Raw genomic sequence first — 57208 nt, 5'->3', positions numbered from 1 at the left:
GAGAGGTTCTCGCCCGCCATCACCGGGATCGTCAGCAGATCATCAAGCGTGCCACGCGCGCCGCCTGCCTTGAGTTCATCCTGACGGCCAAGAACATCGACTGTGTGGTAGTGCGTTGCATGCAGGGTTGCCGCAGTGGGCGAGGGCACCCAAGCACAGGTCGCACCGGATTTCGGGTGGCCGATTTTGGCCTCCAGCATGTCGCCCATACGGTCGGGAATGGCCCACATGCCCTTGCCGATCTGCGCGCGCCCCTTGAGACCGCAGGCCAGACCGATATCGACGTTGCGATCCTCATAAGACGCGATCCACGCAGTGGATTTCATCTCGCCCTTGGGCAGCATCGCCCCGGCTTCCATCGAGGTGTGGATTTCATCGCCGGTGCGGTCGAGGAAGCCCGTATTGATAAAGGCAACGCGCGATTTCGCGGCACGGATGCATTCCTTGAGGTTCGCCGAGGTACGGCGCTCTTCGTCCATGATGCCGATTTTGACAGTGTTACGCGGCAGTCCCAGCGCGTCTTCGACATGGTCAAAGATCTTCACGGCAAAGGCGACCTCCTCGGGGCCGTGCATCTTTGGCTTTACCACATAGACCGAGCCATGCAGCGAGTTGCCACCGTCCGCCTGCAAATCATGCATCGCGATCAACACGGTGATCATCGCGTCCATCAGACCTTCGCCCGCCTCACGGCCTGCGCTGTCCAGAATGGCCGGGTTGGTCATCAGGTGGCCCACATTGCGCACCAGCAACAGCGAACGCCCCTTGAGCGACGCCGCCTCACCTGCGGGCGTGGTATAAGACACATCGTCATTCAGGACGCGGGTAAAACTCTTGCCACCTTTGCTGACCTCCTCAGCAAGGTCGCGCTTCATCAAGCCGAGCCAGTTGGAATAGGCTGTGACCTTGTCTTCGGCATCGACGCAGGCAACCGAATCTTCGCAGTCCATAATCGTCGACAACGCGCTTTCCAGCGTGATGTCATTGATCGCTGCCGCATCGTCCTTGCCGATGTTGCCTGCCGCGTCGATCTCAAGGATCGCGTGCAGGCCGTTGTTTTGCAAAACAATCCGTGTGGGGGATGCGGCATCACCGACGTAGCCTGCAAATTGGCTGGCGTCCCGAAGTGCGGGAACCAATGCGCCGTCTTCCACCCGCAGGCCAGAGATGTCGGACCATGAGCCGCTTGCAAGCGCGAAGGTCTCATTCAGGAAGCGGCGGCCCCATGCGATCACCCGCGCGCCGCGCGCCGCGTCATAGCCCTTGCCGCTTGGCAAATCACCCATGGCGTCGGTGCCATAAAGCGCATCATAGAGGCTGCCCCAGCGGGCATTCGCGGCGTTCAGCGCGAAACGTGCATTGGTAATCGGCACCACCAGTTGCGGCCCCGGTACATGCGCGATTTCGGGGTCAACATTTTCTGTCTCAAGCTCAAAATCCGTCCCCTCGGGCACCAGATAGCCAATTTCGGTCAGGAATTCCTTATAGGCCGCCGCGTCGTGGGGCTGACCGCGACGTTCCAAATGCCACGAGTCGATTTTGCCTTGGATCTCAGCACGTTTGATCAGCAATGCGCGGTTTTCATCGCCCATTCCATCAACCAGACCGGACAATCCAGCCCAAAAGGCATCCTTGCTGACACCGGTACCCGGCAGTGCCTGTTCTTCGACAAATGCCACCAGTTCGGAGGCCACCTGCAGTCCATTCCGTTCGATCCGGCTCATTGTACTCTCCTTCTGGCGGTGCACGATTGCATGCAGTTTGATACGGGATAAGTTTCCGATCAGCAACAAAACGAGCCCTCTGGAAATGCAAACGCATCTTATTGTTTTTCAAGAAAGTGCTGAGGATTTTCGTTGCTGTTTGGATGGCACGCGCAGTGACGCGCTAAGAGTGTGGCACCAGCCCGGCAATCACTACCGCGGGTTTATACGTCACTTTGTATACCGTTGCATTCATCTAACATGTTGATTAGAAATAAAAACTTTACACATGGGGAGGTGTTTGGCTACGGTCTGGAAACTCTTGTGGGAAGGTTCCTATGGCCGCGATAGAAGATCACCCCCTGCGCTATCAGCTTGCAAATGAGCTGCACGCGCGCCCGTTTCCAACCATCCCCGTGCCCGGCACGGTGGCCTATCTGGCAGTGAAACAACCAAGCGAAGCGGTGCATCGCGACCGGATGGCGGACCTGCAGCACCTGAAAGATCTGTTGGATCGCCACGGTGCACCACACCCGCAACCCGGAGCCACGCATCACACGGCGCAGCTTGGCCGCTACACGCTCAAATGGGAGCAGCACACGGAGTTTGTCTCCTACACGCTACACGGCGACGGGATCAGCGACCGCGCCTTTGACCCGAAGGATTTCGAACTGTTCCCGCCCGACTGGCTGGAAAAAGCGCCGGGGCAGCGGATTACCTCGGCGTTGATCCGCGTTGTGGCGCGACCTGAACCCGAACAGATCAAAACATGCGTGCGCGATTGGTTTGTTCCCGAAAGCCTCGCCATGGCGACGGTGCTGGATGACAACGCGGTGGTTGCGGGGGATTTTCGGATCGATCCGGCAGGGCACATGCGGTTTGCATTGTTTGTGAATAAGGAAACCGGCCCGCAGCGGGTGGGACGGGTGGTGCAGCGCCTGTGCGAGATTGAGACCTACCGAGCGATGTCGATGCTGGGGTTTTCGCGCGCACGCGGGCTGACACCAACCATCAGCGCCATGGATGCCTCTCTCTCGGAGATGATGCGGGAGATGACCCGCGGCCATGTTCCCGCCGATCAAACACTGAGCCAGCTTTTGACGATCTCTGCCGAACTGGAGGCCATGGCGGCGCAATCGGCCTTTCGCTTTGGCGCGACGGGGGCCTATGCGGCATTGGTCAATCAGCGAATTTCCCTGTTGCGAGAAGAGCGCTTTGTCGGGTTTCAGACCATGGCTGAGTTCATGCTGAGGCGGTTTGAACCCGCCATGCGCACGGTGGAGTCCACAGAAAAGCGGCTTGATGTGCTGGCAGACAGGGCGCGCCGGGCAGGGGAGTTGCTGCGAACCCGTGTTGATGTTGAGCGCTCGGCGCAGAATCAGGCCCTGCTCGAGAGCATGGACCGCCGTGCGGATCTGCAATTGCGGTTGCAGCACACGGTTGAGGGGCTTTCGGTGGTGGCGATCAGTTATTACGCGGTGTCGCTCGCGGCCTACGCACTCTACCCGCTCGGCAAGGCCTTGGATCTCAGCAAAGGAATGCTGACCGCGATCCTGACGCCGCTGGTGATCGGCGCGGTGTTTCTGGCGGTGCGGCGCATTCGCAAGAACCTGCATTAGAAAACGGATGTCCGTCCCTTGCAGGCTGAAATCAAAAAGGCCGCCTCATCGGGCGGCCTTTTCGATTGTTAATAGTGCCTCAGCGGCCCCGAATGCGTGGGTCCAATGCATCGCGCAGGCCATCGCCGAGATAGTTCACCGACAGAACCGTCAGCGAGATCAGGATGCCGGGCCAGAGCACACGCTCCGGGAACAGGGTCATCCGGTCCACCGCGTCATTCAGCAACCGCCCCCACGTCGGGAAATCTGGCGGGAAGCCAAAGCCGAGGAAGGAGAGCGCCGACTCGGTGATGATCGCGGTGGCGATCCCAAGTGTTGCGGACACCATGATCGGCGACAGCACGTTGGGCAGGATGTGACGCGAGATGATGCTGCCGGGCTTGGTGCCGATGGAACGGGCCGCCAGAACGAACTCTCGTTCCTTGATGGCCAGTACATCGCCGCGCACAATCCGTGCGGTCGGCATCCATGAGGTGATCCCGATCAGGCAAACGATCAACACGAAGATGCCGCCTTCCGGGCCGATGGATTTTGAGAGGCTCTCACGAAACAGCACCGCAGCCACAAGGATCATCGGCAACAGGGGCAGGGCGAGGAACAGGTCAGTCATCCGCATCAGGAGACCGTCGAGCTTTTTGAAGTAGCCCGCCAGCACCCCGATCAGGCTGCCAAGGATCAGCGCAAGGATCATCGCCGCCATACCCACCGCAAGCGACACCCGGCCACCGAACATCAGGCGCGCAAGCATGTCACGGCCCAAATTGTCAGTGCCCAAGGGATAGGCCCAGTCCATCTTGGCTGAGGGGTCCCAGAGCGCATGATAGATCGGACGCATATCCCGCAGGGTGATGAAATCACGGCCCGTGGGCACGAATTTCGCATCGTTCCAATAGATGAACGGGCCGACCACAACGCCGAGCACGATGAACATAAACAGGCAGCCACCAAACAGCGCGCCCCGGTGAGATTTGAACTGCACCCAAATCTCGCGCCATTGGCTGCGCGCCGGTTTGGAGAGTTCGTCCTGCACGCTGGAATGCTGCAGGGTCTTGTCTTTTGCAGCGTCAGTCATAGCGGATCCTCGGGTCGAGAATGCCATAGAGCACATCGGCGATCAGGTTGAACAGCACGATGAGCACGGCAAAGATGAAGGTAAGCGTCTGCACCATGGGCAGGTCATTGGCCTGAATGGCGCCGATCAGCAACTGTCCGATGCCGTTCACCTTGAACACCTGCTCGGTGATGATGGCGCCGCCAAAGATCGACGGAATACCCAGTGCGATCACGGTCACAACCGGGATCATGGAGTTGCGCAGCACATGCACCATGACGACGGTGTACTCGCCCAAGCCCTTGGCACGTGCGGTGCGCACGTAGTCTTGGTTGAGGTTGTCGAGCATGGAGGCCCGCATAAAGCGGCTGAGCTGTGCGGTGATCTGAAGCGCGAGCACCATCACTGGCATCACCATCTGCTGGAGCTGCTTCACGAAGGTCTCCCAACTGGTGACCTCCAGCGTGGTGTCATAGATCGACGGGAACCAGCCAAGCTGGACCGAGAAGATCACAATCACCAGAACACCAGAGAAGAATGGCGGAACCGAAAAGCCCACCATCGACACAAAGGTGCCGAGCTGGTCGAACCAGCTGTACTGGCGATAGGCAGAGTAGATGCCGATCGGCAGCGCAATCAGGATCGCAACGATGTAGGCGGTGCCCACGACCGAGAGGGTCTGCGGCAGGCGCTGCACCACGATATCCATCACTGGCGAGCGGGTCTGCCAGGAAATGACGCGCAGATCACCTGCGGAAAAGGATGTGCCGAAGATATGGTCGACCAGAACCTGTGGTTCGATCCAGAAGAACTGCACGATCCATTTCCAGAACCGGATATGGACAGGTTCGCCAAGGCCGAGGGCCAGGCGCATCTTCTCTTTCACTTCGGGGGGGACGGTCAGGGGAACCTGTGCCATGGGATCGCCGGGGGCGAGTTCCAGCAGCAGGAAAATCACGAGACTGATAAACAGCAGGGTTGGCACTGCTATGATCAGCCGTCGGATGGTAAAAGTCAGCATCAGCCGGGCGCCTTTGCAAATGGGTTGTCGACAGGTCCGCGTTTGCCTTGCCCTTGCGGGGCGGGGTTTCGCGCGATGCAGGGTCTCTTAAGCTAAGTCCGATGTAACAACAATGCCGGACCGCGCAGAGAATGGTAACGCGAATATCAGCGGGCCCCGGCATGAGAACCGGGGCCCTTCTGGTCGCGGACGAACGCTTATTCGGTGCGGTACCAGTCAGCTGCGTTCCACAGCTCGCTGTCCCACACGTTGAGGTCGACACCACCCAGCGTGTTGGACACACCAGACAGACGGCCACGGTGAACGATCGGGATCATGCCACCTTTTTCAAACACGATGGTGTTGAGTTTCTGACCGATCTCGATGCGCTTTTCAGCGTCGGCGGTTTGGCTCAGCTCTTCGTGCAGCGCGTCATACTCTTCATCGCAGAAGCGGGAGATGTTCTCACCCTGCCACTGGGACGCCGGAGTCGGTGCTTTGTCGCACAGACCGTTGCCGAAGTAGGACTGCGGGTCGGTGCCATTGAAGGTGTTGGCGTACATTTCAACGTCAGCATAGAACTTCTGGAAGGTGTCCGGGGAGCCGGGATCGCCACCAAAGAAGACAGAACCGTTGATGTTACGCAGTTCGGTTTCAACACCGATCTCGCTCCACCACTGTTTGATCAGCGCTTGGAAGTCCTGACGCACCGCGTTGGTGGAGGTCTGGAACAGGATCTCGAGCGGAACACCGTCTTTTTCACGGATGCCGTCGCCATCGGTGTCGACGATGCCAGCCTGATCCAGCAGGGCATTCGCGCCAGCGATGTCTTGGACGTTACAGCCCTCGGGGTTGATCGCAAATGCTTCCGGTGCCGGAACCCAAGAGCAAGACGGGCGGCCCGCTTTGCCATAGCCGATTTCGACCAGCAGTTCGCGGTCAATCGCCATGGACAGCGCTTTGTAGACCGCCGGGTCAGACAGGAACGGATGCGGACGGATCACCGAACGCTCTTCCGGGCTCAGGTCCGCAGAAGGGTTGGTGTTGTTGAGCATGATACGCTCGAGCAGCGGACCAAAGCCTGCAACGGCCTTGCCTTTGCCGCCAGCTTCCATCTGCGCGATGACATCGGGTGCCAGCTGCAGGTTCCATGCGTAGTCAAACTCGCCGGTTTCCATAACCGCACGGCCCGCTGCGGTCGCGTCGCCGCCACCTTTCAGCAGAACTTTTGCGAAAGCGGGTTTTGCCGGGTCGCGGTAGTTCGGGTTTGCCGACAGGGTAATCACGTCGTTGGGCTTGAACTCATCCACAACAAACGGGCCGGTGCCGATCGGGTTGAAGTTCGCTTCGGTACACTCAGGCGCTTTGGCACCGAGGCACTCGCCGAACTGTGCGGCCTGAATGATCGGGCTCTCGCCACCAACAAAGGGGCCGTAAGGGTAGGGGGTCGCCTTGTCGAAGGTCACCACGACGGTGTTCTCGTCGGGTGTTTCAACACCGGTCACGCCTTCAAATTTGGTGACCTGCGCACAACCGCCCTCGGGGTGGGTGCAATACTCGTAAGTGAACTTGACGTCTGCCGATGTCAGATCGGTGCCGTCGGACCATTTGATGCCCGGCTTCAGCTTCCATGTGATCTGGGTCAGGTCTTCGCTGACGCCGCCGTTGCTGACGGTCGGGATTTCTTCAACCAGCCACGGAACCATCTCGCCAGAGGCATTGAAACGCGCCAGCGGCTCGATCACGAGCGAGGCTGCTTCCACGTCCTTGGTGCCGCCGGACAGAAACGGGGTCATGATGGACGGGGCTTGCCAATAAATAATGTTGACCTGACCGTCCGAGCCACGCTCGGCAAAGGCCGCAGGTGCGACGGCGGCAGTTGCCACAGCACCCAGCAGAAGGGTTTTCAAAGTCATTACACTCTCCTTGTCGGAACCGACATAGTGTTATCGTTGTTAAAGGCTGCACATTGGTTGAGGCGTGCAACCCGCGACCGCATGAAGACGGTCAAGGTATTGCGTCCACCGCGGACGTATGGATGTCAGGAAACCCCGCAGATAGATTCTACGGATGAGAGGGTCCGTTTTGCCGGACCTGTTTTCTTAACCCCCTGTCGCCTTTGGCGTTCACTGCGGATATCGAACACAGTGTTGTGAAGAAATGCAAGACCTGGCCGACATGAAAACCGGTCGGGGGTTTGACGGTCAGGGCTGCATAGGCTTAGATCGCGCCCAAATAGGCACCGCCAAGGTGCGTTAAAACAGACAGGATACGCGGATGCTGGACCAGCCCATTGCACAAATCAAAGGCCTTCGGGTCGAATTCGAAACCAAGGACGGCCCAGTGGTCGGTGTTGAGAATGTTTCGTTTGACGTTACGGCTGGTGAAACTTTGTGCATCGTAGGGGAGTCCGGATCGGGCAAATCTGTCTCGTCCCTCTCTCTTATGCGTCTTGTTGAATATGGCGGCGGCACCATCGCAGCGGGCGAATTGATGTTCGATCCGGGCGATGACAAGCCCATCGACCTCGCCAAATCCGAGACCGATTTGATGAAGCAGATTCGCGGAAATCAGATCGGAATGATTTTTCAGGAACCGATGACGGCGCTCAATCCGGTGTTCACTGTGGGCCGCCAATTGACCGAAGGTCTGCGAATCCACAAGGGCATGACCAAGAAAGAGGCAGAGGCGCGCGCCATCGAGATTCTGCGCGAGGTCCGCATCCCCGAGGCCGAGCGGCGGATGAAACAATACCCGCATGAACTCTCTGGCGGCATGCGCCAGCGTGTGGTGATCGCAATGGCTATGGCCTGCGAGCCACGTCTGTTGATCGCGGATGAGCCCACAACCGCGCTCGATGTGACCATTCAGGCCGAAATTCTTGCCCTGATGGATCGCCTGAAGCGCGAAACCGGCACCGCGGTGATGTTCATCACTCACGATATGGCGGTGGTGGCGCAGATGGCCGATCGCGTGGTCGTCATGTACCGCGGCAACAAGGTCGAAGAAGGCACCGTCCACGAGATCTTTGAGAACCCGCAGCACGACTATACCAAGGCGCTGTTGGCGGCGGTTCCAAAACTCGGCGAGATGCGCGGCAAGGATTACCCCGAGCCCATGAAGCTGATGGGCGTTGAGCAGGCCGAGATTAAGCCGATCAAAGGCACCGATGAGGTGCTGTTGAATGTGGAAAACCTCGTCACCCGTTTCCCGGTTAAGGGCGGCATTCTGCGCCGCACTGTGGCGCAGGTGCATGCGGTCGAGGATGTGTCCTTTAAGGTGTTCAAAGGTCAGACCCTCAGCCTCGTGGGCGAATCGGGCTGTGGTAAATCCACCTGTGGCCGATCCATCCTGCGCTTGGTGGAGCCCACTTCCGGCAAGGTCGAGTTCGAGGGCCGCGACGTTCTCGGCTTCAGCCAAAAAGAACTGCACAAGGCGCGCCTTGATATGCAGATGATCTTTCAGGACCCCTTTGCTTCGCTCAATCCGCAGATGCAGCTGATGGATCAGGTCGCAGAGCCGATGAAGAACTACAATATCGCCTCTGGCTCTGAAATTCAGGACCGGGTTGCCGCGCTCTTTGATCGGGTGCATCTGCCGCGCAGCTTCATGCGCCGCTTCCCACATGAAATGTCCGGCGGTCAGCGTCAGCGGATCGCAATTGCCCGTGCCCTTGCACTGAACCCGAAACTGATCGTCGCGGATGAGGCCGTCTCGGCGCTGGATGTGTCGGTGCAGGCGCAGGTTCTGAATCTGATGATGGAATTGCAGGCAGATCTGGAGCTGTCCTTCCTGTTCATCAGCCACGATATGGCGGTGGTCGAGCGCGTCAGCCATCAGGTGGGCGTGATGTATCTGGGCCGCCTCGTGGAAATCGGCCCACGGGCACGGGTGTTTGAAAACCCGGCGCACCCTTACACGCAAGCGCTGATGAAGGCGGTTCCCATTGCCGATCCGAACCAGCGCAAAAGCGAGAAGGATCTGAACTTCAAGCCGATCCCATCGCCGATCCACGGCATGAGCTATCAGGCCGAGCCATCGCAATACATGGAAGTGGAACCCGGCCATTTTGTGCTGACCACCGACTCCGGCTACTGATCATGACCAACAGACTGTCCCCGCTGGAGATCATGACGCGTCTGGTCTCCTTTCCAACTGTGAGCCATGACACCAATCTGCCCCTCGTTGAATGGGTGGCCGAGTATCTCAGCTCTCACGGGATTGAGCACTACATCTGGATCGATCCCGAACAGCCTGAAAAGGCGGGGCTTTACGCACATGTCGGCCCCAAGGTCGACGGCGGCGTAGTTCTGTCTGGGCATACCGATGTGGTGCCCGTCGAGGGGCAGGACTGGAGCTCTGACCCTTATGTGGTAGTGGAACGCGACGGCAAATATTTTGGCCGTGGCTGCGCGGACATGAAAGGTTTTGACGCGTTGGCGCTCTGGGCACTGGTTGAGGGTCACTATGCGGACCTGCAGCGCCCGCTTCAGCTGGCTTATACCTTTGACGAGGAAATCGGCTGCACCGGCGCGCCGCCCCTGATTGAAGAGATGCAGAAACATCTGCCCAAGGCAGAATCTGTGATCGTGGGTGAGCCGTCGATGCTAAAGGCTGTAACCGGTCACAAAGGAGCCTTTGCCATGGCCACCCATGTGCGCGGCTTTGAGGTCCACAGCTCTTTGATGCATGAGGGCGTGAGCGCGGTGATGGAGGCGGCGCGGATTATCGATTGGGCCAACCATCGCAACACCGAGAACCGCGCCAAGCCGCAAACCGAGGTGGCCGCGATGTTCACACCGCCTTGGACCACGGTGCATGTGGGTAAGGTGTCTGGCGGCACTGCGCATAACATCACGGCAGGGGACTGTCATTTCTGGATGGATTTCCGCGTTGTGCCGGGCGAAAGCCTTGATGATTGGCAAGCCGCCTACGAGCAGGAGATCGCCCGTGTCGAGGCAGAGATGCAGGCCGTCAATCCCGAGGCAGGCATCAGCATAGATAAAGCCTTTAGCGTACCGGGATTGGTGCCAGAAACCGACGGTGCCGCTGAAACATTGGTGCGGGCACTCACCGGTGACAACGCGCGCCATGTGGTGAGCTATGGCACCGAGGCCGGTCACTATCAGGTCGCGGGCTATTCTGCCGTGGTCTGCGGTCCCGGCGACATTGCCCAAGCGCATCAGGCGGATGAGTTCATCACCGTCGCGCAGTTTGAGGCAGGCACCCAGTTCATGCGGGATCTGATCAAGCGCCTCGCGGCTTAACGAAACCAAACGCCCCGACCTGCCGCGCACCTTAGTGGCGGTGTGGGTCAGGGCGGACCGCCCCCAATCGGGTGCTCAGCGGCGCTGGGCGCGATCAAATCAGGCGGGGCATGGCACCTGTTGGTTCAATTGTGCAACAACCCTTGCCTTCCGATCCGCCTTGCGGCACTCATTTCGCTAACACGTTAAGGAGAGAGCCCATGCCCGTCCGGAATCGCTTTGCCGAGTTGTTGCCCGAAATCACCGCGTGGCGTCATGATTTCCATGAACACCCCGAGTTGATGTATGACGTGCACCGCACCGCCGGGCTGGTGCAGGAACGCCTGACCGCCTTTGGCTGCGACGAGGTGGTGCCGGGCATTGGCAAGACCGGCGTTGTCGGCGTCATCAAGGGCAAGAGCACCGCGTCCGGCAAGGTGATCGCCCTGCGCGCCGACATGGACGCGCTGCCCATCCACGAGGAAACCGGGCTGGAGTATGCCTCCAAGACTCCGGGCAAGATGCATGCCTGCGGCCACGACGGCCACACCGCGATCCTGCTGGGGGCTGCGAAATACCTCACGGAGACGCGCAATTTCGACGGCACCGTGGTGCTTTTGTTCCAACCTGCCGAAGAAGGCGGGGCAGGGGGCAAGGCCATGGTCGATGATGGCGTGATGGACCGCTGGGGCGTGCAGGAGGTCTACGGTCTGCACAATATGCCGGGCCTGCCGGTTGGCCACATCGCCACCCGCGTCGGTGGCCTCTTGGCCTCCTCGGATGAATTTGAAATCGAAGTCACCGGCAAGGGCGGCCATGCTGCCGCGCCGCATGATGCCATCGACACCACGCTGGTGGCGTCGCAGATCGTGGTCTCGCTGCACTCTATCGTGTCGCGCACCGTGAACCCGATCCACCGTGTCGTGCTGACAGTCGGCACTTTTGAAACCGACAGCACCGCCTCTAATGTGATCGCCCATCGTGCCAAGCTCAAAGGCACCGTGCGCACGTTGGACACGGAAAACCGCAAGCTGGCCGAAGACCGCGTGCGCCGCGTCGCCGAAGATACGGCATCGGCCTTTGGTGCCACTGCCAAGGTCACATGGACGCCCGGCTATCCGGTGACAGAAAACACCGCCGATGAGGTTGCTCATGCGGTGGAGGCCGCGCGTGCCGTCACTGACAGCGTGGACCCTGAAACACCGCCCATCATGCCGTCCGAGGACTTCGCCTATATGCTTGAAGCCCGCCCCGGCGCCTATATCTTCCTCGGGAATGGCGACACCGCGATGTGCCATCACCCGGCTTATCAGTTCGACGACAGCGCCATCCCGCTTGGTTGTAGCTGGCTTGTAGAACTCTGCGAACGCCGGATGCCTGCGAGCTGAGTTTTCAGGGGTCTGAGGTTCAGGCCCCGGGCAACCCTGCCGCGCGGGGTGCCCAATTTCGATAGACAAGGAGAAAGACCCATGCCCGTCAAAAACCGTTTTGCCGAACTTCAGGCAGAGATCACCGCGTGGCGACGCGATCTGCACGAAAACCCTGAAATCCTGTTTGAGACCCACCGCACCAGCGCGCTGGTCGAGGAAAAGCTCAAGGAATTCGGCTGCGACGAAGTGGTCTCGGGCATTGGCCGCACCGGCGTTGTAGGCGTGATCAAGGGCAAATCCGACACGGCTGGTAAGGTCATCGGGTTGCGCGCCGATATGGACGCGCTGCCGATCCACGAAGAAACCGGTCTGGAGTATGCCTCCAAGACCGCAAACGCCATGCACGCCTGCGGCCATGATGGCCACACTGCGATGCTGCTGGGCGCGGCGAAATATCTCTCCGAGACCCGCAATTTCGACGGCACCGTTGTGGTGATCTTCCAACCCGCCGAAGAAGGCGGCGGCGGCGGCAAGGAAATGTGCGACGACGGCATGATGGACCGTTGGGGCATCCAAGAGGTCTACGGCATGCACAACTGGCCGGGCCGCCCGGTGGGCAGCTTTGCCATCCGTTCGGGCGCGTTTTTTGCGGCGACGGACCAGTTCGACATTACTTTCACCGGCAAGGGCGGTCACGCTGCAAAACCGCATGAGACCATCGACTCCACCGTGATGGCAGCGCAGGCGGTGCTGGCGCTGCAAACCATCGCGGCCCGCAACGCCGACCCGGTGCATCAGATCGTGGTGTCCGTGACCTCCTTCGAGACCTCCTCCAAAGCCTTCAACGTGATCCCAGAGCGCGTGCAGATCAAAGGCACCGTGCGCACCATGGCCCCCGAGATGCGCGACCTTGCGGAAAAGCGCATCAAAGAGATCTGCGCCGGTATTGCCTCCACCTTTGGCGGTGAGGCAGATGTGACCTATTACCGTGGCTATCCGGTGATGGTGAACCACGACGAGCAAACCGAATTCGCCGCGAAAGTGGCGCGTGATGTGTCGGGCCAGTGCGACGAGGCGCCGCTTGTCATGGGCGGCGAAGATTTCGCCTTCATGCTCGAAGAGCGCCCCGGAGCCTATATCCTTGTGGGCAATGGCGACACCGCCGCCGTGCACCACCCGAAGTATAACTTCACCGACGATGCAATCCCGGCTGGCTGTAGCTGGTGGGCTGAAATCGTCGAGCAGCGCATGCCTGCGGCCTGATCACGCGATATCGCCAAGCATAAGAAAGGGGGCCAAATTGGCCCCCTTTCGCATGGAAAACACCCTACCTTACGCAGACAACACACGTCTGCTCCATGACTGGGTAGGTTACTTGGTATAACTCTGGCCAACGATGGCACAGCGGTCAAAGCCGTCGGGCAGGCTCGCCTCACATTGGCTCAGCGCCGCAACGTCAGCGGCTTTCTGATCGCTAAAGCCCCAGGACTGACCGGTCGGCAGCACAGCTGCAGGCTCGGCACAGTCAATCGTCACATTGGCAGGATAGACTGGCACCGCGTAAGAGCCGTGACCGTCGATTTTCGCAGCCCAATCCACCATGGCCTCTTTGGCGCTGGTGCAGAGACCTGCGTCAACGCGCAGCATGCGCAGATCTTTGTCGACCATCGGGTTTGCGGATTGTGCAAAAGCCGGGGCGGACAGTGCAATTGCGGAGCCGAGGGTGATTACGGCGAGAGAAACCTTATTAAACATCGAAAACCTCCTGCATCATGACGGGCATGACAGCTGTTACGTCTGCATCGGCGCCGTGTCGCGCCGTCTGACCTAAAAACAATTCAAACACTCAAAGGTTCCGAGATTTTTATGCACCCGTCTCGGCGCATGGGTCATCGGTGATGGTAAGTGTTTGAAAAGTCGCAAGGTTACGGGGCTGCGATTTGATGCAATTTATTGGCTCATTTCGCGCTTCAAAAAACCAAAGGGCGCTGCAACGCCCCCTTTGGTCGGTGTGAAACCTCTATTGAGCAAAGCTCTGCCCAATAACCGCGCAGGTTTTGAAACCGCTCGGAAGATTGGCGGTACAGGCGGCGAGGGCAGCGGCATCTGCCGATTGCTGATCCCCAAATCCCCAAGACTTCCCAATCGGCAGGGTGGCACCAGAATTGCTGCAATCCACGGTCTGGCCAGCTGGGTAGCGCGGAACTGCAAAAGATCCAAACCCGTCAATCTTACGCGCCCAAGACACCATTTGCTGTTTCGAAGAGGCGCAAATGCCTTTTGAGATCCGCAGGACTCGTGGGGTGTCGGATGACATCTTCATCGGATTGCCTGCAACAGCGGGGGCGGCGATACCCAGTGACAGCGTAGACAGGGCAGCGGCGAGGGCTACAGATTTGAACATATTAACCTCCAGACAAAAGAAGAATTCAAATTCTTCAATACTGCGAGTCGTTCTCATGTGTGAGGCGGACTCAGGACGTTAACGAACATCTCTGTTTTTGTGGAGAAATATCGGGGAAAACCGCCAAGATCGCGTCATTTATTAACGTTTCGGCAAGATTTAGCTTGTCGCAACGGGGTTAAAGCACGGAGCGCTTAGAACTCGCAGTATTAAATTTCCAAAATGAGGGGTGCCGTTAAAACGGCCCCTCAAGTCAAAGGGAGTAAATGGTCAATTGTTCAGTAGCGCCCGATAGATAGCGATAATTGCGGCGGCTTCCCCTTCCAGACGAAAGATCTGAGCCACATGCGCCCGCGCCGCAGCCGACATCTCCTGCAGACGGGTTTCATCCGACAGCAGCTCGATGATATCTGCGGTGATCTTGTCGAGGTCTTCGATGTCGCACAACGTCCCGGTTTCACCGGGCACGACCAGTTCTTCAAAAGCGCCAACGCGGGTGGCCACCGCTGGCGCGCCGCAGGCCATCGCCTCAAGCGGGGTCAGGCCGAACCCTTCCCAGCGCTGCGGCGCCACATAGAGATCCAGTGCCTGAAAATGGCGCGGGACGTCTTCTACTGCCACCTCATCGCGAAACAAGATGCGATCACTCAGTCCAGCGGCGGCGACCTCATCCTTCAAACCCTTGAGGAATTCGGCATTGTCAGGGGTTGCCCGCCCCATCATCAACCCGCGTACTTTGGGGTTGGCGCGGCAGGCTTCGATCATGGCTTTGACAAAAAGATCGTTGCCTTTCTGGTGGCGAATACGTCCAAAGCACCCTACCAAAAGCCCATCTTCGGGAAGATCCAAGGCCCGGCGCAGGGCCGCGCGGTTCTCAACTGGCTGGAACAATTCACAGTCAACGCCATGGCGAATTACCGTCGCTTCGCGCTCCAGATAGCTTGCGGATTTCGAGGACGTCGCAATAACCGCATCCATGCGCCGGATCAGCCAGCGGGTAAAACCTGTGTGGCGACGCTGGGCAGCAGAGGTGAAAAGCAGCTTCAGCCGTTTGCCCAGCAGGTATTTGAGCGCTAGCCCGGCGACCATCTCGTTGTTGCGCCGGGCGTGCCAGACGCGCGCGCCAGATGGCCCCGATCTGGACATGGACCAAAGCGCGCTTGGCGTCACCTGAGGCACCTCTGCAGGCAAATCAGGAGCGGCAGCGCAGATCGCAATATCGCGCGCTTGAATGGGCACCAGCCGGATCACAGTAGAGGTCACACCCGAATAGCGTTTCTTAAAGTTCGGAGCGATTACATCGATCTGTTTGAGGTCGATCTGGCTCATGTGGTGCCCTCTATTTCTGCGGCAACAATTCGAGAAGCGCCGTCACGGTTTGATCCATCTGGTCGGACTGGCGCGCAAGAAAGCCGCGCGCGCGGTCGCGCGCTGTGTCTAGGGTATGCGGCTCTGTCAGCCAAGCCCCGACCGCATGGGTGAGCGTCTCGGCGCTGGTCACTTGTTTCGCGGCCCCGACCTTGATCAGTTCGGCAAACGACTCGGCAAAATTATAGCCGCCGGGGCCGGTTAGCACCGCACCACCGGCCTGCATCACCTCAAACGGGTTGTGACCGCCAATCTCGCGCAGGGAGCCGCCCAAAAAGACCAGTGGACACAGGCTGTACCAGATCCCCACTTCGCCCAGCGTGTCGGCAAGGTACACTTGAGTGGAGGTGCGGGGCAGGGCGTCGCGACTGCGCCGGATCGAGGTCAGGCCCGCCTCGGCAATCATCGCCTCCAGCTGGTCGCCTCGGTTCGGATGGCGCGGGGCCAGCAGCAGTAGCAAATCGGGGTGATCCACCAGCAGCGCCTTATGCGCCGCCAGCACGGTCTCCTCTTCGCCCTCATGGGTGGAGGAGGCCACCCAGACCGGGCGCGGGCCAATGGCGTCGCGGACCTCTGTCAGTGTGTCTTGATCCACCGGCAGCGGATCGGAGAGCGCCTTGAGGTTGCTGCCTTCTTTCAGACGGGCGGGATCGGCACCCATGGCCTTCAGGTTGACGGCGGTTTGCGCATTCTGCGTCAGCATCAGTGCGAACTGATCCAGCAGGAACCGCGCCGTGGTGTGGCGTTTGGTCCAACTGGCGACCGATTTCGGCGACAGGCGCGCATTCAGCAGCACCAGTGGCACGCCCGCCCCCCGTGCGCGCACCAGCATTTGCGGCCATAGCTCGCTCTCGACAAAAATGCCGAGGTCGGGTTTCCAATGGTCCAGAAACCGCGCCACCGCCGCGCCGGTATCCAGCGGCGGAAACTGATGGCGGGTGCGGGGTGGCAGCCGCTTGGCAATCAGATCGGCCGAGGTCGGCGTGCCGGAGGTAATCAGAAACTCCAGATCCGGCGCCGCCTCGCCAAGTCGGTGGATCAGCGTCAGCACCGACAGGCTCTCTCCGACGCTTGCGGCATGAAACCAGACCAGACGGCCCGCGGGGCGGGGCAGGGTGGCATAGCCCAGACGTTCGCGCACTCGCGCCTCTGGCACGCCATGCTGACGCAGCTTACCTGCAACCTTGGACCACATCAGCGGGGCCAACAGCGCAGAGGCACCGCGATAAAGATGATAGAGCAGAGTCGTGCGGACCTGCGATTGATCGCTCATATGTGGGGCCTTACCCGCCGGTGTGGCTCATGTGGCGCGGCATCTGGCCGTCCACGGTCTGGCGGGAGTAGTCAAAATCATGCCCTTTAGGCTTGAGGTTGATGGCGGCGCGAATGGCCTCTTCCAGCGGGGCCTCTGTGTCGGGATGGTCTCGCAGCGGCGCGCGCAGGTCGGCCATGTCTTCCTGACCAAGGCACATATACAGCTCCCCAGTGCAGGTGAGGCGCACCCGGTTGCAGCTTTCGCAGAAATTATGGCTGAGCGGCGTGATAAACCCGATCTTCTGGCCGGTTTCCTCAAGCCGCACATAGCGGGCAGGACCACCGGTGCGTTCGGCCAGATCGGTGACTTGATAGCCGGCCTCGTAGGCTTTGCGCACATCCTTCAGCGACCAATACTGGCCCAAGCGGCTTTCATTGCCGATATCGCCCATTGGCATCACTTCGATCCACGTCAGATCAATGCCACGCTCGGCGCACCATGCGGTCATCGAGAACAGCTCGTCCTCGTTAAAGCCCTTGAGCGCAACTGCGTTGATCTTGATTCTGAGGCCCGCAGCCTGCGCCGCATCAATGCCCCGCAGCACCTGCGGCAAGCGACCCCAGCGGGTGACATCCGCAAATTTCTTCTCATCCAGCGTATCAAGCGAGACATTGACCCGCCGCACACCTGCATCAAACAGCGCTTGCGCGTGTTTTTCCAACTGCGAGCCGTTGGTGGTCAGGGTCAGCTCCTTGAGCGCGCCGCTGTCCAGATGGCGGGTCATCGACCGGAAAAAGGTCATGATGTCGCGGCGCACCAAAGGCTCACCGCCGGTAATGCGCAGCTTCTCGACCCCGAGATGCACAAAGGTGGAGCACATGCGGTCCAGCTCTTCCAGTGTCAGAAGCTCTTTCTTCGGCAGGAAGGTCATGTTCTCGGACATGCAGTAGACGCAGCGAAAATCGCAACGGTCGGTGACCGAGACCCGCAGGTAGGTGATGGCGCGTGCGAAGGGATCAATAAGAGGTGCTGTCATAAAGACATAGGTAAGGCGGTAATTCGCTCAGGACAATAGGGGCTTGCATGGTGCAAGCGGCATTGTGACTGGCATCCGCGCAGCGGTGCCGCTAGGGTCGCGCCATGACTCGACGTGTGTTCAAATATTTGACCCTTGCCGCGCTCGCTGCCGGAGGGGTCTCCGCGTGCAACGCCCTTGGCGGTGTGCATCTGAGTTCTCAGGTTCTGCAGGGCTCCGGCTCTGGTGTGCGGATGGAGCCCTCAAGGCCGGTCTCCCCGGATGCGCCGCCTGCAGTTCAAACGCAGGAGCTTTCGTCCTCGGGTGGGACCACATGGTCCTCTCCGTCTGATCGCCAAGAGGTCAGCACCGCCGCGTTGGACACGCCCACCTCCCGTGAGGTCGCGCCGGTGACAACAACCACACCGCAGACCAGCGCGCCCGCGCCTGTGGTGGCCTCCGCTCAGTCTTTTGTCGGGCAGAAAACCACCGTCGCAGGTCTGGGCGACCCCGGTCGTGATGGGTTGTGGATGGAAACGCCGCTGGTCTCATCGCGCCGCAATGCGCGCCTGACCGCGCCGAACGGCAAATCAATCGTCGTGACGCTGGAGCCGATCTCAGGTGCCGCAGGGCAGGGCAGCCGCCTGTCGATTGACGGGATGCGGGCGCTGGGCTTGCCTTTGACGGAATTGGTCGAATTGAAAGTTGGCCCGGCTTAAACGCCGCGCCAACCCGAATTTACGCGTTTTATTTCAGGTATTTTACCGCTTCTTTGCGGGCAAAGGCCTTCATCTGATCGCCATGTTCCGCAAGAAACGCACGGGTGCGGTCTGCGTCATGTTTCGACAGATCCCGCAGCCACCACGCGATGGATTTCTGGATGAACCAGTCGCGATCTTGCACGTAGGTTGCCGCCCAGCCAAGGATGCGCTCGCGCGTGGCTAGATCCGCAGGTTTTGGATTGGACAGTTTGGCCCACGGCAGGGTGGAGACCAGCGCCGCGCGGCGGCTCCACATATGGTCTGATGTGGTCCAGCCTTCGACCACATCCAGCCGCGCCGGATCAGCCTGCAAACGCTTGGAAATGGCCGAGGCCGCGTGGTCGGCAATCGCCCAGCTGTCGAAGTCGGGAACCCAGGTTTGCACAAGATCCCAGACCGCCGTGTCCGGCTTGATCCGGGCCTGTGTCAGCAGCTTGGCCGCCAGAATGCGCGCTTCAAAGATGTCACTGGCCCACAGACCTGCGGCAAGATCCACGCGGGCCTCAAGGTCCAGTTGCCCGCGCCAGTCACGCGACAGCGTGTTGAGCACCTCATTGCCGACACCCAGAACCGTGCGGTTCTGTTTGTGATAGGCGATCATCTGCTCTGCGCGCCCCGGTTCAACCTGCGCCCGGAGCGCCTCCAGCGCCGCGTCCGGCGTCATTCGACCGTCACCGATTTGGCGAGGTTGCGCGGCTGGTCCACATCCGTGCCTTTGGCAATCGCGGTGAAATAGGCGATCTGCTGCGCCGGAATGGCATAGAGGATCGGCGCCAGCGCATCTGGCACCTGCGGCATGGTGATGACCTCGGCTGTGCCGTCAGAGGCTTCGCGCGCGCCATCGGCATCCGTCACCAGCACCACGCGCCCGCCGCGTGCCATCACCTCCTGCATGTTGGAGATGGTCTTTTCAAACAGTGCATCACGCGGTGCCATAACGATCACCGGCACACTGTCATCAATCAACGCGATGGGCCCGTGTTTCAACTCGCCCGAGGCATAGCCTTCGGCGTGGATATAGCTCAGCTCCTTGAGCTTCAGCGCGCCCTCCAGTGCCAGCGGATAGAGCTGACCGCGCCCGAGGAAGATAATATCGCGTGCCCCCGCCAGATCGCGCGATGCCGCAGCGATCTGTGCTTCAGACGCCAGCGACTGATGGATCAGACCGGGCAGGGCGCGCAGGTCGGCGGGCATGCCTTCGGGCAGGGGCAGACCGCGATCCTGCGCCGCTTTGAGCGCCAGCATTAACAGCACCGTCAACTGGCAGGTGAAGGCCTTGGTCGAGGCCACGGAGATTTCCGGGCCTGCGTAGATCGGCAGCACCACATCGCTTTCCCGCGCGATGGAGCTTTCGGGCACATTTACCAGCCCGGCGATGACATCCGCCTTGCCCACCATGTAACGCAATGCGGCCAGCGTGTCGGCGGTTTCGCCAGACTGCGAGACAAACAGCGCCAGCGTGCCGGGGCTGACGGGCGGTTCGCGATAGCGAAATTCAGATGCTACATCGACCTCGACCGGCAGGCGCGCAATGGTTTCCAGCCAGTATTTCGCCACCATACAGGCATAATAGGCCGTACCGCAGGCGACCAGAGACAGGCGCTCGATCTTGCTGAAATCCAGCCCCTCGGGCATCTGGATCTCACCGCTGTCGCTCAGATAGGCTTTCAGCGCCTTATCAACTGCAACCGGCTGTTCGGCGATTTCCTTGGCCATGAAGTGCTTGTGGCCATCCTTGTCGACGCGGGCATTTTCCAGCTTGATCTGGCGCATCTCGCGGTTGGCGAGATTGCCCTTGGTGTCCCAGATCTCAAGGCTCTGTCGGGTCAGGACCGCAAAATCGCCCTCTTCGAGATAGGTGATCTGATCCGTCAGCGGGGCCAGCGCAATCGCATCCGAACCCACATACATTTCGCCCTCACCATGGCCCACCGCCAGCGGCGAGCCCTTGCGCGCGGCGACCATCAGATCCTCTTGACCGTCAAACAGGAAGGCCAGCGCAAAAGCGCCGTCCAGTCGCGCCACGGTTTTGCGCGCGGCCTCCGTCGCAGAGGTGCCGTCACGCATATAAAACTCGCAGAGCAGCGCCACGGTTTCGGTATCGGTCTCAGTGACAAAGCGGATGCCATGACCGGCAAGCTCGTCGCGCAATTCCTTGAAATTCTCGATGATGCCGTTGTGAACCACCGCCACGCAGCCTGCCTGATGCGGATGCGCGTTGGACACGGTCGGTGCGCCGTGGGTGGCCCAACGGGTGTGGCCGATGCCGGATTTGCCGGGCAGCGGATCATGCACCAATACATCCGAGAGGTTCACCAGCTTGCCCACGGCACGGCGACGGTCCAGATGCCCGCCGTTCACCGTGGCGATGCCGGCGCTGTCGTAGCCGCGATACTCCAGTCGCTTCAGCGCCTCAACCAGAATGGGCGAAACCTCGTGAGTGCCGAGCACCCCAATAATACCACACATAAAATCTATCCTTTGGCCTTCGCCGCTTTTTTCGCGCGCAGCATGTCCATCAGCTTGCGCGCGCGGCCGGGTTTGTTTGTCTGCTGGGCGCGTGCAATGGCGAGATCCCCGTCACCGACATCCTTGGTGACGATGGTACCGGTTGCGGTCATCGCCTCATTGCCGACCTTCACTGGGGCCACCAGACAGGTGTTGGAGCCGATAAAAGCCCGCGCGCCGATCTCCGTGCGGTGCTTCATTACGCCATCGTAGTTGCAGGTGATGGTGCCCGCGCCGATATTTGTCGCCTCTCCGACAGAGGCATCGCCGATGTAGCTGAGGTGATTGACCTTCGCGCCCGCCGCGATTTCGGCGTTTTTGATCTCAACGAAGTTGCCCACATGGGTGTCCTCGGCCAGCTCTGCACCGGGGCGCAGGCGGGCGTAGGGGCCGACCTTGGCGCCTCGCGACACATGACAGCCCTCAAGATGCGAAAACGCCCGGATCAATGCGCCGCTCTCAACGGTGACGCCGGGACCAAAGACCACATTGGGTTCGATCACGCTGTCGCGCCCCACGATGGTGTCAAACGCCAGATAGACCGTCTCTGGTGCCATCAGCGTGACGCCGAGGTCCAACAGCTCCGCCCGCGCACGGGCCTGAAAGACCGCATCCGCGGTGGCCAGATCTGCGCGGGAATTGATGCCGAGCGTCTCGTCCTCGGGGCAGGCCACAGCTGTCACCGCAAGCCCGTCCGCACGGGCCAGCTCCACCAGATCGGTCAGGTAGTATTCGCCAGAGGCATTGTCATTGCCGACCTTATCAAGGAGGCGGAACATAACGTCCGCATCGCAAGCCATCAGGCCCGAATTGCAAAAGGTGATCGCGCGCTCGGCCTCGCTTGCGTCCTTGAACTCGACGATTTTCTCAAGGCTTTCGCCGTCCATGATCAACCGGCCATAGCGTGCGGGGTCCGCCGCCTCAAAGCCAAGGATGACCAGATCAGCGCGGCTGCGGGCGGCAATCATGCGCTCCAGCGTGTCTGCCGACACAAACGGCGTGTCGCCATAAAGCACCACCACATCGCCCTGAAACCCCTCAAGCGCCGCACGGGCCTGCAGGACGGCATGACCGGTGCCAAGTTGCTCTTCTTGCAGGACCACCGTGGCATCCGGGTCGATCTCGGCGGTGGCGGCACGCACCAGATCTGCCTCATGACCTGCCACGACAACCGTGCGATCCGGGTCAAGCGCACGCCCTGCGCGCATGGCATGTTCCAACATCGGAGCTTGTGCAATCGGGTGCAGGACTTTTGGCAAATCGGAATTCATCCTGGTGCCTTTGCCTGCGGCGAGGATGACGAGGGCAGTGCTCATGGGGTGTTTTCCCTTTGAGTTTTTGTTGCCCCCGTTCTATCCGCTAACAGAGGATGCGCAAGGTGCGTGACCATAAACTTCAGTTGCGACTTGCAATATCTGGCGGCGAATTTGCGCCGAAGCGGAGGACTTTTGATGCGCACAGTGATCTTTGACCTTGATGGCACCCTGGCCGATACCTCCGTGGATTTGTTGGCGGCGGCCAATCATTGCTTTGGGGTTATGGGGCTTGGTGACATGCTGACCCACCCCGAGGACGCCAAGATCGCGCTGCGTGGCGGCAAGCGTATGCTGACCGAGGGGCTGACCCGTGCGGGCCAGTTCAAGGACGCCACGGTCGAAGAATACTACCCCGTGCTGCTGGAGGCCTACCGCGATGGCATCGACACACATACGGTGATGTATCCCGGCGCAATGGACGCGGTGGAGGCCCTGAAACGCGCAGGCTACGGCGTCGGCATCTGTACCAACAAACCCGAAGCCTTGGCTGAGGAACTGATGCAGCGCCTCGGCGTGCGTGATGCGTTTGCGTCTCTCGTGGGCGCTGACACTTTGCCGGTGCGCAAACCGGACCCCAAACCGCTCTTTGAGGCTGCTCGCCGGGCCGGGGGCGCGCCAGAAATGTGCGTGCTGATCGGGGACAGCGACACTGACCGCAATACCTCAAAGAATGCAGGGGTGCCGTCAGTGCTGGTGACTTTTGGTCCGGCCGGGCCGGAGATGGCCGCGCTCAACCCCGAGGCGCTGTTGCATGATTATGCCGATCTGCCGGGGATCGTGGCGGAGCTGATTGGGGTCAACAGCATCGGCTGACCCCGCATTGGGTCTCAGGGCGTCATGATTGCGGCCCGCTCGAACGCGGCCTCGGCGGTGGTCAGATCATCATAGACCAGACGGACCTTGATGTTTTGCACGGACCCCAGCTCAAAGCTGCGATAAGGCGCGCCGTCGCCGCTCTTGATTGCGCCGGGAGAGCCCTCATCGGCGTGGCATTTCGGCATGTCCCAGATTTCATACTCCCCTTCATTGATGGCCACTTCCATCTGCAAGAGCCCGCAGCGCCACGCCCACAGATGGGTCACATAGACCAGATCCTGCCCGTCATATTCACGCACCGCGACCCAATTGGCCTGCGTTGCGTTCAGCACGGGTTTCACCTCTGTGGCGGTCAGGAACTTGCCGGTCACAATCTGCGGTTCTGCCGTGAGGCCGGTGGTGTCCTGCGCCTCGGCTGCGGTGCTGTAGATTGCTGCCGCCAGCGCAATCGGGGTGAAAATGGAAGACATAAAAAGGCCCTTTCGCGGGTTCGGGTCATCGTTGCGCCCAAAGCTACCCTGAGCCGAAGGGCGAGGGAACTGCAAAACCTGCGGCAAGCTGGCATCCTGCGCGCTCTTGACCTTGGGCGGGCAGCGGATCATGACTTTGCTTATGACAGAGCGATTTACCGGAAACTTCACCCAGCAAGACCCCATCCCCGAGGAGGCCATCGCCGCCGCCGTCGAGGTGATGCGCCATGGCCGCATTCACCGCTACAACCTCGCCGGTGACGAGCAGGGCGAAACCGCGCTTCTGGAGCAGGAATTTGCGCAGATCATGGGGGCAAAATATTGCCTTGCGGTGGCATCTGGCGGTTATGCGCTCGCCACCGCCCTGCGGGCCATTGGGGTGGGGCACGGGGATAAGGTGCTGACCAACGCCTTTACCCTCGCGCCAGTGCCGGGGGCGATTGCTTCGGTGGGGGGCACGCCGATCTATGTGGGTGTGACCGAGGATCTGACCATCGACCTTGAGGATCTGGCGGCGAAGGCGCAGGACGCCAAGGTCTTGATGCTCAGTCATATGCGAGGGCATCTGTGTGATATGGATCGCCTGATGGAGATCTGCACGGCCGCCGGGGTCACGGTGATCGAGGATTGCGCCCACACCATGGGGGCCAGTTGGAATGGCACGCTGTCCGGGCGTCATGGATTAATCGGCTGCTACTCTTGTCAGACCTACAAACACGTAAACTCCGGCGAAGGCGGCCTGCTGATCACCGATGACGCGGAGGTCGCCGCCCGCGCCATTATGCTGTCGGGGTCCTATATGCTCTATTCGCGCCATTTGGCGGCACCTGAACCTGAGGTGTTTGAGCGGGTGAAATACGACACCCCCAATATCTCGGGCCGGATGGACAATCTGCGCGCCGCGATCCTGCGCCCGCAACTGCGCGATCTGAACACTCAGGTCGATCGCTGGAACGAGCGTTACCGCACGCTGGAGGCAGGTCTGCGCGACACGCCGGGCCTTACCGTGATTGAACGCCCGGAAGCGGAGGTCTATGTTGGCTCTTCCATCCAGTTCCTGCTCTTGGATTGGTCGCCGGAGGCCGTTCAGGAAGTGCTGACACGCTGCGGTGCGCGTGGCGTGGAGCTAAAATGGTTTGGTGTGCCGGAACCTGTCGCCTTTACCTCGCGCTACGACAGCTGGCGTTATGCTCCGGCGCAAAGCCTACCTGACAGCGACCGTATCCTTGCGGGCATCATAGACATGCGCGTTCCGCTGACCTTCAGCCTTGAGGATTGCGCACTGATCGCCCGCATCATTCGCGCCGAGGTCAGCGCGGTCTGGCAAGCGCAGGGCGCAGATGGCTGACCCTATGTCGCGCTAGACCGCGATTTGCGTGATCGTGGAAGGCTCCAGCAGCGCCCGTTGGTTTTTGAGCGCCCGCGCAATGAACTGTTTCTGACGCGCGTTTTGTGGAATGGGACGGGCGGGGGCGGTCAAAACACCGCCCATCGCCGCCAATTCCGGGAACAGATAAGTGATCTCTGCCCGCGCTTCCGGTGTGACCGCCGAAAGAGAGCGCTCCGTGACCAGAAAACTCTCGCTCGGCGCGCCATTGGCATAAACCACCTCATGCGCATCAAACAGCATGTGGAAATAGATCACCGGCTGCTCCGCGTCGCATAGGCTGACATCGGGATGATCCAAGAGGCGTGCCGCTGCGACAAAAACCTCGGCCTCGCCAAACATTCGCTCAGCAATCCGCGAGCGCACCAGCATACGATGCTGACGTGAGACATAGAGCGGCTGTTGCGGCAAGCCGCCGCCCAATGCGCCGCGTCCAATCCGCACCGGGCGCAGTTTCGGGTTCTGCGCGAGGTGCTGACGCGACAGCGGACGCCGTCCCATCCAGCGCAGTGGTCTGAGCCCACGCGCGGTAACGATCATATCGCCGGGACGCAGATCTTCAATGCGGCGTTGGCCCTGTGCAGTCTCAATCAGCGTGCCCGCGCAAAAACACACCATCATCTCCACATTGTCGATGATCGCGCCGAGGCTGTCGTTGGGGCCAATCTCTGTAAAACGCAGGGTGTAATCGCCCGCAGCGGGGAACGTGATGTCCAGCGACACCTGATTAAAGCTGTTGGTGGTGGGCAGAACCGTCATCGATGAGACAACATTGCCCGCATCATCAAGGATTTCGACCTCGAACCCCTCAATACCCGCATTGGAATTGGAGGCCGTGCGCAGCGCCACATCAAAGGTCAGCTGCGTTGTGATCGGATTGTCGACGCTAAAGCTCTGCTGCATGACCGTGGTCTGGCCACGATGACCATCCAGTTCCGCCACGCGGTTGCCGGAGCCGCCACTGATGTAGGACGACTGATTGTACGAGGCTTCGATATCGTTGCCCGTCCAATGCGCAGCACCGCTGTCAAACGTGCCATTCAGAATCAGATTGTGAAGCGGCATGAGACGTATCTCTCCCGTCGGGCCAAACTGTTTATGGTAACTTATTGGTAGGGGATATGGCCAAAGTGGGGCCAAAAGTAACCCTTTGATTAAAAAATCAATCCAATGTGAAGTTTTCGACCCGCAAAGACCGATAGGCCGCCATTTCACCGCGCGTGCGTGTCCACAAACCCGTCGCGGCAGCAGCAGAGCGAACATCGGCGTTGACCGATCTGCGGGGCTGTGGCATTTATTGAACAAGTGTTCATTAAATATCGTGACTCGGGAGGAGACGCGCAAATGTTCAACGCAAGCATGACATTCGATCTGGGCGAGGACGTAAACGCCCTGCGCGACATGGTGCACCGCTGGGCGCAAGAGCGCGTCAAGCCAATGGCGCAGGAGATCGACCAGAAGAACGAATTCCCCGCCGACCTCTGGACAGAGATGGGCGAGCTGGGCCTTCTGGGGATCACCGTTGATGAGGAATATGGCGGCGCGGGCATGTCCTATCTGGCGCATACCGTCGCGGTTGAGGAAATCGCGCGGGCCTCGGCCTCGGTGTCGCTGTCCTACGGCGCGCATTCCAACCTCTGCGTCAACCAGATTAAGCTCAACGGCAACGCCGAGCAAAAGGCGAAATACCTGCCACGATTGATTTCCGGCGAACATGTTGGCGCGCTGGCAATGTCCGAGGCTGGCGCGGGTTCCGACGTGGTGTCGATGTCGCTGCGCGCCGAAAAGCGCAACGACCGCTATGTTTTGAACGGCAACAAATACTGGATCACCAACGGCCCCGATGCCGACACGCTGGTGGTCTATGCCAAGACCGATCCCGAAGCAGGCTCCAAAGGCATCACCGCCTTCCTGATTGAGAAAGAGTTCAAGGGGTTCTCCACCTCCAAGCATTTCGACAAGCTCGGAATGCGCGGGTCGAACACCGCCGAGCTGGTGTTCGAGGATGTGGAAGTGCCGTTTGAAAACGTGCTGGGCGAGGAGGGCAAGGGCGTGCGCGTCCTGATGTCCGGTCTGGATTACGAACGCGTGGTGCTGGCAGGCATCGGCACCGGGATCATGGCGTCGTGCATGGATGAGATGATGCCCTATATGGCCGAGCGCAAACAGTTCGGCCAGCCCATCGGAAACTTCCAGCTGATGCAGGGCAAAATCGCCGATATGTACACCGCGATGAACACCGCGCGCGCCTATGTCTATGAGGTTGCCAAGGCCTGCGACAAGGGCACGGTGACCCGTCAGGATGCGGCGGCCTGCTGTCTCTATGCCTCCGAGGTGGCGATGACGCAGGCGCATCAGGCGGTGCAGGCGTTTGGCGGGGCGGGCTATCTCAACGACAACCCGGTTGGTCGGATCTTCCGCGATGCCAAGCTGATGGAAATCGGTGCGGGCACATCGGAAATCCGGCGCATGCTGATTGGGCGCGAATTGATGTCGCATATGAGCTGATGCGGATCGCCTACTGGATCCCGATTGCGGTGCTGGCGTTGGTGCTGGCCGGGATCGGGTTCCGCTATGGCATCATTCGCCAAGGCATCACCGAGTCTGATGTGATCACGCATTACGCGCAAAAATATCTCGCGGATCACGCGGTTGCGGGGGCCGCTGGCCGCGCAAAGCTCAGCGATTGCGTGGCGCGACCCGCAAAAGACGCCGGTTTCTGGACGTGGCTTGTGGTCACCTGCCGCCCTGATGGCACCGCACAAGACGTGGGGTTTCGCTATCAGGTCAATTGGTTGGGTGGGCTGATTGATGTCACAAGGCTGGGGCAAACGCCGCCCACAACGCCCCAAACCTGAGTGGGCCGATTGCAGGCGAATACGCCTCTAAGGTTGCCACAAAAAGGCGCCGCAGGCAGGCGGCGCCACTTGGATCAAACGCCGGGCGGGCAGGGCCAACCCGGCATCTGGAAGGGATCAGAAGCGGTGCACGTAAGAGACACCCACAGTGATCGGATCAATGCTCGCGGTGCCGATGGGGGCGCCGTTGAGCTTGGCGTCGGTGTCGATATCCATGTAGCGCAGGTTCAGACGCAGCGCGCCCCGCTCAGAGATCTTCCAATCCGCACCCACGGTCGCAGCAAGACCAAAACTGTTGTCCAGATCCAGACGCCCCAGCGGAGTCTTCTCCGAGAAGAAGGTGGTGTAGTTTACACCCAACCCAACAAAAGGCGTGATCTTGCCGTTGGTGGGGATGTGATAGACCAGCGACAGGGTCGGCGGCAGATGTTTGGTGGACCCAATGTTGGTGCCGCCAAGCGCAATGTCATGCTCAAACGGGGTGGCTGCCAAAAGCTCGATGCCGAGGTTGTCGCGGATGAAGTACTCCGCCGTGAGCGACAGTTGGGTGTCGTCGTCAATCTTGGCCGCAGCACCGGCAAGGGTGCCATTGTCGGATTTGGGGTTCACGTTGATGATCCCGACACCGAAGGTCCAGTCGCCCTGCGATTGTGCCATGGCAGGGGCGGCGAAGCTCGACGCGGCAACGCCCAGGGCGAGGGCGGAAACCAGAGTTTTCATGGGGGTAATCCCTTCTTCGATCAGTACGTCGCGACAGTGCCACGTCAGCCGCGCGACATCTCTGATCCAGATCAAATTCCCTCTGCCTTTCCCTTTGGAAAGACAGGGAAAAATCGCATATCAGCTATGCGCTACGTGCAGGGTTAAACATGACTATCAAACGCATTATTCCGGGGCTGACAGAGGCAGGCGCTTGGGACATTCCAGAGCGGCTCAATATGGCGGCGCAGGTGATGGATCACGCGGGTGATAAACTGGCGATCATCGACCTCACCTCCGGGACCCGCCGTGATGTGAGCCATGGGGATCTGGCCGTGATGGTCGATGGTCTGGCGCGCGCATTGCTGCAACGTATCGCCCCCGGTGATCGGGTTGGCGTGCTCCTGTCTCAGTCGCCGTGGTGTGCGGCGGCGCATCTTGCGATCTGGAAGGTCGGCGCCATTTCCGTGCCGCTCTTTAAACTGTTTCAGCACGATGCGCTCGCCAACCGGGTCGAGGATTCAGGTGCAAAATATGTGCTGACCGACCGGGAGGGCGCGGCGCAGCTTGGCGATCTGGCCGAGCCGCTGATCGCCGCAGAGATTGGCGTCGAGGGCGATCCGGTGCCCTTTGCCGATACTGGTCCTGAGGACCCGGCGGTCATTATCTATACCTCCGGCACCACCGGCAAACCCAAGGGAGCCTTGCACGGGCACCGGATGCTGACAGGGCACCTGCCGGGCGTGTCGATCAGTCACGACCATCTGGGCCAGCCCGGCGATTGTCTCTGGACGCCCGCGGATTGGGCGTGGATCGGCGGGCTGTTTGACGTCGCCATGCCGGGCCTGGCGTTGGGCGTACCGGTGGTGGCCGCGCGGCTGGATAAGTTCACGCCCGACACCTGCGCCGAGGTGATCCGCTTGGGCGAGGTGCGCAACGTCTTCTTTCCCCCCACCGCCCTGCGCATGCTGAAAGCGGCGGGGCAGGGGCTTCGGGCCTTGCGTTCCGTGGCCTCCGGCGGAGAGCCCCTGGGCGCGGAGATGCTCGCTTGGGGCCAGCGTCACTTGGGCGTCACCATCAATGAATTCTACGGCCAGACCGAATGCAATATGACGGTGTCCTCCTGTGGCGCGGACTTCCCGGTGCGCCCCGGCTGCATCGGGAAACCGGTGCCGGGGCATGTGGTCGAGGTGATCGACGCAGACGGCCAGCCCACCCGTGAGGAAGGCGATGTGGCAGTGCGCCGTGGTTCCGGGTCCATGATGCTGGAATACTGGAACCGCCCCGACGCCACCGCCGAGAAATTTCACGGCGACTGGCTGGTGACGGGTGATCGCGGCATCTGGGAGGCGGGCTATCTGCGCTTTGTGGGGCGTGAGGATGACGTGATCACCTCTGCCGGTTACCGCATCGGCCCCTCCGAAATCGAGGATTGCCTAATGACCCACCCGGCCGTTGCCACCGTCGGTGTGGTCGGCAAGCCCGACGCCCTGCGCACCGAGATCGTCAAGGCTTATGTGGTGCTGAAACCGGACCACGCTCCGAGCGAAAAAGAGCTGCAGGACTACGTCAAAGAGCGCCTTGCCAGCTATTCCTATCCCCGCGAGATCGCCTTTCTGGAGGCTTTGCCGATGACGGTTACGGGCAAGGTGATCCGCAAAGAACTAAAGGCGCGGGCTGCGGAGGAGGGGAAGTGATGAGGGCAAGGAGTCGCAGTTTGAGTGACCAGCACGTCGCTTGGGCGTCTCGCCTGTTTTGTCATACTTGTCCAACATGCGGCGGAGCGGTGCCGCTTTCGCATCTCACGGGGCGCGGGCGCGGCTGGCCGCAGATTGCCGAGTGCCGAAGTTGTGGACGACATTGGCGAGTCGCGCTGAGCTTTCGAGCATACCTTTGGCGGTTTGTATCGCGCGCAATACCACTGGTATTTCTTTCTCTTTTTGTGACAAGCGCCGCGCTCTACTTCGCCTTTCCTGAATTGTCGTATCTGGCGCAAAACGGTCAGACCAAGCAGCGTTTCTTGGCTTTCCCATTTCTGGTTTTTGCCGCTTTCGCGTCCGTAATAATTTTCTCACGTCGTCTCCCTTTGGAAGAGGAACCGAAATGAAACTCCAATCCAAGGCAATGCCCTCCTCTGAAGGGTTCAAGGCAAACAAAGCTGCCCATCTCTCCGCACTGGCCGAGATCAGCGAGGCCGCCGAGGCCGCGCGCCTGGGCGGGGGCGAGAAATCCCGTGCCCGCCATGAAAGTCGCGGCAAGATGCTGCCGCGCCGCCGGGTGGCGAACCTGCTCGATCCCGGATCGCCCTTTTTGGAGGTCGGCGCGACGGCGGCTCATGGCATGTATGGTGGCGCAGCCCCGGCGGCAGGCGTGATCGCAGGCATCGGGCGTGTTCAGGGTCAGGAGGTCATGGTGGTCTGCAACGACGCCACCGTGAAGGGCGGCACCTATTTCCCGATGACAGTGAAAAAACACCTGCGCGCCCAGGAGATTGCCGAGGAAAACAACCTCCCCTGCGTTTATCTGGTGGACAGTGGCGGCGCCAACCTGCCGCAGCAGGATGAGGTCTTTCCCGACCGCGACCACTTTGGCCGCATCTTTTACAATCAGGCGCGGATGTCCGCGAAGGGTATTCCGCAGATCGCCGTGGTAATGGGCTCCTGTACTGCAGGCGGTGCTTATGTGCCGGCAATGTCCGACGTCACCATCATCGTCAAGGAACAGGGCACCATCTTCCTTGCAGGCCCGCCGCTGGTGAAGGCCGCCACCGGTGAGGTCGTCTCGGCCGAGGATCTGGGCGGCGGGGATGTACATACGCGGCTTTCGGGCGTCGCGGATTACCTCGCTGAGGATGACGCCCATGCGCTGGCTTTGGCACGGCGCGCGGTCAGCCATCTCAATCGCACCAAACCCCAAGGCGTTAACTGGCAAAGCCCGGAAGAGCCCGCCTATGACCCCGAGGAAATCCTCGGCGTGGTGCCGGGCGATCTGCGCACGCCCTATGACATCCGCGAGGTGATCGCGCGGCTGGTCGATGGCTCACGCTTTGATGAATTCAAACCCCGCTTTGGCGAAACGCTGGTCACCGGCTTTGCCCACCTCAAGGGCTGCCCCATCGGCATCATCGCCAACAATGGCGTGCTCTTTTCAGAAGCCGCACAAAAGGGCGCGCATTTTGTGGAACTCTGCAGCCAGCGCAGGATCCCGCTGGTCTTCCTGCAAAACATCACCGGTTTCATGGTGGGCCGCAAATACGAAAATGAGGGCATCGCCCGCCACGGGGCCAAGATGGTGACGGCGGTGGCCTCCACCAATGTGCCCAAGATCACAATGCTGGTGGGCGGCTCCTTTGGCGCGGGCAACTACGGCATGGCGGGGCGGGCCTATTCGCCCCGGTTCCTCTGGACATGGCCTAATTCGCGCATCTCCGTGATGGGCGGCGAGCAGGCGGCGGGCGTTCTGGCCACGGTCAAACGCGATGCGATCGAGCGCCAAGGCGGCACATGGTCCGCTGAAGAAGAGGCACAGTTCAAACAGCCCACGATCGACATGTTCGCCGAACAAAGCCACCCGCTCTACGCCTCCGCGCGGCTTTGGGATGACGGCATTATCGACCCACGCAAAAGCCGCGATGTGTTGTCGCTGTCGCTCAGCGCCGCCCTCAACGCCCCCATCGAGGACACACGCTTTGGCGTGTTCCGCATGTAACCTCTTCTAACCTCAAATATCCCGGGGGTCCGGGGGCAGCGCCCCCGGCCGCGACGGTCCCTCAAAAGGAGCACCGCAAGATGTTCAACAAGATCCTGATTGCCAACCGTGGCGAAATTGCATGCCGGGTGATGGAAACCGCCCGTCGTCTGGGTGTACGCACCGTCGCCGTTTACTCCGATGCCGACCGAGACGCCAAACATGTGGCTCTTGCGGATGAGGCTGTCCATATCGGTCATGGACCGGCCCCAGCGGATAGCTACCTGCTGCAGGACGAGATCCTCGCCGCCGCCAAAGCCACCGGCGCGCAAGGCATACATCCGGGCTATGGATTTCTGTCGGAGAACCCCGATTTTGTGGAAAAGGTCGAGGCCGCAGGTCTCGCCTTCATCGGCCCCTCTGCCAGTGCGATCCGCAAGATGGGCCTCAAGGACGCCGCCAAGGCGCTGATGGAAGAGGCGGGCGTGCCCGTTGTTCCCGGCTATCACGGCGACACCCAGGACGCGGGCTTCCTCGCCGAACAGGCCGAGAGCATCGGCTATCCGGTCCTGATCAAGGCGGTTGCAGGCGGCGGTGGCAAGGGTATGCGGCTGGTCGAGGACCCCAAGGATTTCAACGATGCGCTGGCCTCGGCGCAGGGCGAAGCCACCACATCCTTTGGCAACCCGGCGGTGCTGATTGAAAAATACATCCAGAAACCGCGCCATATCGAGGTGCAGGTCTTTGGCGACGGCACATCGGCGGTGCATCTCTTTGAACGCGACTGTTCGCTGCAACGTCGCCACCAGAAGGTGATCGAAGAAGCCCCGGCCCCCGGCATGACCGAAGAGATGCGCGCCGCCATGGGGCAGGCCGCCGTGCGCGCCGCCGAGGCGATCGGCTATGCGGGCGCGGGCACGGTGGAGTTCATCGTGGACGGCTCGGACGGGCTGCGTGCGGACGGGTTCTGGTTCATGGAGATGAACACCCGCCTGCAGGTGGAGCATCCGGTCACGGAACTCATCACCGGCGTCGATCTGGTGGAATGGCAGCTGCGCGTCGCTTCTGGCGAAGGGCTGCCCATGCAGCAGGACGACCTCACCATCAGCGGCCACGCCTTTGAGGCGCGGCTCTATGCCGAGGACGTGCCCAAGGGCTTTTTGCCCGCCACCGGCACGCTCTCGCATCTGGCCTTCCCCGAAGGTGTGCGCGCCGACAGCGGGGTGAGGGCAGGGGACACCATCAGCCCGTGGTATGATCCGATGATCTCCAAGGTGATCGTACATGGCCCCTCCCGCGCCGCGGCGCTGCGCCAGCTGGATGACGCGCTGGCCCGCACCGAGGTTGCCGGAACTGTCACCAACCTCGCCTTCCTCGGGGCACTGACCCGTCACGCAGGCTTTGCCGCAGGCGACGTCGACACGGGCCTGATCGCGCGTGATCTCGACACACTCGCGGCAGCACCGGTCGCAAAGCCCGAGCATCAGGCCGCCGCTGCGATGGCCGCGCTCGATCTGATCGAGACGCGCCCCGAGATGGGCTTTACGCTGTGGGCCGACCTACACCGCTCCGTCACGCTGGAGTGGCAGGGCGAGCAGTTTGAGGCCACCGTCGAGGTCGACGGCCCCGACCGTCAGGACTGGACGATTGAGGGCGCGCATATCGCCGTGAACCGCATGGCCTCAGGCTGGGTGATTGGCAGCATGCCCCTGCCGCCCCTGTCGATCTGCGGCGACACGATCACGATATTTGATCACTACGGGCTGAGCTTTACGGTGATCGACCCGCTGGACCGCGCCGCAGGCACCGCTGGGGATGGCAACCTGATCGAGGCCCCGATGCCGGGCTTGGTCAAGGCGGTCTTTGCCGAGGCAGGTGCCGCAGTCAAAGAAGGCGACCGGCTTGCGATCCTTGAGGCCATGAAAATGGAACACTCTTTGCTGGCTGCCCGTGACGGCGTGGTTGCAGAAGTTCTTGCGCAAGCCGGCGATCAGGTGGAGGCTGGAGCAGCGCTGGTCCGGCTGGAGGAAGACGCCTGAGCCGCGCCCATGAACCGGGAGGAGCAAAACCCATGAAAAACCGCGTCGAGATCTTTGAGGTGGGCCCACGCGACGGGCTGCAAAACGAAAAGCGCGACATCCCCGTCGCCGACAAGGTGGCGCTGGTGGATTGCCTCAGCCGCGCGGGCTTTTCCCGGATCGAGGTGGCAAGCTTCGTGTCTCCGAAATGGGTGCCGCAGATGGCGGGCAGCGCCGAGGTGCTGGCCGGGATCACCAAGGCCAAAGGCGTGCGCTATGCGGCGCTCACCCCAAATATGCGGGGCTATGAGGACGCGCTGGCCGCGCGCGCCGATGAAATCGCCATTTTTGCCTCCGCATCCGAGGGGTTTTCACAGGCCAATATCAATGCCTCGATTGCCGAGAGTATTGAACGCTTTGCCCCCATTCTGGAGGCCGCGCGCCATATCGACCTGCCGGTGCGGGGCTATGTCTCCTGCGTGACCGACTGCCCCTATGATGGCGCTGTCGCACCCGACAAAGTGGCCGAGGTCGCGGATCGGCTGTTCTCGATGGGCTGCTATGAGATCTCGCTGGGCGACACGATCGGCAAGGCAACACCCGACAAGATCGCCAAGATGCTGATCGCGGTCAAAGACGCCGTGCCAGTGACGCGGCTTGCGGGGCATTACCACGACACCGCAGGCCGGGCGGTAGACAATATCGACGCCTCGCTGGCGCTGGGCGTGCGGGTGTTTGATGCCGCCGTGGGCGGGCTTGGCGGCTGCCCCTATGCGCCCGGTGCGGCGGGTAATGTCGCCACCGAGGTCGTGCACGAACACCTGACCCGGCTGGGCTATGACACTGGGCTGGATGGCAATGTCCTGCAGGAGGCCGCCGCCATGGCGCGCGCCCTGCGCCCCATTGCCGCCGATGCCTGACCCTTCATCATAATAAGGACCCTTTGGCCATGTATGACACGCTAACGCTCACGCGCGATGATCGCGGCGTGGCGACCCTGACGCTCAACCGTCCCGAAAAGCACAACGCCATGTCGGGGCAGATGCTGCAGGAATTGCAGGATGCAGCGCGCGCGCTGGCTGCGGACCGTAGCGTGCGTGTGGTGGTCCTGACCGGTGCGGGCAAAAGCTTCTGCGCCGGGGGTGATCTGGCGTGGATGCAAGCGCAGATGGATGCCGATGCCGAGACTCGCGCCCGCGAGGCGCGGGTGCTGGCGGACATGCTGAACCTTCTGAACACCTTGCCGCAGCCCTTGATCGGGCGGCTACAGGGCAATGCATTCGGCGGTGGCGTGGGCATGGCCTCGGTCTGTGATGTGGCCATCGGCGTCGACAGCCTCAAGATGGGCCTCACCGAGACCAAGCTCGGCCTGATCCCCGCCACCATCGGCCCCTATGTCATCGCCCGCATGGGCGAGGCGCGCGCGCGGCGCGTCTTCATGTCGGCGCGGCTTTTTGATGCGTCGGAAGCGGTGGAGCTGGGCTTGCTCAGTCGCGCCGTTTCTGCCGACTCACTTGATGCCGCAGTAGAGGCAGAGGTAACTCCCTACCTCGATTGTGCACCCGGTGCGGTGGCAGACGCCAAGGCACTGGCCCGCGCGCTGGGTCCTAAGATCGATAAATCCACAATCGATTTTACCATTTCCGCCCTCGTCACCCGCTGGGAGAGCCCGGAGGCGGTCGAAGGCATCAATGCGTTTTTTGAAAAACGGCGCCCCTCTTGGCGTGACAAATAAGGGGATTCATCCCCCTCGGGCGCAGCAAATTTGCGCCCGTTTTTCGCGGCTTAAAAACTGAGTGAAACCATAAGGTTTTAGGGTATTGTTGCACTGCTGCGAAACTGGCCAATAAAGCTTTTCACATTAACTTCCCCTTGGTTGACGGTCTGTAGGGACAGGAGTAGTAACGGCGCAAGTCAACACGCCAATTGACGGTGCACGAGCAGATCTTGCCGTGTGCGCGGAAAGGAGCCACTCGTGGAAGAGATGTTGCGGGAATACCTGCCCATTCTGGTGTTTTTGGCCGTCGCCATCGGCCTTGGTCTCGTGCTTATTCTTGCTGCCGTTGTTGTTGCGGTGCGCAATCCCGACCCTGAAAAAGTCAGCGCCTATGAGTGCGGTTTCAACGCATTCGATGACGCCCGCATGAAATTCGACGTGCGCTTTTATCTGGTCTCGATCCTGTTCATCATCTTCGATCTGGAAATTGCCTTCCTGTTCCCTTGGGCCGTTGGCTTTAAGGACATCAGCGATACCGGCTTCTGGTCCATGATGGTGTTCTTGGGCGTTCTGACCATTGGCTTTGCCTACGAGTGGAAGAAAGGGGCTCTGGAATGGGAGTGATGGCTGGCGCGAACACCGCAGGTGTCGACAAGGAAGTGGTCACTCAGGCCCTCAACGCGGAACTGCAGGACAAAGGGTTTCTGCTGACCTCTGCCGAAGATATCATCAACTGGGCGCGCACTGGTTCTCTGCACTGGATGACCTTTGGTCTGGCCTGCTGCGCGGTTGAGATGATGCATACGTCTATGCCACGCTATGACGCCGAACGCTTTGGCATCGCCCCGCGCGCCTCCCCGCGTCAATCGGATGTGATGATCGTTGCGGGCACCCTCACCAACAAAATGGCCCCGGCGCTGCGCAAGGTCTACGACCAGATGCCAGAGCCGCGTTACGTGATCTCGATGGGGTCCTGCGCCAATGGCGGTGGCTATTACCACTACAGCTATTCCGTCGTGCGTGGCTGTGACCGGATCGTGCCGGTCGACATCTACGTGCCCGGCTGCCCGCCCACCGCAGAGGCGCTGCTTTATGGGCTGATGCAACTGCAGCGCAAGATCCGCCGCACCGGCACCCTTGTGCGCTAAGGGCAGGAGACACAGATGATTGAAGCATTGCAAGACCTTGGCCATCAGATCGAAGCCAAGCGCCCCGATTGTGTGTTGTCCTGGGACATCGCACATGGCGAGCTGAATATCGACGTGAAACCGGCCAATATCGCAGGTCTTGTGGAATTCCTGCGCGTAGACAGCGCCTGCCGGTTCTCCACCTTGGTTGATATCACCGCCGTCGATTACCCCGAGCGCACCAAGCGCTTTGACGTGGTGTATCACCTGCTGTCGATGTACCAGAACCACCGCATCCGTTTGCGGGTTGCGGTGCGCGAAGAGGACATGGTGCCCTCCATCGTCGATGTGCACCCCTCTGCCAACTGGTTCGAGCGCGAAGTCTTTGACATGTTCGGCATCCTGTTCACAGGCCACCCGGACCTGCGCCGCCTGCTGACCGACTACGGCTTTCGCGGCCACCCGCTGCGCAAGGATTTCCCGACCACCGGCTACACCGAAGTGCGCTATGACGAGGCGCAAAAGCGCGTGGTCTACGAGCCGGTGAAACTGGTCCAGGAATACCGCCAGTTTGACTTCATGAGCCCATGGGAGGGTGCCGACTACATCCTGCCCGGTGACGAGAAAGAGGGGGCGAAATGATGGGTCAGTCTGGAATGCTGCTTTTCTATATGATTGCAGGATTTGTGAACATTGCAGCGTTTTGGAAACTGCTCCCGCGTGCTGGAATGACGCCATATTGGGGGCTTTTGGGGCTGTTTCTGCCCGCGTCTATTATCTTATTTTGGGTCGTTGCCTTCAAAAGATGGCCTAATGACGGAAAGGTGAGCTAATCATGATGGACGGCTCCAAAGGTTTCGACGACGCCCAGACGGGCGAGCAGAAGATCCGTAACTTCAACATCAACTTCGGCCCGCAACACCCGGCGGCCCACGGCGTTTTGCGTCTGGTGCTGGAACTGGACGGCGAGATCGTCGAACGCTGCGATCCGCATATCGGCCTCTTGCACCGTGGCACCGAAAAGCTGATGGAGAGCCGCACCTACCTGCAGAACCTGCCGTATTTCGACCGCCTCGATTATGTGGCGCCGATGAATCAGGAGCATGCATGGTGTCTGGCGATCGAGAAACTCACCGGGGTTGAGGTGCCGCGCCGCGCGCAGCTCATCCGGGTGCTTTACTCAGAAATCGGCCGCATCCTCAATCACCTCTTGAACGTCACCACGCAGGCGATGGACGTGGGCGCGCTGACGCCGCCGCTCTGGGGGTTCGAGGAACGCGAAAAGCTGATGATCTTCTACGAGCGGGCGTGTGGTGCACGTCTGCACGCGGCCTATTTCCGCCCCGGTGGTGTGCATCAGGACCTGCCGGATGAGCTCCTTGATGATATCGACCTCTGGGCGATGGAATTCCCCAAGGTGATGGATGACATCGACGGCTTGCTGACGGAAAACCGCATCTTCAAGCAGCGTAACTGCGACATTGGCGTGGTCACCGAAGACGACATTCAGAAATACGGCTTTTCGGGTGTCATGGTGCGTGGCTCCGGCCTTGCATGGGATTTGCGCCGCGCGCAGCCCTATGAATGCTACGACGAGTTCGAGTTTCAGATCCCGGTTGGCAGAAACGGCGACTGCTATGATCGCTACCTTGTCCGCATGGAAGAGATGCGACAGTCGCTCTCGATCATCCGTCAGGCCATCGCAAAACTGCGCGAGGCCACGGGCGACGTCATGGCACGGGGCAAGATCAGCCCGCCCAAACGCAGCGATATGAAAACCTCGATGGAGAGCCTGATCCACCACTTCAAGCTCTACACCGAAGGCTTCCACGTCCCCGAGGGCGAGGTCTACGCCGCGGTTGAGGCCCCCAAGGGCGAATTCGGCGTCTATCTGGTGGCGGATGGCACCAACAAACCCTATCGCGCCAAGCTGCGCGCGCCGGGGTTCTTGCACCTTCAGGCGATGGATTACGTCGCCAAGGGCCACCAACTCGCGGATGTTGCCGCAATTATTGGAACCATGGACATCGTGTTCGGGGAGATTGACCGATGACACTGCGCGCTCTTATTGCAGGGGTTTCCCTGTGCTTCATCGGCCAAACCGCACTGGCAGAGAAACCCTTGGCGGATCTCATCGCCGAGTCTGTCGGCTATGTGCATGTGCGCGAGGGCGTGATCCTCGTCGAAGACGAGTATGATGAATATATCTGCCGCCTGAACGCCACCGATGCCGCTTTCGACGCCAAAGCCGCAGGTCAGGAGATCCCCGAAGGGGCGCTTACGTCGACCTGCATTCTGCTTGAGGAGTTCGACAAGTAATGCTGCGCCGTCTGCACCACGAACAACCCGACAGCTTCGCTTTTACGCCCGCTAATCAGGCTTGGGCAGAGGCGCAAATGACCAAATACCCCGAGGGCCGTCAGGCCTCGGCGGTGATCCCGATCCTGTGGCGCGCGCAGGAACAAGAGGGCTGGGTCACCAAACCCGCGTTGGAATATGTCGCCGATATGCTCGGTATGGCCTATATCCGCGTGCTGGAGGTGGCTTCCTTCTACTTTATGTTCCAGCTGCAACCCACAGGTTCTGTTGCGCATATTCAGGTTTGTGGCACCACGTCCTGCATGATCTGCGGCGCTGAGGATCTGATTGCGGTCTGCAAGGACAAGATCGCCCCCAAGCCGCATATGCTGTCGGCGGATGGCAAATTTTCCTGGGAAGAGGTGGAATGCCTCGGGTCCTGCACCAATGCGCCGATGGCGCAGATCGGCAAGGATTACTACGAGGATTTGACCGCCGCGAGCTTCACCAAGCTGATCGACGATCTTGCTGCGGGCAAAGCTGTTGTGCCCGGCCCGCAAAATGGCCGTTACGCGGCAGAGCCAAAATCCGGTCTTACCTCGCTTAAGGACTATGAGGCGGACAAGCCGCAGTATAACGCGTCTGCCGCGCTGGCGACCGAGCTTGCCGATGGTGTGAAGCGCATTCAGGGCGATGAAGTGCCGCTGCTGACCCCTTGGGTCGGCAAAGATGGCGTGGTTGCCGGACGTGCTGCGGCAGAGCCCACTCCGGCAGCGCCCGAGCGACCCAAACCTGCGGCAAAGCAGGCCGAGGACGCCAAGAAAGAGGCCGCACCTAAGAAAAAAGCGCCGGTCAAGAAATCTGATGCCGCCACCCCGGCACAGCCCGAGGCCGCCGCCGCGAAGGTGACGGAGCCCAAGGCAGAACCTAAGGCTGAGGCGACCGAGACGGTCGAGGAAAAAGCACCCGAGACGCTGACAGCGGCGCGCGAGGGCGGGGCGGACGACCTCAAACTCCTCAAAGGGGTGGGGCCGAAGCTCGAACAGACACTGAATGAGCTGGGCTTTTTCCACTTTGACCAGATCGCCAAATGGACCGAGGCCGAGGTGGCTTGGGTGGATGCGCGCCTGAAGTTCAAAGGCCGCATCGAGCGGGACGGCTGGATCGACCAAGCCAAGCAACTGGCATCCGGTGAAGAGACCGAGTTTGCCAAATCGGCCAAGAAAGACGGCCGTTACAAAGACAAATCATAATCGCAGATCGCGGCCATGGGCCGTGCGCTGTGGTCAAGGATGACTGGACCAGATGACGAAGGACGCACAGGATAAGGCCATTGCAGCCAAGGGGCGGCACATCTCGCTGGTGATCGCCGGCACGATGGTGGCCTGGTTGATCCTGTCGCTTCTGATCGGTCCCGCGATCGGCCTGCCGGGCCGCTATGCGCTGCTGTTCGATTTCGCTGCCTTGGCCGCGATGATCTATGCGGGCGTCAACATCATTCAACTCTGGCGCATGCGTCAGAACAGTCAAAGGTAGGCACACATGCTGAAGGATCAGGACCGGATCTTTACCAACCTTTACGGGATGCACGAACGCACGTTGGCGGGCGCACAAAAGCGTGGCCATTGGGACGGTACGGCGGGCCTCATTGAAAAGGGGCGCGACTGGATCATCCAGACCATGAAGGATTCCGGTCTGCGCGGGCGCGGCGGTGCGGGCTTCCCCACCGGCCTCAAATGGTCCTTCATGCCCAAGGAAAGCGACGGACGTCCGGCCTATCTGGTGATCAACGCCGATGAGTCTGAGCCCGGCACCTGCAAAGACCGCGAAATCATGCGTCACGATCCGCATACGCTGATCGAGGGCGCGTTGATTGCATCCTTCGCGATGAACGCACACACCTGCTACATCTACCTGCGCGGCGAATATATCCGCGAGCGTGAGGCGCTGCAGGCGGCGATTGACGAATGTTACGACAAGGGTCTCTTGGGCAAAAACGCCGCAGGCTCCGGCTGGGATTTCGACGTCTTCCTGCACCATGGGGCAGGGGCCTACATCTGCGGTGAGGAAACCGCGCTGATCGAGAGCCTTGAGGGCAAAAAAGGCATGCCACGCATGAAGCCGCCATTCCCGGCAGGCGCGGGGCTTTATGGCTGCCCGACCACCGTGAACAACGTGGAATCCATCGCCGTAGTGCCGACCATCCTGCGGCGCGGGGCGGAGTGGTTTGCGGGCTTTGGCCGTCAGAACAACGCGGGCACCAAGCTCTTTGCGATCTCCGGCCACGTCAACAACCCCTGCGTTGTTGAGGAAGCGATGAGCATTTCCTTTGAGGAACTCATCGAAAAACATTGCGGTGGCATTCGCGGCGGCTGGGACAACCTTCTGGCGGTGATCCCCGGCGGTTCTTCCGTTCCTTGCGTGCGCGGCGAGAAAATGCGCGACGCGATCATGGATTTTGATTACCTGCGCGGCGAGTTGGGCTCCGGCCTTGGCACCGCGGCGGTGATCGTGATGGACAAGCAGACCGACATCATCAAGGCGATCTGGCGGCTGTCCAAATTCTACAAACACGAGAGCTGCGGCCAGTGTACCCCCTGTCGTGAGGGCACCGGCTGGATGATGCGCGTCATGGATCGTCTGGTCCGGGGCGAAGCAGAACTCGAAGAAATTGACATGCTCTGGGATGTCACAAAACAAGTTGAAGGCCACACCATCTGTGCATTGGGTGATGCAGCTGCTTGGCCCATTCAGGGTCTCATTCGCAACTTCCGCGAAGAAATCGAAGACCGCATCAAGGCTCAGAAAACGGGTCGCGTCGGCGTGATGGCAGCGGAATAACCTGAAGAGATGATAATGACCTCACGTTTTACTTTAACGCTGATATTGGCGGCCTCGGTCGGGCTTGCGGCCTGTGGCGGCAAAACCCGCGAGGACAAGCGCATGCGGTTTGACGGCATCGCGTTCCGCACAAGCGTCAAAGCGATCAACAAAAAAGAGACCCTCGCGAATTTCCGCGTCGAGGTGCGTGATGCGCTGCGATCCCAACGTGGTGCGCTGGCGGCTGCCGATCACGAGGCAAAACGCTACTGTATCGAAAACTACGGCACCTCGCGGTTTGATTGGACCAACATCGTGCCAGACGCCGAGGGCAACTACAAAATCCAGCTCGACAAGAGCGATGCGATCTACACGGGAAGCTGCGAGTCTTGATGCGCAGATCGGCATATCATGGCCGGTTTGGCGGGGCGTTATTGAATAACAGCGCGTCTCACTCCTGTGGTTCTGTCAGAACCACAAAGGAGTCTGACATGTCTGAATCAATTGCCATTTCCCCGGCACGCACCGCCGTGATGGCCACCTCTCTGGCGGCTCTGGCCGCCCTGCTTCTGGCCTTTGGTGCCAGCGCGGGCGAGGCCAGGCCGTCGTTGCGCGATGTGCAGGAAATTGAGGATCCGCTCTTTGCCGTGGCCGTGGCCAGCGAAGTGGCCGATCAATGTGATCGCCTCGCGCCCCGCACGCTCAAAGGGCTGAACCAGCTCTATCAGATCCGCGCGCGCGCCAATGCGCTTGGCTACAGCGACGCTGAAATTAAGTCTTACATCAAGTCGGACCAGGAAAAATCCCGGATGCGCGCCAAGGGCGAGCGCCTGCTGCGGCAGGCGGGGGTCAAACTGGACCAGCCAGAAACATTCTGCGCCTACGGGCTGGCGGAAATTAAGAAAAACAGCGCGATCGGCGTGTTACTGAGGGCGAAATAGACCATGTCTGACCTCCGCAAGATCAACATTGACGGAACCGAGATCGAAGTCGACGGGGCGATGACCCTGATCCAGGCCTGCGAGCAGGCCGGGATCGAGATCCCGCGCTTCTGCTACCACGAGCGTCTCTCGATTGCGGGCAACTGTCGTATGTGCCTTGTGGAGGTCGTCGGCGGCCCGCCCAAGCCCGCTGCCTCCTGCGCGATGCAGGTGCGTGATCTGCGCCCCGGTCCCGAAGGTCAAGCGCCGCAGGTGAAGACCAATTCACCGATGGTGAAAAAGGCACGCGAAGGGGTGATGGAGTTCCTCCTGATCAACCACCCGCTCGATTGCCCGATCTGCGATCAGGGCGGCGAATGCGACCTGCAAGATCAGGCGATGGCTTACGGCGTTGATTTCTCGCGCTTCCGCGAGCCCAAGCGCGCGGTGGACGATCTGAACCTCGGCCCGCTTGTGGGCACCGCAATGACCCGCTGCATCTCCTGCACCCGTTGCGTGCGCTTCACCACCGAGGTCGCAGGCATTTCCCAGATGGGTCAGACCGGACGCGGTGAGGACGCGGAGATCACCTCCTACCTCAACGAGACGCTGGATTCGAACCTGCAGGGCAACATCATTGACCTTTGCCCGGTCGGCGCGCTGACCTCGAAACCTTATGCGTTTACCGCGCGTCCGTGGGAACTCACCAAGACCGAGACCATCGACGTGATGGACGCGCTGGGATCAAACATCCGCGTGGACACCAAGGGGCGCGAAGTGATGCGTATCCTGCCGCGCAACCATGATGGCGTGAACGAAGAATGGATCTCTGATAAGACCCGTTTTGTCTGGGATGGTCTGCGTCGCCAACGTCTGGACCGCCCCTATGTGCGCGTGGATGGCAAACTGAAGCCCGCCACATGGCCCGAGGCGCTGGAGGCTGTCGCCACCGCGATGAAGGGCAAGAAAGTCGCAGGTCTGATTGGTGATCTGGTCCCGGTTGAGGCGGCCTATGCGCTGAAAAACCTGATCGAGAGCCTTGAGGGGAAGGTCGAATGCCGCACCGATAATGCGCGTCTGCCCATCGGCAACCGCGCCGCATATGTCGGCACCGCCACCATCGAAGACATTGATAACGCCAAGTTTATCCAGCTGATTGGCACCGATCCTCGCAATGAGGCTCCGGTGCTGAACGCCCGCATCCGCAAGGCATGGCTGAAGGGCGCGCAAGTGGGGCTTGTCGGCCCTGCGGTGGATCTGACCTATGATTATGCCCATGTGGGCACTGATCGTGCCGCGCTTGAGGGTCTGTTGAACAAAGACTACGGTGCGGTGCTGGATGCGCCTTCCGTGGTGATCGTGGGGCAGGGTGCCCTGCGTGAGGCTGATGGTCTCGCGGTTCTGGCCGCCGCGCAGAAACTCGCGGCAGATACCGGCTCCAAGCTGATGATCCTGCACAGCGCCGCCGCGCGTGTGGGCGCCATGGACATCGGGGCTGTCACCGAAGGCGGCGTAGCTGCCGCGATTGACGGTGCAGAGGTGATCTACAACCTCGGGGCCGATGAAGTCGAAATCGATGCAGGCGCATTTGTGATCTATCAGGGCAGCCACGGCGACCGTGGTGCGCATCGCGCCGATGTGATCCTGCCCGGCGCGGCCTATACCGAGGAAAACGGCCTGTTCGTGAACACCGAAGGCCGTCCACAGCTTGCCATGCGCGCAGGTTTTGCTCCGGGCGAGGCCAAGGAAAACTGGGCCATCCTGCGGGCGCTGTCGGCGGAACTCGATGCAAAACTGCCCTATGACAGCCTCGCGCAACTGCGCAAGGCGCTGATCAAGGACGTCCCGCATCTGGCCAAGGTCGATCGCGTTGTTGCCAATGAAGGCGAGGCGCTGCCGGTTGAAAAACTCGGCAAGGCGGATTTCCTGCCTGCGGTCAAAGACTTCTACCTGACCAACCCGATTGCGCGCGCATCGCAACTGATGGCAGAGCTCTCCGCTCAGGCCAAGGCGCGCCGCGACACGGCGATTGCGGCAGAGTGATCCGGGCGGCGCTCATATCGCTCGCGGGGCTTGCCCTCATGGCCTGCACGGATGTGTCGGGCGATGAGGTGAGCCGCGCCGCGCCCGATTATCTGGGCGTGGACACCAGCCTCCTCGATGGGGATCTGGTGCAGTTCCATGTCACCATGGATCGGGTCGGGGCGCTTGAGGATCTGAACGACTATGCCGATTGCGCGGCAGCACAATATGCGCTGATCCGGGGATACGGCTTTGCGCGTCATGTGCGCACAAAAACGAAACAAGAGGCTGGTATTTGGAAGGCCGATGCGGTCTACACCATCTCGCCAGCCTTACCGCGCGGTTTGCGCACCCTCGACGCCGAAGTCGTGGTGCAGGACTGCAAGGCAAACGGAATACCTACGGTGTGAGGACCCATGGCTGAATTCTTTAACACCCCAGGCGGCATTGCTGTCATCATCCTGGCGCAGACCCTGGCGGTTGTCGCCTTTGTGATGATCTCGCTTCTGTTCCTTGTCTACGGCGACCGTAAAATCTGGGCGGCTGTCCAGATGCGGCGCGGTCCCAATGTGGTGGGCGTCTATGGCCTGTTGCAGACCGTCGCGGATGCGCTGAAATACGTGGTCAAGGAGGTGGTCATCCCGGCCGGCTCTGACCGGACCGTGTTTATCATGGCGCCGCTCACCTCATTCGTGTTGGCGATGATCGCCTGGGCGGTGATCCCGTTCAACGACACATGGGTGCTCTCGGACATCAACGTCGCCATCCTTTATGTCTTCGCGGTCTCCTCGCTTGAGGTCTACGGCGTCATCATGGGCGGTTGGGCGTCGAACTCCAAATACCCGTTCCTTGGCTCCTTGCGCTCTGCGGCGCAGATGATCTCCTATGAGGTCTCCATCGGTCTCATCATCATTGGTGTGATCCTGTCGACAGGCAGCATGAACTTTGGCGACATCGTGCGGGCACAGGACGGCAATGCAGGCCTGTTCAACTGGTACTGGCTGCCGCATTTCCCGATGGTGTTCCTGTTCTTCATCTCCTGCCTTGCGGAAACCAACCGCCCACCGTTCGACCTGCCCGAAGCGGAGTCCGAACTGGTGGCAGGCTATCAGGTGGAATACTCCTCGACGCCGTTCCTGTTGTTCATGGCCGGTGAATATATCGCCATCTTCCTGATGTGCGCGCTCACCTCGTTGCTGTTCTTCGGTGGCTGGCTGTCGCCGGTGCCGTTTCTGCCGGACAGCCCGCTGTGGATGATCGCAAAGATGGCGTTCTTCTTCTTCCTCTTTGCCATGGTCAAGGCCATCACCCCGCGTTACCGCTACGACCAGCTGATGCGTCTGGGCTGGAAAGTCTTCCTGCCTTTCTCGCTGGTCTGGGTGGTCTTCGTGGCCTTTGCCGCACGTTTCGATTGGTTCTGGGGGGCGTTCGCCCGCTGGAGCACAGGAGGCTGATATGACCCAAATCGATTACACCCGCGCCGCCAAATACTTCCTGCTGCAAGACGTGTGGCAGGGGTTCAAACTGGGGCTGAAGTATTTCTTCGCCCCCAAGGCGACCCTGAACTACCCGCATGAAAAAGGCCCGCTCAGCCCGCGTTTTCGCGGCGAGCACGCGCTGCGCCGTTATCCTAATGGCGAGGAACGCTGCATTGCCTGCAAACTCTGCGAGGCGATTTGCCCGGCGCAGGCCATCACCATTGATGCCGAACCGCGCGAGGACGGCAGCCGCCGCACCACGCGCTACGACATCGACATGACCAAATGCATCTACTGCGGTTTCTGCCAAGAAGCCTGCCCGGTGGACGCCATTGTCGAGGGGCCGAATTTTGAATTCGCCACCGAGACCCGCGAGGAGCTGTTCTACGACAAGGACAAGCTGCTGGCCAATGGCGAGCGCTGGGAAGCCGAGATTGCCCGCAACCTTGAGCTGGACGCGCCGTACAGATGAGTGAGACGCCGAAAAACCCTTTCGAGGCCATGATGGCCCAGGCGCAGGAGATGGCGAAGGCCCTCAATCCTGCGCTTGAGAGTTTCTCTCCCAAAGGGTTTGAGGCGCTCTGGCCCACCATGCCCAAAGAGGTCATGGAGATGATGTTCGGCAACACCGTCAACAAAGACGGGCTTGATGCCAAAACCCGGCTGCTGCTGACGCTGGCGGGGTTGACCATGCAGGGCGCGCAGGCCGATACGGCCGTGCGTCAGACCGTGCGCCACGCTCTTGCGGCGGGCGCGAAGAAACAAGAGATCGTTGAAACGATCGGACAGATGTCGGTCTTTGCCGGCATTCCGGCCATGACCCGCGCCATGGATTTGGCGCAGGAGGTCATGGACGACAAAGGGGACGATGAGACATGAGCGTGTTTGCCTTTTACCTCTTCGCCATCAGCGCCATCACCGGCGGGCTGTTCACTGTGATCAGCCGTCAGCCAGTGCATTCGGTGCTGTGGCTGATCCTGGCGTTTATTTCCTCGGCCGGGCTTTTTGTGCTGCTGGGGGCGGAATTTGTCGCCATGCTGCTGGTCATCGTCTACGTGGGCGCGGTCGCGGTGCTGTTCCTCTTTGTGGTGATGATGCTCGACGTGGACTTTGCCGAGCTCAAGGCCGAAATGGCCCGCTACATGCCGCTGGCACTGCTGATCGGGCTGGTGATCCTGATGCAATTCGTGATCGCCTATGGCTCGTGGGAGAGTGCGCATGACGTGGCGCAGAACCTGAGCCAGCCGATCCCTGTTGATCGGCACAACACCGAGGCGCTTGGCCTCATTATCTACGACCAATATTTCCTTCTGTTCCAGCTTGCGGGTCTGATCCTTCTGGTGGCCATGATCGGTGCCATCGTTCTGACCCTGCGCCACCGCCAGGATGTGAAGCGTCAGGACGTGCTCGCCCAGATGTATCGCGACCCGGCCAAGGCAATGGAGCTCAAGGACATCAAACCGGGGCAGGGGCTTTGATCAATGATCGGACTTGAACATTATCTCACCGTCGCGGCGACGCTGTTCGTTATCGGCATTTTCGGGCTCTTCCTGAACCGCAAGAACGTGATCATCCTTTTGATGAGCATCGAACTCATGCTGCTGGCCGTGAACATCAACCTCGTCGCCTTCTCGTCGTTCCTTGGCGATCTGGTGGGGCAGGTGTTCACGCTGTTCGTGCTGACCGTCGCCGCCGCTGAGGCCGCGATTGGCCTTGCGATCCTCGTCTGCTTCTTCCGGAACCGCGGCACCATCGCTGTCGAAGACATCAACGTGATGAAGGGCTAATCCAGATGGAAACCATTCTCCTCTTTGCCCCGCTGGTGGGGGCGGTGATCTGCGGCTTTGGCCATAAGATCATCGGCGAAAAAGCCGCCATGTGGACCGCCACCGGCCTGTTGTTCCTCACGGCGCTTCTGTCGTGGGTGACCTTCCTGTCCTTTGACGGCGAAACCCGCATCATCGAGATTTTCCGCTGGATCGAGAGCGGCAGCCTGTCGACCTCCTGGTCGATCCGACTGGACCGGTTGACCGCGATCATGCTGATCGTGATCTCCACCGTGTCGGCGCTCGTGCATCTCTATTCCTTCGGCTACATGGATCACGACCCGCAGTACAAAGAGGGCGAGAGCTACAAGCCGCGCTTCTTTGCCTATCTGTCGTTCTTCACCTTCGCCATGCTGATGCTGGTGACCTCCGACAACCTCGTGCAGATGTTCTTCGGCTGGGAAGGCGTGGGCGTTGCCTCCTACCTTCTGATTGGTTTTTATTACCGCAAGCCCTCTGCCGGGGCGGCGGCGATGAAAGCCTTTATCGTCAACCGTGTCGGTGATTTTGGCTTTTCGCTCGGGATCTTTGCGCTGTTCTTCCTGACGGACAGCATCAACCTTGGCACCATCTTTGCGGCGACGCCGGATCTGGCGGAGACCACTGTGTCGTTCCTGTGGACCGACTGGAACGCGGCCAACCTGATTGCCTTCCTGCTGTTTGTCGGCGCGATGGGTAAATCGGCGCAGCTGATCCTACACACATGGCTGCCGGACGCGATGGAAGGCCCGACCCCGGTTTCGGCGCTCATTCACGCCGCAACCATGGTGACCGCGGGTGTCTTCCTCGTGTGCCGCATGTCGCCCTTGATGGAAGTTGCGCCCGAAGCGACCACCTTTATTACCGTGCTCGGTGCCACCACCGCGTTCTTTGCCGCGACCGTGGGTCTGGTTCAGACCGACATCAAGCGCGTGATCGCCTACTCGACCTGTTCGCAACTGGGCTACATGTTCGTGGCCGCAGGCGTCGGCATGTACTCGGCGGCGATGTTCCACCTGTTCACCCACGCGTTCTTCAAGGCGATGCTGTTCCTCGGGGCTGGCTCGGTCATTCACGCGATGCACCACGAACAGGACATGATGAACTACGGCGGCCTGCGCAAAAAGATCCCCTATACCTTCTGGGCGATGATGATCGGCACGCTGGCCATCACTGGCGTTGGCATTCCGCTCACCCACATCGGTTTTGCGGGCTTCCTGTCCAAGGATGCCATCATCGAGAGCGCCTATGCGGGCGGCTCCATGTATGGCTTCTGGATGCTGGTGATCGCGGCGGCGATGACGTCGTTCTATAGCTGGCGCCTGATGTTCCTGACCTTCTACGGCAAACCACGCGGCGACAAGCACACCCATGATCACGCGCATGAAAGCCCGATGGTCATGCTGATCCCGCTGGGCGTTCTGGCGCTGGGGGCGATCTTTGCCGGTATGCTCTGGTACAACTCCTTCTTTGGTCACGCCGACAAGGTTGGCAAATTCTACGGCATCCCGGTGGCCGAGGCCTCTGCCGAGGGTCACGCCGCAGAGGGCGAGGCAGCAGCACATGGCACGGATGCATCCGAAGGCCATGGCGAGGAGACCGCAGCAGCGGGCGAACATCACTATGTGTTTGCAGGCAAGCCGGGGGAGGGCGCGCTCTATATGGCACCGGACAACCATGTTCTGGATGACGCCCATGCCGCGCCAAAATGGGTGAAGGTCTCGCCCTTCATCGCCATGCTCCTGGGCTTTGGTCTGGCGTTCCTCTTCTACATCGTAAAACCGGAGCTGCCCAAACGCCTCGCGCAGCAGCAGCGTCCGCTCTACCTGTTCCTCAAGAACAAGTGGTACTTTGACGAGCTTTATAACGTGGTCTTTGTCAAACCGGCGCTGGCGCTTGGTCGCTTCTTCTGGAAGAAGGGCGACGGCAAGACCATTGATGGGTTCCTCAACGGTGTGGCGATGGGGATCGTGCCCTTCTTCACCCGTCTCGCTGGCCGGGCTCAGTCCGGTTACATCTTCACTTATGCCTTCTGGATGGTGCTGGGGATCGCAGCCCTCGTCACCTGGATGTCGATCGGCGGAGGATCGCACTGATGGACAATATTCTCTCCATCGTAACTTTCATTCCCGCATTGGCAGCCGCTGTGATGGCGCTCTTGATGCGCGGCGAGGACGAAGCGGCACAACGCAACGCCAAATATGTTGCGCTGATGGCCACCTCGATCACCTTCTTTGTCTCACTGTTCATCTATTTTCAGTTTGATCCCTCCAACACGGGCTTTCAGTTCGTCGAGGAACGCGCGTGGATCTTTGGCCTGAAGTATAAGATGGGCGTTGATGGCATCTCGGTGCTGTTTGTGCTGCTGACGACCTTTGTGATGCCGCTGACCATTCTGGCCAGCTGGTCCGTCACCACCCGCGTCAAGGAATATATGATCGCCTTCCTGCTGCTTGAAACGCTGATGCTCGGCGTGTTCATGGCGCTGGACTTGGTGCTGTTCTACATGTTCTTCGAGGCCGGTCTGATCCCGATGTTCCTGATCATCGGCATCTGGGGCGGCAAGGACCGCATCTACGCCTCGTTTAAATTCTTCCTCTACACCTTCTTTGGTTCCGTGCTGATGCTGGTGGCGATGGTGGCGATGTATTTCGACTACGGATCGACCGATATTGTCGGGCTTCTGGGGCATGAATTCTCCTACGCCAGCTTTGACGTACTGGGCATTCAGGTTGTGGGCGGTATGCAGACGCTGCTGTTCCTGGCCTTCTTCGCCTCCTTTGCGGTGAAGATGCCGATGTGGCCGGTGCACACATGGTTGCCGGACGCCCACGTTCAGGCCCCGACGGCGGGCTCTGTGGTGCTGGCGGCGATCCTGTTGAAAATGGGCGGCTACGGCTTCCTGCGCTTTTCCTTGCCAATGTTCCCTGTCGGCTCTGAGGTGATGACCGATGTGATCCTGTGGATGTCGGCGATTGCGATTGTCTACACTTCGCTGGTGGCGATGGTGCAGGAAGACATGAAAAAGCTGATCGCCTATTCCTCGGTCGCCCATATGGGGTTTGTGACCATGGGCATCTTTGCGGCGAACCAGCAGGGTGTGGATGGGGCGATTTTCCAGATGCTCAGCCACGGCTTCATTTCGGCCGCACTCTTCCTCTGCGTAGGCGTCATCTATGACCGCATGCATACCCGCGACATCGACGCCTATGGCGGTCTGGTGATCCGCATGCCCGCCTATGCGCTGGTCTTCATGTTCTTTACCATGGGCAACGTCGGCCTGCCGGGCACCTCGGGCTTTATCGGGGAATTCCTGACCTTGATGGGTGTGTTCCAGGAAAACACCTGGGTTGCCTTTGTGGCCACCACTGGCGTGATCTTCTCGGCCTGCTATGCGCTCTGGCTCTATCGTCGGGTGGTCTTTGGCGATCTGATCAAGGAAAGCCTCAAGAGCATCAAGGACATGAATGCCCGCGAGAAATGGATCTTTGCACCACTGGTCGCAATGACACTCTTGCTGGGGATCTACCCTTCCGTCGTCACTGATGTGATCGGTCCCTCGACCGAAGCGCTGGTGCAATCCGTCAACACGGCCGTTGCCGACGCGGGGCCCCTCTGGGATGCCGCCGAGGTCGATGTCGCCGCCACCAATTCCCACTAAGGAGCTGATGAGATGCAAGCTGATCTCTCCGTGATCCTGCCCGAGATCATCCTCGCCGTCTTCTCGATGGCGGCGCTGCTCGGTGCTGTCTACACCGTCAAGGACAAGCTGGCGCCGATGCTCGTGTGGGTGACCGCCGCGCTGATGGTGGTGCTGGGCATCTGGATCGGAACCTCCGGTTCCGGCGCCACCGAGGCCTTTGGCGGCATGATCGTCAATGACGCCTTCGCGCGATTTGCCAAAGTGGCGATCCTGTTCTCTGCCGCCGCCGTGATGGTGATGGGGCAGGACTATATGTCGAAACGCGGCATGCTGCGGTTTGAATACCCGATCCTGATCGCGCTCTCTGTCATCGGCATGATGGTGATGGTCTCCGCAGGCGATCTGATGGCGCTTTATATGGGGCTGGAGCTGCAGTCGCTGGCGCTCTATGTGGTCGCTGCCCTGCGCCGCGACAGCATCAAATCCACCGAGGCGGGCCTCAAGTATTTCGTGCTTGGCGCGCTCTCCTCCGGTCTGCTGCTCTATGGCGCGTCGCTGGTCTATGGCTTTGCGGGCACCACCAAATTTGCCGGCATCATCGAGGTCGCCCAGCACGGCGAGGTCTCCATCGGCCTGTTGTTCGGGATCGTGTTCCTGATCTCCGGCATGGCGTTCAAGGTCTCTGCGGTGCCGTTCCACATGTGGACGCCGGACGTCTACGAGGGCGCGCCGACCCCGGTCACCGCCTTCTTTGCCTCCGCACCCAAAGTGGCCGCGATGGGTCTCTTTGCCCGCGTGCTGCATGATGCCTTTGGCTACGCGATCGAGGACTGGAGCCAGGTCATCGCGCTGTTGTCGGTGCTGTCGATGTTCCTTGGTGCGGTTGCGGCCATTGGCCAGACCGACCTCAAACGCCTGATGGCCTATTCGTCGATTGCCCATATGGGCTATGCGCTGATCGGTCTGGCGGCGGGCACTGCGCTGGGTGTGCAGGCGCTGCTGATCTACATGTCGATCTATGTGGCGATGAATATCGGCACCTTTGCCTTCATCATGATGCTGCACCGCGACGGCAAACCCGTCACCGACATTGCCGCGCTGAACCAATACGCCAAACGTGAGCCGGGCCGCGCGCTTGGCATGCTGGTGCTGTTGTTCTCGCTTGCGGGCGTGCCACCGATGCTGGGCTTCTTTGGCAAGTTCTTCGTGCTGCGCGCTGCGGTCGAGGCGGACATGGCATGGCTTGCGATTGCCGGTGTGATCGCTTCGGTGATCGGGGCCTACTACTACCTGCGCATCGTGTTCTTCATGTACTTCGGCTCTGAGGGCGATGACGTGGAAACTTCCCGCTCGCCGGTGTTGCTGGCCTTCTTTACGGTTGGTGCGGCGCTGATGCTGGTGGGGGTTATCACCACCTTCGGGCTGGAAGGTGCTGCGGCCTCTGCGGCGGCCATGCTGGTCAACTGATGAGTGCAGGCAATAATTCGTCAAAAGGCCCGGTCCGGAGCGACCGGGCCTTTTGCCTTTTGTCAAACCGGGTGCTAAAGGGGCGCGCATGACAGATTGGCCTATCGGATACGGGCGCCGTGTGCTGGCAGAAGTCGACAGCACCTTAGACGAGGCCGCCCGCCTTGCGCCCAGCCTTACCGGGCCGGAGTGGATACTCGCCCTGCGCCAGACCAAAGGCCGCGGACGACGCGGACGCGCGTGGACCGATCCCAAGGGCAACTTTGCAGGCACGCTGGTCTATCGCCCCAAGGGCACGCCCGACCAGATCGCCCTGCGCAGCTTTATCGCCGCACTTGCGCTCTATGACGCCGTAGAGACCGTGACTGGCCGCACCAGCGGACTTGCGCTCAAATGGCCCAATGATGTTCTGCTCAATGGCGGCAAACTTGCGGGCATCCTCCTTGAAAGCGCGGGCGTCAAATCCGGTGTCGATCATCTTTCTATCGGGATTGGCGTCAATCTGGCCGAAACCCCGATGAAAGAATGGCTGGAACCCGGCGCAGTGTGGCCGGTGTCTCTCCAGTCGGAAACCGGCGTGCGTGTCGATCCGGAGACGTTTCTGTCGGCGCTTGCCCTTGCATTTGCCCGCCATGAGGACCAGTTCACCACCTACGGCTTTGCGCCCATCCGCGAGCTGTGGCTGTCACGCGCGGCCAAGCTGGGTGAGGTGATCACCGCCCGCACCGCGCGCGAGGAAACCTCGGGCACCTTTGAAACCATCGACGACGCGGGCAACCTCGTTCTCAAGACCGCAAAGGGGACCGTCACCATCCCCGCCGCGGATATCTTTTTCTGACGGAGGCGGGGCACATGCTTCTCGCGGTTGATTGCGGCAACACCAACACTGTCTTTGCACTCTGGGATGGCGATCAGATGATCGGCCATTGGCGCACCTCGACCGAATGGCAGCGCACCGCAGACCAGTATTACGTCTGGCTCTCCACCCTGATGACCCTGCAAGGTATCAAGGCGCAGATCACCGATGTCATCATTTCCTCGACCGTGCCGCGCGTGGTTTTCAACCTGCGCGTGCTGTCGGACCGCTATTTCAAGACCCGCCCGCTGGTGGTGGGCAAACCCGAATGCGCGCTCCCGGTGGATGTGCGCGTCGACGAAGGCACCACCGTTGGCCCGGACCGTCTGGTCAATACGGTCGCCGGCTATCACAAATACGGCGGCGATCTGATCGTCGTTGATTTTGGAACCGCAACCACATTCGACGTGGTGGCCAAGGACGGCGCCTATGTGGGCGGTGTCATTGCGCCGGGGGTGAACCTCAGCCTTGAGGCGCTGCACCATGCCGCCGCCGCACTGCCCCATGTCGACATCTCGAAACCACAAAATGTCATCGGCACCAACACGGTCGCCTGTATGCAATCCGGCGTGTTCTGGGGCTATGTCGGCCTCGTGCGCGAGATCTGCGATCGCATCAAGGCCGAATCCGGCGTGCCGATGAAAGTCATATCAACCGGCGGGCTGGCGCCGCTCTTCCAGCAGACAGCAGATCTATTTGACGCATACGAGGATGACCTGACCATGCAAGGTCTGCGGCGCATCCACGAACATAATAAGGATATCGGTACTCACGCATGAGCAGTGAACGTTTAATCTATTTGCCCCTCGGCGGGGCAGGTGAAATCGGCATGAACGCCTACGTCTATGGCTACGGCGCGCCGGGCAAGGAACGCCTGATCCTGGTGGATCTGGGCGTGGCCTTTCCCGACATGGACACCACCCCCGGCGTGGATCTGATTATGCCCGACATCAGCTGGCTGGCGGAACGCGCCGATCAGCTGGAGGGGATTTTCATCACCCACGCCCACGAGGACCACATCGGTGCGGTGGCGCATCTTTATAGCCGCCTCAATGTGCCGGTCTATGCGCGCGCCTTTACCGCCAATATCGCCCGTCGCAAGATGGAAGAGCAGGGCCATGACCCCGACGCCGTGGTGACGATCTCGCCTTGGCCCGAAGTCACAAAACTCGGCCCCTTCACCATCGGCGCGGTGCCCATTTCGCACTCGATCCCGGAATCGGGTGGTCTGGTGATCGACAGCCCTGCAGGCCGGGTGATCCATACTGGTGATTTCAAACTGGACGCCAACCCCATCGTGGGCGAGGCTTTTGATCCCGACCTCTGGGCCGAGATTTCCAAGGATGGCGTGCAGGCGCTGGTGTGCGATTCCACCAATGTGTTCTCACCGCATGCGGGCCGCTCCGAGAGCGATCTGGGCGACAACATCACCAAACTCATCTCTGAGGCCTCCGGCATGGTGGCGGCGACCACCTTTGCCTCCAACGTCGCACGCGTCAAAACACTGGCGCAGGCGGGCGAACGGGCAGGGCGCTCTATTGTGCTTTTGGGCCGTGCTATGCGCCGGATGATCGAAGCCTCGATCGAAACCGGGGTGCTGAGCGATTTTCCCAAAGTGGTGCAACCCGAGGAAGCGGCTGATATTCCGCGCGAAAACCTGATGCTGATCACCACCGGATCGCAGGGCGAACGCCGCGCCGCCACCGCACAGCTGGCCCGTGGCAAGTATCGCGGCATGGAACTCAAGGAGGGCGATCTGTTCCTGTTCTCCTCCAAGACCATTCCCGGCAATGAAAAAGGCGTGATCTGGATCATCAACCAGTTCTCCGAGAAGGGCGTTGATGTGGTGGATGACAGCTCCGGTCTCTATCACGTCTCTGGTCACGCCAACCGCCCCGACCTTGAGCAGATGCATGACATCGTAAAGCCCAAGATCCTGATCCCGATGCACGGCGAACACCGCCACCTGCGCCAGCATGCGCGCCTCGGCGAAGACAAGGGCATCGCCTCCGCCATTGCCGTCAACGGCATGATGATCGACCTCACGGGCGATACGCCCAAGGTGGCCGACTATATCGACACGGGCCGCACCTATCTGGACGGTTCGGTCAAGATCGGCGCCATGGATGGCATTGTGCGCGACCGCATTCGTATGGCGCTCAACGGTCATGTGGTGGTCACGGCCATCCTCGACGAAGAGGACGAACCGCTGGGCGAACCTTGGGTGGACCTCAAGGGCCTTGCCGAGACCGGTCAGTCCAACGCCGCATTGGCCGAGGTTATGGAAGAAGACCTGAACCAGTTCCTGATGCGCGCGGGCAAGAAGACGCTGAAGGATGACGATAAGCTGGAACAGGAACTGAAGCGTATTGCGCGTCAGACTGCCCAGTCCGAGATCGGCAAGAAGCCCGAAGTGACGGTTGTCGTCAGCCGTATGCGCTGATCGCGGAAGAGGGGGCGCTGCCCCCTCGTGCCCCTTCGGGTCACTTCACCTCCGAGGTATT

53 protein-coding genes (1 of these 53 only partly in view) are annotated in these 57208 nt (G+C 60.5%); 38 read left to right on the top strand and 15 right to left on the bottom strand.

Annotated elements, in window-relative coordinates; genetic code table 11:
* Positions 1-1724, bottom strand: partial view of a malate synthase G gene (locus QNI81_RS09350; protein ID WP_283966326.1) — the 5' portion only. The gene continues 406 nt to the left of window position 1, outside the view; 1724 of the gene's 2130 nt are visible here — the first part of the coding sequence; its start codon is at positions 1722-1724; its stop codon lies beyond the left edge, outside the window.
* Positions 1725-2041: 317 nt separating this feature from the next.
* Between QNI81_RS09350 and QNI81_RS09345 the strand changes: the two genes are divergently transcribed.
* Positions 2042-3322 (top strand): DUF3422 family protein, encoded by a 1281-nt coding sequence (locus QNI81_RS09345; RefSeq protein ID WP_283966325.1) that lies wholly within the window; start codon positions 2042-2044, stop codon positions 3320-3322.
* A 79-nt stretch (positions 3323-3401) separates the two neighbouring features.
* Here QNI81_RS09345 and QNI81_RS09340 read toward each other — a convergent pair whose 3' ends face one another.
* The 3 genes from QNI81_RS09340 to QNI81_RS09330 all read right to left on the bottom strand — a co-directional run bounded on the left by QNI81_RS09340 (position 3402) and on the right by QNI81_RS09330 (position 7289).
* Positions 3402-4394 (bottom strand): ABC transporter permease, encoded by a 993-nt coding sequence (locus QNI81_RS09340; protein WP_009178742.1) that lies wholly within the window; start codon positions 4392-4394, stop codon positions 3402-3404.
* Entirely contained in the window at positions 4387-5394 is a 1008-nt protein-coding gene (locus QNI81_RS09335) for an ABC transporter permease (RefSeq protein WP_009179315.1), read from the bottom strand. Before QNI81_RS09335 ends, QNI81_RS09340 begins: the two co-directional genes overlap by 8 nt.
* 197 nt (positions 5395-5591) lie before the next feature.
* Positions 5592-7289 carry a peptide ABC transporter substrate-binding protein gene (locus tag QNI81_RS09330; RefSeq protein ID WP_005610617.1) on the bottom strand — a complete coding sequence of 566 codons (1698 nt, stop codon included), beginning with the start codon at positions 7287-7289 and terminating at the stop codon, positions 5592-5594.
* Positions 7290-7650: 361 nt separating this feature from the next.
* On the opposite strand from QNI81_RS09330, the gene QNI81_RS09325 reads away from it, so the two are divergent.
* The 4 genes from QNI81_RS09325 (at position 7651) to QNI81_RS09310 (ending at position 13252) form a co-directional block, all read left to right on the top strand.
* Complete coding sequence (locus tag QNI81_RS09325; RefSeq protein ID WP_040641351.1) at positions 7651-9471, top strand: ABC transporter ATP-binding protein; 1821 nt, start codon at positions 7651-7653, stop codon at positions 9469-9471.
* Positions 9472-9473: 2 nt separating this feature from the next.
* Positions 9474-10640: an acetylornithine deacetylase gene (argE, locus tag QNI81_RS09320; RefSeq protein ID WP_009179188.1), complete on the top strand. Its 1167-nt coding sequence runs from the start codon at positions 9474-9476 to the stop codon at positions 10638-10640.
* Between the two features lie 200 nt (positions 10641-10840).
* Positions 10841-12007 carry a M20 aminoacylase family protein gene (locus tag QNI81_RS09315; RefSeq protein WP_283966324.1) on the top strand — a complete coding sequence of 389 codons (1167 nt, stop codon included), beginning with the start codon at positions 10841-10843 and terminating at the stop codon, positions 12005-12007.
* An 81-nt stretch (positions 12008-12088) separates the two neighbouring features.
* Entirely contained in the window at positions 12089-13252 is a 1164-nt protein-coding gene (locus tag QNI81_RS09310; RefSeq protein ID WP_110365753.1) for a M20 aminoacylase family protein, read from the top strand.
* Between the two features lie 108 nt (positions 13253-13360).
* On the opposite strand, the gene QNI81_RS09305 is transcribed toward QNI81_RS09310, so the two are convergent.
* The 5 genes from QNI81_RS09305 to moaA all read right to left on the bottom strand — a co-directional run bounded on the left by QNI81_RS09305 (position 13361) and on the right by moaA (position 18052).
* The gene (locus QNI81_RS09305; RefSeq protein ID WP_009178762.1) at positions 13361-13744 is read right to left on the bottom strand and encodes a hypothetical protein; all 384 of its coding nucleotides are present in this window, start codon (positions 13742-13744) and stop codon (positions 13361-13363) included.
* A 265-nt stretch (positions 13745-14009) separates the two neighbouring features.
* The gene (locus QNI81_RS09300; RefSeq protein ID WP_283966323.1) at positions 14010-14393 is read right to left on the bottom strand and encodes a hypothetical protein; all 384 of its coding nucleotides are present in this window, start codon (positions 14391-14393) and stop codon (positions 14010-14012) included.
* Positions 14394-14663: 270 nt separating this feature from the next.
* Positions 14664-15722 carry a glycosyltransferase family 4 protein gene (locus tag QNI81_RS09295; protein ID WP_283966322.1) on the bottom strand — a complete coding sequence of 353 codons (1059 nt, stop codon included), beginning with the start codon at positions 15720-15722 and terminating at the stop codon, positions 14664-14666.
* 10 nt (positions 15723-15732) lie between these two features.
* The gene (locus QNI81_RS09290; RefSeq protein WP_283966321.1) at positions 15733-17034 is read right to left on the bottom strand and encodes a 3-deoxy-D-manno-octulosonic acid transferase; all 1302 of its coding nucleotides are present in this window, start codon (positions 17032-17034) and stop codon (positions 15733-15735) included.
* Between the two features lie 10 nt (positions 17035-17044).
* Positions 17045-18052 (bottom strand): GTP 3',8-cyclase MoaA, encoded by a 1008-nt coding sequence (gene moaA / locus QNI81_RS09285; protein WP_065323043.1) that lies wholly within the window; start codon positions 18050-18052, stop codon positions 17045-17047.
* A 104-nt stretch (positions 18053-18156) separates the two neighbouring features.
* On the opposite strand from moaA, the gene QNI81_RS09280 reads away from it, so the two are divergent.
* Entirely contained in the window at positions 18157-18750 is a 594-nt protein-coding gene (locus QNI81_RS09280; RefSeq protein WP_283966320.1) for a hypothetical protein, read from the top strand.
* Positions 18751-18778: 28 nt separating this feature from the next.
* Here QNI81_RS09280 and QNI81_RS09275 read toward each other — a convergent pair whose 3' ends face one another.
* From QNI81_RS09275 to glmU, 3 genes are read right to left on the bottom strand one after another with little or no spacing between them, the layout of a single operon-like run.
* Positions 18779-19456, bottom strand: coding sequence for a DNA alkylation repair protein (locus QNI81_RS09275; protein WP_283966319.1), 678 nt, complete (start codon positions 19454-19456; stop codon positions 18779-18781).
* Positions 19453-21261: a glutamine--fructose-6-phosphate transaminase (isomerizing) gene (gene glmS, locus QNI81_RS09270; protein WP_283966318.1), complete on the bottom strand. Its 1809-nt coding sequence runs from the start codon at positions 21259-21261 to the stop codon at positions 19453-19455. Before glmS ends, QNI81_RS09275 begins: the two co-directional genes overlap by 4 nt.
* A 5-nt stretch (positions 21262-21266) precedes the next feature.
* Entirely contained in the window at positions 21267-22616 is a 1350-nt protein-coding gene (gene glmU, locus QNI81_RS09265; RefSeq protein WP_283966317.1) for a bifunctional UDP-N-acetylglucosamine diphosphorylase/glucosamine-1-phosphate N-acetyltransferase GlmU, read from the bottom strand.
* 135 nt (positions 22617-22751) lie between these two features.
* On the opposite strand from glmU, the gene QNI81_RS09260 reads away from it, so the two are divergent.
* Positions 22752-23429 (top strand): HAD-IA family hydrolase, encoded by a 678-nt coding sequence (locus tag QNI81_RS09260; protein ID WP_126137341.1) that lies wholly within the window; start codon positions 22752-22754, stop codon positions 23427-23429.
* Positions 23430-23443: 14 nt separating this feature from the next.
* Here the strand turns inward: QNI81_RS09260 and QNI81_RS09255 are convergent, their stop codons facing one another.
* Positions 23444-23902, bottom strand: a complete 459-nt coding sequence (locus QNI81_RS09255; protein WP_110365789.1) for a hypothetical protein — start codon at positions 23900-23902, stop codon at positions 23444-23446.
* A gap of 142 nt (positions 23903-24044) precedes the next feature.
* Here QNI81_RS09255 and QNI81_RS09250 point away from each other — a divergent pair, with 142 nt between their 5' ends.
* Positions 24045-25250 carry a DegT/DnrJ/EryC1/StrS family aminotransferase gene (locus QNI81_RS09250; RefSeq protein WP_283967880.1) on the top strand — a complete coding sequence of 402 codons (1206 nt, stop codon included), beginning with the start codon at positions 24045-24047 and terminating at the stop codon, positions 25248-25250.
* Between the two features lie 12 nt (positions 25251-25262).
* Here QNI81_RS09250 and QNI81_RS09245 read toward each other — a convergent pair whose 3' ends face one another.
* Positions 25263-26354 carry a Hint domain-containing protein gene (locus QNI81_RS09245; RefSeq protein WP_283966316.1) on the bottom strand — a complete coding sequence of 364 codons (1092 nt, stop codon included), beginning with the start codon at positions 26352-26354 and terminating at the stop codon, positions 25263-25265.
* A 279-nt stretch (positions 26355-26633) separates the two neighbouring features.
* Here QNI81_RS09245 and QNI81_RS09240 point away from each other — a divergent pair, with 279 nt between their 5' ends.
* Together QNI81_RS09240 and QNI81_RS09235 are read left to right on the top strand one after the other, a co-directional pair.
* The gene (locus tag QNI81_RS09240; protein WP_283966315.1) at positions 26634-27797 is read left to right on the top strand and encodes an isovaleryl-CoA dehydrogenase; all 1164 of its coding nucleotides are present in this window, start codon (positions 26634-26636) and stop codon (positions 27795-27797) included.
* Positions 27797-28147 carry a hypothetical protein gene (locus QNI81_RS09235; protein WP_009179043.1) on the top strand — a complete coding sequence of 117 codons (351 nt, stop codon included), beginning with the start codon at positions 27797-27799 and terminating at the stop codon, positions 28145-28147. Before QNI81_RS09240 ends, QNI81_RS09235 begins: the two co-directional genes overlap by 1 nt.
* Positions 28148-28264: 117 nt before the next feature.
* On the opposite strand, the gene QNI81_RS09230 is transcribed toward QNI81_RS09235, so the two are convergent.
* A complete protein-coding gene (locus tag QNI81_RS09230) occupies positions 28265-28867 on the bottom strand; it encodes an OmpW/AlkL family protein (RefSeq protein ID WP_283966314.1) in 603 nt (200 codons plus the stop codon).
* A 149-nt stretch (positions 28868-29016) separates the two neighbouring features.
* On the opposite strand from QNI81_RS09230, the gene QNI81_RS09225 reads away from it, so the two are divergent.
* From QNI81_RS09225 to QNI81_RS09090, 28 genes are all read left to right on the top strand, one after another.
* Positions 29017-30543 carry an AMP-binding protein gene (locus QNI81_RS09225; protein WP_283966313.1) on the top strand — a complete coding sequence of 509 codons (1527 nt, stop codon included), beginning with the start codon at positions 29017-29019 and terminating at the stop codon, positions 30541-30543.
* 406 nt (positions 30544-30949) lie between these two features.
* Positions 30950-32554 (top strand): carboxyl transferase domain-containing protein, encoded by a 1605-nt coding sequence (locus QNI81_RS09220; protein WP_283966312.1) that lies wholly within the window; start codon positions 30950-30952, stop codon positions 32552-32554.
* Between the two features lie 80 nt (positions 32555-32634).
* Positions 32635-34572 (top strand): ATP-binding protein, encoded by a 1938-nt coding sequence (locus QNI81_RS09215; protein ID WP_283966311.1) that lies wholly within the window; start codon positions 32635-32637, stop codon positions 34570-34572.
* Between the two features lie 32 nt (positions 34573-34604).
* A complete protein-coding gene (locus tag QNI81_RS09210) occupies positions 34605-35471 on the top strand; it encodes a hydroxymethylglutaryl-CoA lyase (RefSeq protein WP_283966310.1) in 867 nt (288 codons plus the stop codon).
* Positions 35472-35500: 29 nt separating this feature from the next.
* Positions 35501-36286, top strand: coding sequence for a crotonase/enoyl-CoA hydratase family protein (locus tag QNI81_RS09205; RefSeq protein ID WP_283966309.1), 786 nt, complete (start codon positions 35501-35503; stop codon positions 36284-36286).
* Positions 36287-36526: 240 nt separating this feature from the next.
* On the top strand, positions 36527-36892 hold the full coding sequence (locus QNI81_RS09200; RefSeq protein ID WP_005618552.1) for an NADH-quinone oxidoreductase subunit A: 366 nt from the start codon (positions 36527-36529) through the stop codon (positions 36890-36892).
* Positions 36883-37416 (top strand): NuoB/complex I 20 kDa subunit family protein, encoded by a 534-nt coding sequence (locus QNI81_RS09195; protein WP_005618554.1) that lies wholly within the window; start codon positions 36883-36885, stop codon positions 37414-37416. The genes QNI81_RS09200 and QNI81_RS09195 overlap by 10 nt, the downstream gene beginning before the upstream one ends.
* Positions 37417-37431: 15 nt before the next feature.
* Positions 37432-38037, top strand: coding sequence for an NADH-quinone oxidoreductase subunit C (locus QNI81_RS09190; RefSeq protein WP_005618556.1), 606 nt, complete (start codon positions 37432-37434; stop codon positions 38035-38037).
* 196 nt (positions 38038-38233) lie between these two features.
* Entirely contained in the window at positions 38234-39448 is a 1215-nt protein-coding gene (locus QNI81_RS09185) for an NADH-quinone oxidoreductase subunit D (RefSeq protein WP_283967879.1), read from the top strand.
* Positions 39445-39714, top strand: a complete 270-nt coding sequence (locus tag QNI81_RS09180; protein ID WP_283966308.1) for a hypothetical protein — start codon at positions 39445-39447, stop codon at positions 39712-39714. The genes QNI81_RS09185 and QNI81_RS09180 overlap by 4 nt, the downstream gene beginning before the upstream one ends.
* On the top strand, positions 39714-40946 hold the full coding sequence (locus QNI81_RS09175) for an NADH-quinone oxidoreductase subunit E (RefSeq protein WP_283966307.1): 1233 nt from the start codon (positions 39714-39716) through the stop codon (positions 40944-40946). Before QNI81_RS09180 ends, QNI81_RS09175 begins: the two co-directional genes overlap by 1 nt.
* A gap of 52 nt (positions 40947-40998) precedes the next feature.
* Entirely contained in the window at positions 40999-41229 is a 231-nt protein-coding gene (locus tag QNI81_RS09170) for a DUF5337 domain-containing protein (RefSeq protein ID WP_283966306.1), read from the top strand.
* Between the two features lie 6 nt (positions 41230-41235).
* The gene (nuoF, locus tag QNI81_RS09165) at positions 41236-42534 is read left to right on the top strand and encodes an NADH-quinone oxidoreductase subunit NuoF (protein WP_005618566.1); all 1299 of its coding nucleotides are present in this window, start codon (positions 41236-41238) and stop codon (positions 42532-42534) included.
* Between the two features lie 15 nt (positions 42535-42549).
* Entirely contained in the window at positions 42550-42906 is a 357-nt protein-coding gene (locus QNI81_RS09160; RefSeq protein ID WP_283966305.1) for a hypothetical protein, read from the top strand.
* A 98-nt stretch (positions 42907-43004) separates the two neighbouring features.
* Complete coding sequence (locus QNI81_RS09155; RefSeq protein ID WP_172599682.1) at positions 43005-43454, top strand: DUF5333 domain-containing protein; 450 nt, start codon at positions 43005-43007, stop codon at positions 43452-43454.
* A 3-nt stretch (positions 43455-43457) separates the two neighbouring features.
* Positions 43458-45476, top strand: coding sequence for an NADH-quinone oxidoreductase subunit NuoG (nuoG, locus tag QNI81_RS09150; protein ID WP_168577553.1), 2019 nt, complete (start codon positions 43458-43460; stop codon positions 45474-45476).
* Positions 45473-45865 (top strand): YNQ4 family lipoprotein, encoded by a 393-nt coding sequence (locus tag QNI81_RS09145; RefSeq protein ID WP_005624612.1) that lies wholly within the window; start codon positions 45473-45475, stop codon positions 45863-45865. Before nuoG ends, QNI81_RS09145 begins: the two co-directional genes overlap by 4 nt.
* 6 nt (positions 45866-45871) lie before the next feature.
* The gene (nuoH, locus tag QNI81_RS09140; RefSeq protein ID WP_065330698.1) at positions 45872-46909 is read left to right on the top strand and encodes an NADH-quinone oxidoreductase subunit NuoH; all 1038 of its coding nucleotides are present in this window, start codon (positions 45872-45874) and stop codon (positions 46907-46909) included.
* Between the two features lies 1 nt (position 46910).
* Positions 46911-47405, top strand: coding sequence for an NADH-quinone oxidoreductase subunit NuoI (gene nuoI / locus QNI81_RS09135; protein WP_005624618.1), 495 nt, complete (start codon positions 46911-46913; stop codon positions 47403-47405).
* Positions 47402-47812: a carboxymuconolactone decarboxylase family protein gene (locus tag QNI81_RS09130; protein WP_005624621.1), complete on the top strand. Its 411-nt coding sequence runs from the start codon at positions 47402-47404 to the stop codon at positions 47810-47812. Before nuoI ends, QNI81_RS09130 begins: the two co-directional genes overlap by 4 nt.
* On the top strand, positions 47809-48411 hold the full coding sequence (locus tag QNI81_RS09125) for an NADH-quinone oxidoreductase subunit J (RefSeq protein WP_005624623.1): 603 nt from the start codon (positions 47809-47811) through the stop codon (positions 48409-48411). The genes QNI81_RS09130 and QNI81_RS09125 overlap by 4 nt, the downstream gene beginning before the upstream one ends.
* Positions 48412-48414: 3 nt before the next feature.
* Positions 48415-48720, top strand: a complete 306-nt coding sequence (nuoK, locus tag QNI81_RS09120; protein WP_005624625.1) for an NADH-quinone oxidoreductase subunit NuoK — start codon at positions 48415-48417, stop codon at positions 48718-48720.
* A gap of 5 nt (positions 48721-48725) precedes the next feature.
* Entirely contained in the window at positions 48726-50834 is a 2109-nt protein-coding gene (nuoL, locus tag QNI81_RS09115) for an NADH-quinone oxidoreductase subunit L (protein WP_283966304.1), read from the top strand.
* Entirely contained in the window at positions 50834-52399 is a 1566-nt protein-coding gene (locus QNI81_RS09110) for an NADH-quinone oxidoreductase subunit M (RefSeq protein WP_283966303.1), read from the top strand. The genes nuoL and QNI81_RS09110 overlap by 1 nt, the downstream gene beginning before the upstream one ends.
* Positions 52400-52411: 12 nt before the next feature.
* The gene (gene nuoN, locus QNI81_RS09105; RefSeq protein WP_005624631.1) at positions 52412-53848 is read left to right on the top strand and encodes an NADH-quinone oxidoreductase subunit NuoN; all 1437 of its coding nucleotides are present in this window, start codon (positions 52412-52414) and stop codon (positions 53846-53848) included.
* An 88-nt stretch (positions 53849-53936) separates the two neighbouring features.
* Entirely contained in the window at positions 53937-54686 is a 750-nt protein-coding gene (locus QNI81_RS09100) for a biotin--[acetyl-CoA-carboxylase] ligase (protein WP_005624633.1), read from the top strand.
* 14 nt (positions 54687-54700) lie between these two features.
* Positions 54701-55483, top strand: coding sequence for a type III pantothenate kinase (locus QNI81_RS09095; protein ID WP_009179099.1), 783 nt, complete (start codon positions 54701-54703; stop codon positions 55481-55483).
* Positions 55480-57147, top strand: coding sequence for a ribonuclease J (locus tag QNI81_RS09090; RefSeq protein ID WP_065326954.1), 1668 nt, complete (start codon positions 55480-55482; stop codon positions 57145-57147). The genes QNI81_RS09095 and QNI81_RS09090 overlap by 4 nt, the downstream gene beginning before the upstream one ends.
* Positions 57148-57208: the final 61 nt, after the last annotated feature.

Origin of the sequence: Tritonibacter sp. AK171 (assembly GCF_030127025.1) — a bacterium.
Taxonomy (GTDB): Bacteria; Pseudomonadota; Alphaproteobacteria; order Rhodobacterales; family Rhodobacteraceae; genus Epibacterium; species Epibacterium mobile.
The sequence above is the reverse complement of the archived record's forward strand: the minus strand, read 5'-3'. Positions and strand labels throughout refer to the sequence as shown.

Coding starts and splice junctions, on each gene's coding strand:
- QNI81_RS09255 (WP_110365789.1), bottom strand. CDS start 23,902: ATGTCTTCCATTTTCACCCCGATTGCGCTGGCGGCAGCAATCTACAGC.
- glmS (WP_283966318.1), bottom strand. CDS start 21,261: ATGTGTGGTATTATTGGGGTGCTCGGCACTCACGAGGTTTCGCCCATT.
- QNI81_RS09275 (WP_283966319.1), bottom strand. CDS start 19,456: ATGACGCCGGACGCGGCGCTGGAGGCGCTCCGGGCGCAGGTTGAACCG.
- nuoG (WP_168577553.1), top strand. CDS start 43,458: ATGTCTGACCTCCGCAAGATCAACATTGACGGAACCGAGATCGAAGTC.
- QNI81_RS09180 (WP_283966308.1), top strand. CDS start 39,445: ATGACACTGCGCGCTCTTATTGCAGGGGTTTCCCTGTGCTTCATCGGC.
- QNI81_RS09250 (WP_283967880.1), top strand. CDS start 24,045: ATGACAGAGCGATTTACCGGAAACTTCACCCAGCAAGACCCCATCCCC.
- QNI81_RS09335 (WP_009179315.1), bottom strand. CDS start 5,394: ATGCTGACTTTTACCATCCGACGGCTGATCATAGCAGTGCCAACCCTG.
- QNI81_RS09110 (WP_283966303.1), top strand. CDS start 50,834: ATGGACAATATTCTCTCCATCGTAACTTTCATTCCCGCATTGGCAGCC.
- QNI81_RS09300 (WP_283966323.1), bottom strand. CDS start 14,393: ATGTTCAAATCTGTAGCCCTCGCCGCTGCCCTGTCTACGCTGTCACTG.
- QNI81_RS09155 (WP_172599682.1), top strand. CDS start 43,005: ATGTCTGAATCAATTGCCATTTCCCCGGCACGCACCGCCGTGATGGCC.
- QNI81_RS09280 (WP_283966320.1), top strand. CDS start 18,157: ATGACTCGACGTGTGTTCAAATATTTGACCCTTGCCGCGCTCGCTGCC.
- QNI81_RS09190 (WP_005618556.1), top strand. CDS start 37,432: ATGATTGAAGCATTGCAAGACCTTGGCCATCAGATCGAAGCCAAGCGC.
- nuoL (WP_283966304.1), top strand. CDS start 48,726: ATGGAAACCATTCTCCTCTTTGCCCCGCTGGTGGGGGCGGTGATCTGC.
- QNI81_RS09260 (WP_126137341.1), top strand. CDS start 22,752: ATGCGCACAGTGATCTTTGACCTTGATGGCACCCTGGCCGATACCTCC.
- QNI81_RS09130 (WP_005624621.1), top strand. CDS start 47,402: ATGAGTGAGACGCCGAAAAACCCTTTCGAGGCCATGATGGCCCAGGCG.
- glmU (WP_283966317.1), bottom strand. CDS start 22,616: ATGAGCACTGCCCTCGTCATCCTCGCCGCAGGCAAAGGCACCAGGATG.
- QNI81_RS09225 (WP_283966313.1), top strand. CDS start 29,017: ATGACTATCAAACGCATTATTCCGGGGCTGACAGAGGCAGGCGCTTGG.
- QNI81_RS09330 (WP_005610617.1), bottom strand. CDS start 7,289: ATGACTTTGAAAACCCTTCTGCTGGGTGCTGTGGCAACTGCCGCCGTC.
- moaA (WP_065323043.1), bottom strand. CDS start 18,052: ATGACAGCACCTCTTATTGATCCCTTCGCACGCGCCATCACCTACCTG.
- QNI81_RS09125 (WP_005624623.1), top strand. CDS start 47,809: ATGAGCGTGTTTGCCTTTTACCTCTTCGCCATCAGCGCCATCACCGGC.
- QNI81_RS09290 (WP_283966321.1), bottom strand. CDS start 17,034: ATGAGCGATCAATCGCAGGTCCGCACGACTCTGCTCTATCATCTTTAT.
- nuoH (WP_065330698.1), top strand. CDS start 45,872: ATGGCTGAATTCTTTAACACCCCAGGCGGCATTGCTGTCATCATCCTG.
- QNI81_RS09310 (WP_110365753.1), top strand. CDS start 12,089: ATGCCCGTCAAAAACCGTTTTGCCGAACTTCAGGCAGAGATCACCGCG.
- QNI81_RS09305 (WP_009178762.1), bottom strand. CDS start 13,744: ATGTTTAATAAGGTTTCTCTCGCCGTAATCACCCTCGGCTCCGCAATT.
- QNI81_RS09175 (WP_283966307.1), top strand. CDS start 39,714: ATGCTGCGCCGTCTGCACCACGAACAACCCGACAGCTTCGCTTTTACG.
- QNI81_RS09340 (WP_009178742.1), bottom strand. CDS start 4,394: ATGACTGACGCTGCAAAAGACAAGACCCTGCAGCATTCCAGCGTGCAG.
- nuoF (WP_005618566.1), top strand. CDS start 41,236: ATGCTGAAGGATCAGGACCGGATCTTTACCAACCTTTACGGGATGCAC.
- QNI81_RS09100 (WP_005624633.1), top strand. CDS start 53,937: ATGACAGATTGGCCTATCGGATACGGGCGCCGTGTGCTGGCAGAAGTC.
- QNI81_RS09205 (WP_283966309.1), top strand. CDS start 35,501: ATGTATGACACGCTAACGCTCACGCGCGATGATCGCGGCGTGGCGACC.
- QNI81_RS09195 (WP_005618554.1), top strand. CDS start 36,883: ATGGGAGTGATGGCTGGCGCGAACACCGCAGGTGTCGACAAGGAAGTG.
- QNI81_RS09325 (WP_040641351.1), top strand. CDS start 7,651: ATGCTGGACCAGCCCATTGCACAAATCAAAGGCCTTCGGGTCGAATTC.
- QNI81_RS09170 (WP_283966306.1), top strand. CDS start 40,999: ATGACGAAGGACGCACAGGATAAGGCCATTGCAGCCAAGGGGCGGCAC.
- QNI81_RS09295 (WP_283966322.1), bottom strand. CDS start 15,722: ATGAGCCAGATCGACCTCAAACAGATCGATGTAATCGCTCCGAACTTT.
- argE (WP_009179188.1), top strand. CDS start 9,474: ATGACCAACAGACTGTCCCCGCTGGAGATCATGACGCGTCTGGTCTCC.
- QNI81_RS09215 (WP_283966311.1), top strand. CDS start 32,635: ATGTTCAACAAGATCCTGATTGCCAACCGTGGCGAAATTGCATGCCGG.
- QNI81_RS09220 (WP_283966312.1), top strand. CDS start 30,950: ATGAAACTCCAATCCAAGGCAATGCCCTCCTCTGAAGGGTTCAAGGCA.
- QNI81_RS09240 (WP_283966315.1), top strand. CDS start 26,634: ATGTTCAACGCAAGCATGACATTCGATCTGGGCGAGGACGTAAACGCC.
- QNI81_RS09160 (WP_283966305.1), top strand. CDS start 42,550: ATGACCTCACGTTTTACTTTAACGCTGATATTGGCGGCCTCGGTCGGG.
- QNI81_RS09210 (WP_283966310.1), top strand. CDS start 34,605: ATGAAAAACCGCGTCGAGATCTTTGAGGTGGGCCCACGCGACGGGCTG.
- QNI81_RS09245 (WP_283966316.1), bottom strand. CDS start 26,354: ATGCCGCTTCACAATCTGATTCTGAATGGCACGTTTGACAGCGGTGCT.
- QNI81_RS09315 (WP_283966324.1), top strand. CDS start 10,841: ATGCCCGTCCGGAATCGCTTTGCCGAGTTGTTGCCCGAAATCACCGCG.
- QNI81_RS09095 (WP_009179099.1), top strand. CDS start 54,701: ATGCTTCTCGCGGTTGATTGCGGCAACACCAACACTGTCTTTGCACTC.
- nuoN (WP_005624631.1), top strand. CDS start 52,412: ATGCAAGCTGATCTCTCCGTGATCCTGCCCGAGATCATCCTCGCCGTC.
- QNI81_RS09345 (WP_283966325.1), top strand. CDS start 2,042: ATGGCCGCGATAGAAGATCACCCCCTGCGCTATCAGCTTGCAAATGAG.
- QNI81_RS09185 (WP_283967879.1), top strand. CDS start 38,234: ATGGACGGCTCCAAAGGTTTCGACGACGCCCAGACGGGCGAGCAGAAG.
- nuoI (WP_005624618.1), top strand. CDS start 46,911: ATGACCCAAATCGATTACACCCGCGCCGCCAAATACTTCCTGCTGCAA.
- nuoK (WP_005624625.1), top strand. CDS start 48,415: ATGATCGGACTTGAACATTATCTCACCGTCGCGGCGACGCTGTTCGTT.
- QNI81_RS09230 (WP_283966314.1), bottom strand. CDS start 28,867: ATGAAAACTCTGGTTTCCGCCCTCGCCCTGGGCGTTGCCGCGTCGAGC.
- QNI81_RS09235 (WP_009179043.1), top strand. CDS start 27,797: ATGCGGATCGCCTACTGGATCCCGATTGCGGTGCTGGCGTTGGTGCTG.
- QNI81_RS09090 (WP_065326954.1), top strand. CDS start 55,480: ATGAGCAGTGAACGTTTAATCTATTTGCCCCTCGGCGGGGCAGGTGAA.